This window comes from Dyella sp. 2RAB6 (assembly GCF_052115385.1).
GTDB lineage: Bacteria > Pseudomonadota > Gammaproteobacteria > Xanthomonadales > Rhodanobacteraceae > Dyella_D.
Map to the genome: position 1 here is coordinate 171,194 of NZ_JBFRGP010000003.1, position 55,361 is coordinate 226,554.

Annotated in this window: 55 protein-coding genes, 1 tRNA gene and 1 other RNA gene (2 of these 57 running past the window's edge); 24 read left to right on the top strand and 33 right to left on the bottom strand. The window is 67.6% G+C overall.

All coding sequences use genetic code 11. From position 1 onward, the window contains the following. On the top strand, nt 1-609 hold the 3' portion of the coding sequence (pdsR, locus tag AB4083_RS06640) for a proteobacterial dedicated sortase system response regulator (protein WP_441606984.1). It extends 81 nt beyond the left edge of the window; the window shows 609 of its 690 coding nt (coding positions 82-690); its start codon lies off the left edge, out of view; the stop codon is at nt 607-609. A gap of 16 nt (nt 610-625) precedes the next feature. Further along, nucleotides 626-2,653 carry an ATP-binding protein gene (locus tag AB4083_RS06645; RefSeq protein ID WP_441606985.1) on the top strand — a complete coding sequence of 676 codons (2,028 nt, stop codon included), beginning with the start codon at nt 626-628 and terminating at the stop codon, nt 2,651-2,653. A gap of 95 nt (nt 2,654-2,748) precedes the next feature. On the opposite strand, the gene AB4083_RS06650 is transcribed toward AB4083_RS06645, so the two are convergent. Next, nucleotides 2,749-3,789 (bottom strand): hypothetical protein, encoded by a 1,041-nt coding sequence (locus AB4083_RS06650; protein WP_441606986.1) that lies wholly within the window; start codon nt 3,787-3,789, stop codon nt 2,749-2,751. Between the two features lie 167 nt (nt 3,790-3,956). Between AB4083_RS06650 and trpE the strand changes: the two genes are divergently transcribed. From trpE to AB4083_RS06665, 3 genes are all read left to right on the top strand, one after another. Next, entirely contained in the window at nt 3,957-5,432 is a 1,476-nt protein-coding gene (gene trpE, locus AB4083_RS06655; RefSeq protein ID WP_441606987.1) for an anthranilate synthase component I, read from the top strand. A gap of 7 nt (nt 5,433-5,439) precedes the next feature. Next, nucleotides 5,440-6,153, top strand: a complete 714-nt coding sequence (locus AB4083_RS06660; protein WP_441606988.1) for a hypothetical protein — start codon at nt 5,440-5,442, stop codon at nt 6,151-6,153. 232 nt (nt 6,154-6,385) lie between these two features. Continuing rightward, nucleotides 6,386-7,072 (top strand): hypothetical protein, encoded by a 687-nt coding sequence (locus AB4083_RS06665; protein WP_441606989.1) that lies wholly within the window; start codon nt 6,386-6,388, stop codon nt 7,070-7,072. A 112-nt stretch (nt 7,073-7,184) separates the two neighbouring features. Here AB4083_RS06665 and AB4083_RS06670 read toward each other — a convergent pair whose 3' ends face one another. The 10 genes from AB4083_RS06670 to AB4083_RS06715 all read right to left on the bottom strand — a co-directional run bounded on the left by AB4083_RS06670 (nt 7,185) and on the right by AB4083_RS06715 (nt 20,790). Then, a complete protein-coding gene (locus tag AB4083_RS06670; RefSeq protein WP_441606990.1) occupies nt 7,185-7,748 on the bottom strand; it encodes a hypothetical protein in 564 nt (187 codons plus the stop codon). A gap of 16 nt (nt 7,749-7,764) precedes the next feature. Then, nucleotides 7,765-9,306 carry a phospholipase effector Tle1 domain-containing protein gene (locus AB4083_RS06675; RefSeq protein ID WP_441606991.1) on the bottom strand — a complete coding sequence of 514 codons (1,542 nt, stop codon included), beginning with the start codon at nt 9,304-9,306 and terminating at the stop codon, nt 7,765-7,767. Between the two features lie 12 nt (nt 9,307-9,318). Next, nucleotides 9,319-9,852, bottom strand: a complete 534-nt coding sequence (locus AB4083_RS06680) for a hypothetical protein (protein ID WP_441606992.1) — start codon at nt 9,850-9,852, stop codon at nt 9,319-9,321. Nucleotides 9,853-10,162: 310 nt separating this feature from the next. After that, a complete protein-coding gene (locus AB4083_RS06685; RefSeq protein WP_441606993.1) occupies nt 10,163-11,203 on the bottom strand; it encodes a serine hydrolase domain-containing protein in 1,041 nt (346 codons plus the stop codon). A gap of 12 nt (nt 11,204-11,215) precedes the next feature. After that, entirely contained in the window at nt 11,216-11,962 is a 747-nt protein-coding gene (locus AB4083_RS06690) for a M15 family metallopeptidase (RefSeq protein ID WP_441606994.1), read from the bottom strand. Then, nucleotides 11,916-13,457 (bottom strand): serine hydrolase domain-containing protein, encoded by a 1,542-nt coding sequence (locus AB4083_RS06695; protein ID WP_441606995.1) that lies wholly within the window; start codon nt 13,455-13,457, stop codon nt 11,916-11,918. Before AB4083_RS06695 ends, AB4083_RS06690 begins: the two co-directional genes overlap by 47 nt. Beyond that, nucleotides 13,441-14,649 (bottom strand): dipeptidase, encoded by a 1,209-nt coding sequence (locus AB4083_RS06700; RefSeq protein ID WP_441606996.1) that lies wholly within the window; start codon nt 14,647-14,649, stop codon nt 13,441-13,443. Before AB4083_RS06700 ends, AB4083_RS06695 begins: the two co-directional genes overlap by 17 nt. Then, nucleotides 14,646-15,929, bottom strand: a complete 1,284-nt coding sequence (lysA, locus tag AB4083_RS06705) for a diaminopimelate decarboxylase (protein WP_441606997.1) — start codon at nt 15,927-15,929, stop codon at nt 14,646-14,648. Before lysA ends, AB4083_RS06700 begins: the two co-directional genes overlap by 4 nt. Before the next feature lie 293 nt (nt 15,930-16,222). After that, the gene (locus AB4083_RS06710; protein WP_441606998.1) at nt 16,223-19,219 is read right to left on the bottom strand and encodes a TonB-dependent receptor; all 2,997 of its coding nucleotides are present in this window, start codon (nt 19,217-19,219) and stop codon (nt 16,223-16,225) included. 53 nt (nt 19,220-19,272) lie between these two features. After that, the gene (locus AB4083_RS06715) at nt 19,273-20,790 is read right to left on the bottom strand and encodes a transglutaminase-like domain-containing protein (protein WP_441606999.1); all 1,518 of its coding nucleotides are present in this window, start codon (nt 20,788-20,790) and stop codon (nt 19,273-19,275) included. A 163-nt stretch (nt 20,791-20,953) separates the two neighbouring features. Here AB4083_RS06715 and AB4083_RS06720 point away from each other — a divergent pair, with 163 nt between their 5' ends. Genes AB4083_RS06720 through AB4083_RS06750 form a run of 7 tightly spaced genes read left to right on the top strand, consistent with a single transcriptional unit; the run spans nt 20,954 to nt 28,744 of the window. Next, nucleotides 20,954-22,102, top strand: coding sequence for a DUF819 family protein (locus AB4083_RS06720; RefSeq protein WP_441607000.1), 1,149 nt, complete (start codon nt 20,954-20,956; stop codon nt 22,100-22,102). Nucleotides 22,103-22,148: 46 nt separating this feature from the next. After that, nucleotides 22,149-23,534, top strand: a complete 1,386-nt coding sequence (locus tag AB4083_RS06725) for a C40 family peptidase (RefSeq protein ID WP_441607001.1) — start codon at nt 22,149-22,151, stop codon at nt 23,532-23,534. Between the two features lie 37 nt (nt 23,535-23,571). Continuing rightward, complete coding sequence (locus AB4083_RS06730) at nt 23,572-24,669, top strand: dipeptide epimerase (RefSeq protein ID WP_441607002.1); 1,098 nt, start codon at nt 23,572-23,574, stop codon at nt 24,667-24,669. A 37-nt stretch (nt 24,670-24,706) separates the two neighbouring features. Beyond that, nucleotides 24,707-25,555 carry a MurR/RpiR family transcriptional regulator gene (locus AB4083_RS06735; protein ID WP_441607193.1) on the top strand — a complete coding sequence of 283 codons (849 nt, stop codon included), beginning with the start codon at nt 24,707-24,709 and terminating at the stop codon, nt 25,553-25,555. A 23-nt stretch (nt 25,556-25,578) separates the two neighbouring features. Then, nucleotides 25,579-26,370 (top strand): L,D-transpeptidase family protein, encoded by a 792-nt coding sequence (locus AB4083_RS06740; RefSeq protein ID WP_441607003.1) that lies wholly within the window; start codon nt 25,579-25,581, stop codon nt 26,368-26,370. Next, a complete protein-coding gene (locus tag AB4083_RS06745) occupies nt 26,367-27,620 on the top strand; it encodes a dicarboxylate/amino acid:cation symporter (RefSeq protein ID WP_441607004.1) in 1,254 nt (417 codons plus the stop codon). Before AB4083_RS06740 ends, AB4083_RS06745 begins: the two co-directional genes overlap by 4 nt. Next, nucleotides 27,617-28,744: an NAD(P)/FAD-dependent oxidoreductase gene (locus AB4083_RS06750; protein ID WP_441607005.1), complete on the top strand. Its 1,128-nt coding sequence runs from the start codon at nt 27,617-27,619 to the stop codon at nt 28,742-28,744. The genes AB4083_RS06745 and AB4083_RS06750 overlap by 4 nt, the downstream gene beginning before the upstream one ends. A 25-nt stretch (nt 28,745-28,769) precedes the next feature. On the opposite strand, the gene AB4083_RS06755 is transcribed toward AB4083_RS06750, so the two are convergent. The 3 genes from AB4083_RS06755 to AB4083_RS06765 all read right to left on the bottom strand — a co-directional run bounded on the left by AB4083_RS06755 (nt 28,770) and on the right by AB4083_RS06765 (nt 31,185). Further along, nucleotides 28,770-29,483 (bottom strand): hypothetical protein, encoded by a 714-nt coding sequence (locus tag AB4083_RS06755; protein WP_441607006.1) that lies wholly within the window; start codon nt 29,481-29,483, stop codon nt 28,770-28,772. A gap of 219 nt (nt 29,484-29,702) precedes the next feature. Continuing rightward, a complete protein-coding gene (locus AB4083_RS06760; RefSeq protein ID WP_441607007.1) occupies nt 29,703-30,845 on the bottom strand; it encodes an acyltransferase family protein in 1,143 nt (380 codons plus the stop codon). A gap of 94 nt (nt 30,846-30,939) precedes the next feature. After that, nucleotides 30,940-31,185, bottom strand: coding sequence for a hypothetical protein (locus AB4083_RS06765; RefSeq protein WP_441607008.1), 246 nt, complete (start codon nt 31,183-31,185; stop codon nt 30,940-30,942). A gap of 266 nt (nt 31,186-31,451) precedes the next feature. On the opposite strand from AB4083_RS06765, the gene AB4083_RS06770 reads away from it, so the two are divergent. The 5 genes from AB4083_RS06770 to AB4083_RS06790 all read left to right on the top strand — a co-directional run bounded on the left by AB4083_RS06770 (nt 31,452) and on the right by AB4083_RS06790 (nt 35,764). Beyond that, nucleotides 31,452-32,048: an anthranilate synthase component II gene (locus AB4083_RS06770; RefSeq protein ID WP_441607009.1), complete on the top strand. Its 597-nt coding sequence runs from the start codon at nt 31,452-31,454 to the stop codon at nt 32,046-32,048. Next, nucleotides 32,045-33,100, top strand: coding sequence for an anthranilate phosphoribosyltransferase (gene trpD, locus AB4083_RS06775; protein ID WP_441607010.1), 1,056 nt, complete (start codon nt 32,045-32,047; stop codon nt 33,098-33,100). Before AB4083_RS06770 ends, trpD begins: the two co-directional genes overlap by 4 nt. 114 nt (nt 33,101-33,214) lie before the next feature. Next, entirely contained in the window at nt 33,215-34,009 is a 795-nt protein-coding gene (gene trpC / locus AB4083_RS06780) for an indole-3-glycerol phosphate synthase TrpC (RefSeq protein WP_441607011.1), read from the top strand. 5 nt (nt 34,010-34,014) lie between these two features. Continuing rightward, nucleotides 34,015-34,719 carry an HAD family hydrolase gene (locus AB4083_RS06785; protein ID WP_441607012.1) on the top strand — a complete coding sequence of 235 codons (705 nt, stop codon included), beginning with the start codon at nt 34,015-34,017 and terminating at the stop codon, nt 34,717-34,719. A gap of 40 nt (nt 34,720-34,759) precedes the next feature. Beyond that, nucleotides 34,760-35,764, top strand: a complete 1,005-nt coding sequence (locus AB4083_RS06790; RefSeq protein ID WP_441607013.1) for a bifunctional helix-turn-helix transcriptional regulator/GNAT family N-acetyltransferase — start codon at nt 34,760-34,762, stop codon at nt 35,762-35,764. 66 nt (nt 35,765-35,830) lie between these two features. Here AB4083_RS06790 and crp read toward each other — a convergent pair whose 3' ends face one another. After that, the gene (crp, locus tag AB4083_RS06795) at nt 35,831-36,445 is read right to left on the bottom strand and encodes a cAMP-activated global transcriptional regulator CRP (protein WP_441607014.1); all 615 of its coding nucleotides are present in this window, start codon (nt 36,443-36,445) and stop codon (nt 35,831-35,833) included. A gap of 374 nt (nt 36,446-36,819) precedes the next feature. Here crp and speD point away from each other — a divergent pair, with 374 nt between their 5' ends. Further along, nucleotides 36,820-37,605: an adenosylmethionine decarboxylase gene (gene speD, locus AB4083_RS06800; protein WP_026633844.1), complete on the top strand. Its 786-nt coding sequence runs from the start codon at nt 36,820-36,822 to the stop codon at nt 37,603-37,605. 133 nt (nt 37,606-37,738) lie between these two features. On the opposite strand, the gene coq7 is transcribed toward speD, so the two are convergent. Beyond that, nucleotides 37,739-38,380 (bottom strand): 2-polyprenyl-3-methyl-6-methoxy-1,4-benzoquinone monooxygenase, encoded by a 642-nt coding sequence (gene coq7, locus AB4083_RS06805; protein ID WP_441607015.1) that lies wholly within the window; start codon nt 38,378-38,380, stop codon nt 37,739-37,741. Nucleotides 38,381-38,391: 11 nt separating this feature from the next. Then, nucleotides 38,392-39,594: a (Fe-S)-binding protein gene (locus AB4083_RS06810; RefSeq protein ID WP_441607016.1), complete on the bottom strand. Its 1,203-nt coding sequence runs from the start codon at nt 39,592-39,594 to the stop codon at nt 38,392-38,394. A gap of 130 nt (nt 39,595-39,724) precedes the next feature. On the opposite strand from AB4083_RS06810, the gene rplM reads away from it, so the two are divergent. The 4 genes from rplM to AB4083_RS06830 all read left to right on the top strand — a co-directional run bounded on the left by rplM (nt 39,725) and on the right by AB4083_RS06830 (nt 41,229). Further along, the gene (gene rplM / locus AB4083_RS06815) at nt 39,725-40,153 is read left to right on the top strand and encodes a 50S ribosomal protein L13 (protein ID WP_441607017.1); all 429 of its coding nucleotides are present in this window, start codon (nt 39,725-39,727) and stop codon (nt 40,151-40,153) included. 9 nt (nt 40,154-40,162) lie between these two features. Then, entirely contained in the window at nt 40,163-40,555 is a 393-nt protein-coding gene (rpsI, locus tag AB4083_RS06820) for a 30S ribosomal protein S9 (protein ID WP_026633840.1), read from the top strand. A 69-nt stretch (nt 40,556-40,624) separates the two neighbouring features. After that, a tRNA-Gln gene (locus tag AB4083_RS06825) sits at nt 40,625-40,698 on the top strand. A gap of 252 nt (nt 40,699-40,950) precedes the next feature. Then, nucleotides 40,951-41,229, top strand: a complete 279-nt coding sequence (locus AB4083_RS06830; protein WP_441607018.1) for a hypothetical protein — start codon at nt 40,951-40,953, stop codon at nt 41,227-41,229. A gap of 44 nt (nt 41,230-41,273) precedes the next feature. Here the strand turns inward: AB4083_RS06830 and rpiA are convergent, their stop codons facing one another. From rpiA to AB4083_RS06860, 6 genes are all read right to left on the bottom strand, one after another. Continuing rightward, entirely contained in the window at nt 41,274-41,909 is a 636-nt protein-coding gene (gene rpiA, locus AB4083_RS06835; protein WP_441607019.1) for a ribose-5-phosphate isomerase RpiA, read from the bottom strand. Between the two features lie 23 nt (nt 41,910-41,932). Next, nucleotides 41,933-42,385 (bottom strand): EVE domain-containing protein, encoded by a 453-nt coding sequence (locus AB4083_RS06840; RefSeq protein WP_441607020.1) that lies wholly within the window; start codon nt 42,383-42,385, stop codon nt 41,933-41,935. Further along, the gene (locus AB4083_RS06845; RefSeq protein ID WP_441607021.1) at nt 42,382-43,005 is read right to left on the bottom strand and encodes a 5-formyltetrahydrofolate cyclo-ligase; all 624 of its coding nucleotides are present in this window, start codon (nt 43,003-43,005) and stop codon (nt 42,382-42,384) included. The genes AB4083_RS06840 and AB4083_RS06845 overlap by 4 nt, the downstream gene beginning before the upstream one ends. A gap of 104 nt (nt 43,006-43,109) precedes the next feature. Beyond that, nucleotides 43,110-43,296: non-coding RNA, 6S RNA (gene ssrS / locus AB4083_RS06850), on the bottom strand. A 7-nt stretch (nt 43,297-43,303) separates the two neighbouring features. Next, nucleotides 43,304-43,609, bottom strand: a complete 306-nt coding sequence (locus AB4083_RS06855) for a cell division protein ZapA (RefSeq protein ID WP_441607022.1) — start codon at nt 43,607-43,609, stop codon at nt 43,304-43,306. Nucleotides 43,610-43,617: 8 nt separating this feature from the next. Beyond that, nucleotides 43,618-43,851, bottom strand: a complete 234-nt coding sequence (locus tag AB4083_RS06860) for a TIGR02449 family protein (RefSeq protein WP_441607023.1) — start codon at nt 43,849-43,851, stop codon at nt 43,618-43,620. Between the two features lie 102 nt (nt 43,852-43,953). Here AB4083_RS06860 and AB4083_RS06865 point away from each other — a divergent pair, with 102 nt between their 5' ends. Both AB4083_RS06865 and AB4083_RS06870 read left to right on the top strand, forming a co-directional pair. Beyond that, a complete protein-coding gene (locus AB4083_RS06865; protein ID WP_441607024.1) occupies nt 43,954-44,520 on the top strand; it encodes a UPF0149 family protein in 567 nt (188 codons plus the stop codon). Then, nucleotides 44,517-45,827 (top strand): aminopeptidase P N-terminal domain-containing protein, encoded by a 1,311-nt coding sequence (locus AB4083_RS06870; RefSeq protein WP_441607025.1) that lies wholly within the window; start codon nt 44,517-44,519, stop codon nt 45,825-45,827. The genes AB4083_RS06865 and AB4083_RS06870 overlap by 4 nt, the downstream gene beginning before the upstream one ends. Nucleotides 45,828-45,918: 91 nt before the next feature. Here the strand turns inward: AB4083_RS06870 and cydX are convergent, their stop codons facing one another. From cydX to AB4083_RS06920, 10 genes are all read right to left on the bottom strand, one after another. Further along, on the bottom strand, nt 45,919-46,038 hold the full coding sequence (gene cydX, locus AB4083_RS06875) for a cytochrome bd-I oxidase subunit CydX (protein ID WP_441607026.1): 120 nt from the start codon (nt 46,036-46,038) through the stop codon (nt 45,919-45,921). A gap of 16 nt (nt 46,039-46,054) precedes the next feature. Beyond that, on the bottom strand, nt 46,055-47,185 hold the full coding sequence (cydB, locus tag AB4083_RS06880; RefSeq protein WP_441607027.1) for a cytochrome d ubiquinol oxidase subunit II: 1,131 nt from the start codon (nt 47,183-47,185) through the stop codon (nt 46,055-46,057). Nucleotides 47,186-47,198: 13 nt separating this feature from the next. Beyond that, entirely contained in the window at nt 47,199-48,773 is a 1,575-nt protein-coding gene (locus AB4083_RS06885; protein WP_441607194.1) for a cytochrome ubiquinol oxidase subunit I, read from the bottom strand. Continuing rightward, nucleotides 48,773-49,000, bottom strand: coding sequence for a cytochrome oxidase putative small subunit CydP (gene cydP / locus AB4083_RS06890; RefSeq protein ID WP_441607028.1), 228 nt, complete (start codon nt 48,998-49,000; stop codon nt 48,773-48,775). Before cydP ends, AB4083_RS06885 begins: the two co-directional genes overlap by 1 nt. A gap of 131 nt (nt 49,001-49,131) precedes the next feature. Beyond that, the gene (locus AB4083_RS06895) at nt 49,132-49,602 is read right to left on the bottom strand and encodes a hypothetical protein (RefSeq protein ID WP_441607029.1); all 471 of its coding nucleotides are present in this window, start codon (nt 49,600-49,602) and stop codon (nt 49,132-49,134) included. After that, on the bottom strand, nt 49,599-50,921 hold the full coding sequence (pepQ, locus tag AB4083_RS06900) for a Xaa-Pro dipeptidase (protein ID WP_441607030.1): 1,323 nt from the start codon (nt 50,919-50,921) through the stop codon (nt 49,599-49,601). The genes AB4083_RS06895 and pepQ overlap by 4 nt, the downstream gene beginning before the upstream one ends. Before the next feature lie 94 nt (nt 50,922-51,015). Further along, entirely contained in the window at nt 51,016-52,737 is a 1,722-nt protein-coding gene (gene dld / locus AB4083_RS06905) for a D-lactate dehydrogenase (RefSeq protein ID WP_441607031.1), read from the bottom strand. Continuing rightward, nucleotides 52,737-54,035 carry an MFS transporter gene (locus AB4083_RS06910; protein WP_441607032.1) on the bottom strand — a complete coding sequence of 433 codons (1,299 nt, stop codon included), beginning with the start codon at nt 54,033-54,035 and terminating at the stop codon, nt 52,737-52,739. Before AB4083_RS06910 ends, dld begins: the two co-directional genes overlap by 1 nt. Nucleotides 54,036-54,156: 121 nt before the next feature. After that, the gene (locus tag AB4083_RS06915) at nt 54,157-54,534 is read right to left on the bottom strand and encodes a PilZ domain-containing protein (RefSeq protein WP_441607033.1); all 378 of its coding nucleotides are present in this window, start codon (nt 54,532-54,534) and stop codon (nt 54,157-54,159) included. After that, a protein-coding gene (locus AB4083_RS06920) for a DUF1631 family protein (RefSeq protein WP_441607034.1) crosses the window boundary here: on the bottom strand, nt 54,531-55,361 show its 3' portion. It continues 1,374 nt past the right edge of the window; 831 of the gene's 2,205 nt are visible here — the last part of the coding sequence; the start codon falls outside the window, past its right edge — the gene reads right to left on this strand; it ends in the stop codon at nt 54,531-54,533. Before AB4083_RS06920 ends, AB4083_RS06915 begins: the two co-directional genes overlap by 4 nt.

Sequence of the window (55,361 nt, forward strand, 5' to 3'; positions counted from 1 at the left end):
GACACGCGCGGCTACGGCTCGCGCCGGGAGGCTTCGACCGCCTTCGCCATGCGCCTGCCGGAGCTGGTGATCATCGACATCGGCCTGGGCGACGAACCGGAAGGCGGCTTCGACCTGTGCCGCGAACTGCGCGCCAAGTCGCCCACGCTGCCGATCATCTTCCTCACCGCGCGCGATTCGGATTTCGACGTGATCTCCGGCCTGCGCCTGGGCGCCGACGATTACCTGAGCAAGGACACCAGCCTGCACCAGCTGGCCGCGCGCATCGCCGCGCTGTTCCGCCGCATCGAGTCGATGAAGGCGCCGGCGTCCAGCGAGACGGTGATCGAGCACGGTCCGCTCAAGCTCGAATCCGAGCGCATGCGCATCACCTGGAAGAACGAAGAGATTCCGCTCACCGTCACCGAGTTCTGGATGGTGCACACCCTGGTGCGCTTCCCCGGCCACGTGAAGAACCGCGACCAGCTGATGCGCGAAGCCGAGCTGGTGGTGGACGACGCCACCATCACCTCGCACATCAAGCGCATCCGCAAGAAGTTCATCGCGGTGGCACCGGAGTTCGATGCGATCGAGACGGTGCACGGCGTGGGCTATCGCTGGCGCCCTTGAGCGGCCCGGCCAGTCGATGACTCTGCGCCGCAAGCTGCTGCTCGTCGCCCTGTGCACCCTGGCCCTGCCCGTGGCGGGCTGGCTGTACGTGCGCCAGATGGAAACCCTGCTGCGCGAAGGACAGGCGCAGGCGCTGGTAGCGTCGGCGCGCGCCGTGGCGCGCAGCCTGGTGGTGACGCATGCGCCGCTGCCGTCGAATGAGATCGGCTGGTATGTGCAGCAGGCGGTCAATCCGATCACGGTCGACGGTTACGGCGACGACTGGGCCCCGCTGACGCCGTGGAGCCAGGCCCTGGGCAAGCGCGGCAAGCTGCTGCTGGCCGAGGACCGCGACTGGCTCTATCTCTACGTCGACGTGCGCAGCACGCATCGCACCCGGGCCGACGCGGCCGACGCCAATGCGCTGGCGGCGGATCACCTGATCCTGGGCCTGCGCAAGGGCGGCCAGCTGCGCCGCTACCTGATCGCCAGTGCCGCGCCGGGGCCGGCCACGGCGCGGCCGCTGGATCCGGCGGTGGAGCGTTTTCCGGAATGGATCGCCACGCAGTGGCAGGAAGACGGCAGCGGTTATCGCGTCGAACTGCGCCTGCCGCGCTCGCTCGGCCTGGACGGCCTGGGCGTCGGCATCTACGACGCCGCGGCGCCGGACGGCGATCCGCAGGCGGCCGACGTGCGCCCGCTGCTGGGCTATTCCACCGAGCTTTCCCACGAACTGGCCCAGCTCGCGCCCGAGAACGTGCGCGCCCGCGTGCTGGCGCCGCAGGGCTGGCTGCTGGCGCGCAGCGGCCGCCTGGGCAACACGGCCGTGCCGGCCAGCGAGCAGCCGGGCTGGTTCGCCTCGCTGGTCTACCGCTCGCTGCTGGCGAACCAGCTGGAGGAGGCCGAGCCCTGGACCGACGACGCGCCGCGTCTGGACGTGCATGAGGTGAACAGCGCCGCTGCCGGCACGCCGTCCACGCTGTGGCGGCAGGGCGAGGCGCGCGGCAGCGTGGTGCTGGCTGCGGCGGTGCCGCTGGAGCGGGGCGGCAAGGTGCAGGGCGTGCTGTTGCTGGAGCAGTCCAGCCGCGCCGTGCCGCTGCTGGCCAACCGCGCCCTGCTGGGCCTGCTGGCGACCAGCTTCGGCGTGCTGCTGGTGGCCGGCGGCATCCTGCTGGCCTTCGCCACGCGGCTGAGCTTGCGCCTGGCGCGCCTGCGCGACGCCGCCGAGCGCGCGCAGGCCAACGATGGACGTCTGGACGGCCAGATGCTGGCGCGCTTCCCGATGACCGACGCGCAGGACGAGATCGGCGATCTGGCGCGCAGCTTCGAGCGCCTGTTCGAAGTGGTCGGTGGTTATACCGACTACCTGCGTACGCTCGCTTCCAAGCTGTCGCATGAACTCAATACACCGCTGGCGATCGTGAAGTCCTCGCTGGACAACCTCGAACACGCCCTGGCCGACCGCGACGCCCTGCCGCCGGAAGCGGCGCCGTACCTGGCCCGCGCCCGCGACGGCGTGGCGCGCCTGGGCACCCTGGTGCGCGCGATGAGCGAAGCCAGCCGGATGGAGCGCGCCATCGCCGCTGCCGAACCCGAGGACGTGGACCTGGCCGAAGTGGTGCGCGGCTGCGCCGAAGCCTACCGGCCGCTGGCTGGCACGCGGCGCATGGAATGCCTGTTGCCGGATGGCCCGCTGCGCCTGCACTGCGCGCCGGAGTTGATTGCGCAGGCGCTGGACAAGCTGTTCGACAACGCGCTGTCGTTCACCCCGGAAGGCGGCTGGATGCGGCTGAGCCTGCGCGCGGCGGGCGATGGCGCCGAGATCGAACTGGCCAACCAGGGCGAGCCATTGCCGGCGGCGATGCAGGGGCGCTTGTTCGATTCGCTGGTGAGCCTGCGCGAGAAAGCCACGCCGGGCGACGTGCCGCATCTGGGCCTGGGTCTGTACGTGGTGCGGCTGGTGGCCGAGCGGCACCATGGGGTGGCGTCGGCGCGGAATCTGGAAGACGGCAGCGGCGTGGCGTTCACGCTGAGCCTGCACGGCATGCCGCGGCAGCGCCTGTAACCCGTAGGTTGGGGTGAGCCATAGGCGAACCCCGACCGCACGATGCGTTCGAGGTCGCCGCGTTGGGGTTCGCCTTCGGCTCACCCCAAGCTACGTCAAGGTCTTGCGGCCGCTGCTTGCTGCACCATCCACCCGCTGGCCCGATGCAGCACTTCCACCTGCTTCTTGTCAGGCGTGCCGCAGTCGGCGCCCTGCGCCTTGCACGGCACCAGGGTGACGCTCAGGTGCTGGTCGTCGTCGAGCTGGAAATCCGCAAGCTTCGCGCTCGCCGCGCTCACCGCATTCTCCAGCGCCGTACCGATGAACACGCCGCTGCGGAACACATACAGCTGCATGCTGTCCGGTTGGCAGCTGCGGTCGAAACTCGCGGCGGCTTCGGCGACATAGGTGTCGCCCTTGCGCTGCGCCCGCCCGGTCAGCAGGCGCTGGCCGCCGGTCAGCAGGAAGCGGTCTTCGTCGCCGTGCGGCGATGGCGCGGTGGCGGCGCACTGGCCGACGTTGGCGCTGGTGATGGTCGAGGCATCGTCGTCGTCGTCCTCGAATTCGAGCGGCTGCAGCGGCCGCGGCACGTAGCGCTGCGCCTGCTCCGGCGCGCTAGTCGGCGCGGGCTTGTACAGCCACAGCGCGAGGCCCACAGCGGCAATCACCAGCGCGGCGATCGCCCAGCCGGGGATACGCGCGGCCCGGTGCGGCGTGCGCGCAGCGGGCATCGGCGGCGGCATCGGGTGCGCGGCATCGATGGGCATCGGCGGCGGCAGGTCGCCGGCGCCGGATGGCGACCATGGGAACCACTGCTGGCCGCCGTCATGGCACCACTGGTCGCCGGGCCCGGCATAGCGCGCCAGCGCGGTTTCCGGCAGCGGCCCGCGCACCTGGCCGGCGCGCAGCAGCCAGACCAGCGGCGCGTCGTCGGGCTCGGGCTGCGCTTCCACGCCCATGCCATCGAGCTGCGTGGCCTGGGCCTGCGCGGCGGCCAGGTCCAGCCCGCGGCGGATCAGCAGCGGCGCGTGCTCGAACACGCGCTTGCGGAAATCCGTCCCTTCCATGCCGAACGCCTCGGCCATGCGCGCTTGCGCGTCGGCCGGATCGTGGCCTGGCAGCAGGCGGCCGGTGAGCACGAGGCAGTACTGATCCATATCGGTTCCCACCGGGGGACGCGGGTGCCGCGCCCATCCGCGCAAGGGTAGGCGTGGCGCCCGAGGGCGACAAGCACGAGTGTTGCGGCCCCTTCGGTTCGCCCGGCCGCTATGCCTACAATGGCCGCCTTGAGTGTTCCCCGCCTGGCTTCCCGGATCCCCACGACGTGATTTCCCGAGACCAATTCGACGCGCTGGCCGCCCAGGGCCATACGCGCATCCCGCTGGTGCGCGAGGTGTTTTCCGACCTCGACACGCCGCTGTCGGTGTACCTGAAGCTGGCCGATGGCCCCTACACCTTCCTGTTCGAATCGGTCGAGGGCGGCGCCACCTGGGGACGCTATTCGATCATCGGCCTGCCTGCCCGCCGCGTGTACCGCCTGCGCGGGCACGAGCTGGAAGTGGAAGACAGCGGCGAAGTCACCGAACGCCGCCACCTGGACGACCCGCTGGCCGAGATCGAAAAACTGCGCCTGCAGTACGACGTGCCGCGGCTGCCGCAGCTGCCGGCTTTCAGCGGCGGCCTGGTCGGCTATTTCGGCTTCGAGACCATCGGCTACATCGAGCCGCGCCTGGCGCGCTGGGACCGTGCCGACGAGCTGGGCACGCCGGACGTGCTGCTGATGCTGGCCGAGGAAGTCGCCGTCTTCGACAACCTCAAGGGCCGCCTGTACCTGATCGTGCACGCCGACCCCGCCAGGCCGCATGCCTACGCCGAAGCGCAGCGCCGGCTCGACGCGCTGGTGCATCGCCTGCGCCAGGGCGGCGCCTCGTATCCGCAGCTCACCCAGTCGGTGGCGCTGGACGAGAGCGATTTCAAATCCTCCTTCACCAAGGAGGAGTTCGAGGCGATGGTCGAGCGCGCCAAGGAATACATCCGCGCCGGCGACATCTTCCAGGTGGTGCCGTCGCAGCGCCTCAGCGTGCGCTTCAACGCGCGCCCGGTGGACGTGTACCGCGCGCTGCGCGCACTCAACCCTTCGCCGTACATGTATTTCGTCGATCTGGGCGAGACGCAGATCGTCGGCTCCTCGCCGGAGATCCTGGCGCGCCTGAAGGACGGCAAGGTGGTGGTGCGTCCGCTGGCCGGCACGCGCAAGCGCGGCGCCACCGAAGCCGAGGATCTCGAGCTGGAAGCGGAGCTGCTGGCCGACCCCAAGGAGCGCGCCGAGCACGTGATGCTGATCGACCTGGGCCGCAACGATATCGGCCGCATCAGCGAGACCGGCAGCGTGGAAGTGAGCGAGTCCTTCGCGGTCGAGCGCTACTCGCACGTGATGCATATCGTGTCGCAGGTGCAAGGCCAGGTGCGCCCGGACGTGGGCTATATGGACGTGCTCAAGGCTACGTTCCCGGCCGGTACGCTCAGCGGCGCGCCGAAGATCCGCGCGCTGGAGATCATCCAGGAACTGGAACCGTACAAGCGCAACATCTATGCCGGCGCGATCGGCTGGATCGGCTGGTGGGGCGATGCGGATACCGCCATCGCGATCCGCACCGCGGTGATCCAGGACGGCCGCCTGCACGTGCAGGCCGGCGCCGGCATCGTCTACGACTCCGACCCCACCGCCGAGTGGGAAGAGACCATGAGCAAGGGCCGCGCGCTGTTCCGCGCGGTGGCCCAGGCGGCGAAGGGACTCTGAGGCGCCTATGCACAGGAAACGCCAGGTGGGTGTCTCGATCGCGCGCGCCGGCATCGTCGCGCTGCCGCTGCTGTGCTCGCTCAGCGCCAGCGCGCGCGAGCCGGTGGAAACGCGCTGGGTCGACGAGCCGTACAGCCGCATGAAGGCGATGGCGATGCTGCAATCGCTCAATGCCGACCTGCTCAGCCACCCCAGCGCCACGCTGACCCTGGAGCGCTGGTGCGGCACGCATCACCTGGCGCACGACGCCAAGGTGGTGGCGCGGGTGGTGAAAGGCGCGGACAAGCCGCTGCCGGACGGTGCGCGCGAGCAGCTGGCGATCGGTGCCGACGAACCGGTGCGCTATCGCCAGGTGCAGCTCGTTTGCGGCGGCCTCGTGCTGTCGGAAGCCGACAACTGGTACGTGCCCGCGCGCCTCAGCGAGGCGATGAACCGCGAGCTGGACGAGAGCGACACGCCGTTCGGCAAAGTGGTGCAGGCGCTGCACTTCCGCCGCCAGACGCTGACCGCCGAGCTGCTGTGGTCGCCGCTGCCCGCCGGCTGGGACGCGGGCACGCCGCTGCCGCCGGCCACGCGCCATCCGCTGGATATCCCCGCCCATGTGCTGCAGCACCGCGCCCTGCTGGTGAGCGGCGACAACCACCCTTTCAGCCTGGTGGTGGAGAGCTATACGGCGAACGTGCTGGCGATGCCCTCGGCGCTGCTGGCGCCGACGCCCTAAGAAAGCTTGCCGTAAGAATTTTCGGCAAGAAATCTGTAAAAATGTGATGGCGATCGCAGGGAAGGGCGATCGCCACGGCGCCGCGTGCCGCTCAGGCCCGCTCCCATGGACCGGAATCGATCGACGCCGGGGCCCGCTGCAACCAGACCTCTTCCGGTAGTACCCCGCGACGCGGACGCCATGGTGGTGTCCGGGGGAGCGCGCGGGCGGTAGCAAAGAAACAGGGGAAAACATGAAATTCATCGCCAAGACCGCATGCGTCTCCGCATGCGCGCTGCTGCTGTCGTCGTGCGCGACGATCGTGGGCGGCAAGTACCAGCAGGTCAGCGTCGACACCAAGGCGTCCGACCAGAGCAGCATCGCCGCCCAGTGCACCTTGAGCAACGACCGCGGCACGGTCAGCGTGACCACGCCCGGCACGGCCCGGGTGCGCCGTTCCGACGGCGCGCTGGACGTGAGCTGCCAGAAGGACGGCACGCAGATCGGCCAGCAGACCTATCACGCCAGCACGCGCGGCATGGTGTGGGGCAACCTCCTGTTCGGCGGCCTGATCGGCATCGTGGTCGACTTCACCAACGGCGCGGCGCACCACTATCCCGATCACCTGAGCGTGACCTCGTACAACAAGCACTACGACGCCAACGCCATGAACGGCACGGCCCCCGCCACCATGGGCAGCGGCACGGCCGCCGCCTCGGTACCAGCCGCCGCCAGCGACCTGGCCAGCCTGGACCGCCGCATCCCGCCGGCCACCTTCAACGCCGCCCAGAACCTTGCCTCGGCCAAGCAGTGCGACCGCGCGCTGCGCGTGGTGATGGCGGACGGTGCGCGTTCGGTGCTCGAAGCGAACTGCCCCGGCGCCGAGCCGGTGCAGATCGAGTGCGACGGCGACAAGTGCGTGGCGGTGCATAAGGACTGACGCACATGGCGTAGGTTGGGGTGAGCGCAGCGAACCCCAACGTGCCGGCGACCGTGCAAGGTCCGTTGGGGTTCGCCTTTGGCTCACCCCAACCTACGCCGTTGTTCGTGGGCTAGTGGTGCGGATCCTGCGGCTGATCCAGGCGGACCCACCGCTTCCCATCCACCCGCGCGCAGATCCCGCCATCCGTGCACGGCGCCAGATTCCCCGCCGCGATCGCCGCGTTGATCTTCGACGTCCACGCCGCATTCACCAGCTCGGTGCGCGCGCGCATCACCGTATAAGCCGCCGCGCCGATCACCAGCAGCCCGCCGACGGCGCAGGCGATGAAGGCCTTCCACGCCGTCGCCGTATGCACCCTTCCGGCGGCGCTGATGCGCTGCTGCAGGTCCGCCGCGGCGTTGCGCACGTCCAGCAACGCGCTTTCCAGATGCTTCTCCGCCTGCGCGAACGGCTCACGCAGGCCGTGGCTGAGCGTGGCGCCGGCAGCCTGGCGGAATTCCTCCACCGCGCTGGCCGACACCTGCTGCGCCACCTGGCTGACGTTCTGTGCAGCCATGCGGATGGTCTCTGCCGCCTGGGTGTTCTGCTGCACCACTTTGTCGCCGCGGGTCTCGAAGCTGTCGACCAGCATCGACAGCTTCACCGCCATGGCCTTGATGTCGTCCTCGATCACGTGCGTCTACTCGCGTTCATTGCCTGAGCGTGGGTCCTTGCTGCTGCTGGTGCGGCTGTTGCTGCGTCGCGGGTGCCTCGGGCGCCGCCTGCGGCTGTTGCTGCTGTTGCTGCTGTTGCTGCTGCGTCTGCTGCGTCTGCTGCGTCTGCTGTGTCTGCGCTTGCCGGTTGAGCTGCTGACCCTGCGCGAGCAGTGCCTGGCCCTCGTTCGATTGCGCATAGGCCTGTCCGATCTGCCTGGACGCGGCATCGTTCTGGGTGGACGCGGCGCGGCTCAGCGCTTCGAACTGGTCGTTGGTCGACGGCGCCGCGACCGGCTGCTGCGGTGACGACGGCGCCGGCGTCTGCTGCTGCCCCTGTACCGATTGACCCTGTACCGATTGCCCCTGTACCTGCGGCACCGGGCCGATGGTGACGGGCTGGCGCGGGTAGGCCTTGCTGAGGTCCTCGTTGACCGGCTCCGCGGCGGTGCGGGTACCGACGCCGTTCCAGGCCTTGCTCGGCACCAGCACGGTGTTGTAGCCGGCCGGCGTGTTGCGGTCCACCTGGTTGAAGCGATACAGCAGCATGCCCTGTTCCGAGCGGTGCACCACGTTCATGCCGGGCTCGGTCGGCACCTGTCCCTTCTGCAGGAACGGCTTGTCGCTCACCGTGTTGAGGTAGTCGACCATCAGGTTGTTGCTGCGCACGGCCAGGCCGTCGCGGTGATAGCTGCCGCCGATGTCCGAATGCGCGCCGGCCACGGTGACGCCGAGGAAGCGGCCGTCCTTGCTCTCGCCCGGCGGAATGATGTGGTCGACCTTGAACAGCCCGCGGCGCTCGTCCGCGGCGATGATCTGGAAACCGGAAATCACCGAGGGCGGCGGACGGCGGTCGTACTTCTGCGGCGAGCCGGTGCCGACCGGATCGAACAGGCCTTCGACCTGGGCGACCTTGCCGGCTTCCACCAGCCGGTCCTTGGAGTACTGCGCGTTCTTGATCATGCCGTCGCGCTCGTAGGTGTACTTGGCGCCGCTCGGATCCTCGATGCCGCGCTCTTCCACCAGGCGGGTGAAGCCGGCCGCCTGTTCGGCACCGCGGCTGAAGCCGATGCTGACCACGCTGATCTTCGCCTCGGGGTCCTCGCGCCGCCATTGCTTGGACTGCTCGATGAACTGCTTGTACATCTCCTCGGTGCGGCGCTCGTAGGTATAGCCGCGCATGCCGTCCAAGGTCTTGGTGACGCCATTGTCCTGCGTACCCGGGCCGGCGATGTAGCCGGACACGATGCTGCGGTCGCCGTCGCCGTCGCGGTTGCGGTCCTGGATCTGCGCGTGGATCTTGGCCACGTTGGTGGCGTGTTCCGGATCGTGCAGCACGTCGTTGCCGGTGCCGTCGAACGCCGCCACGAACACGCGCTCGTGCGGGTTGTTGGCGTGGATCAGCACGGGCGCCTCGAACTTGGCCAGCTGGTCGCGCGCGGTGTCGTAGCTCTGCAGGCGTGCCGTGTCGGCGGGGTAGGTGTTCACCCCGTCATTGAGTATTCCGTCGGCGCCGACCTTGTGGGTTTCCTTGGGCATGGTGCAGCTCCTTTAGTAAGTCCTGCTCCAGACCAGGAAAATGTCTTTCCTGAAGTCGCTGTCCTTGTTACCCGGGATCTGTTCCTTCCGGGTGGGAATGAACATCGCCGTGTAGACGTTGATGGTGCGGTCGTCGACTTCCAGGTAGATGTCCGGCGCGCCAGCCACGGGACCGGCATAGAAGTCGGTCATCGCTTCCTTGGGCAGGTTGTGCCAGATCAGTTCGTCCTTGAAGATTTCGGCGATATCGATCTTCGCCTCATGCGCCGTGCCGTCCTTCGAGGTCCAGCGCACCTCGGCCGGGGCGGGGAAGTTGCGGATACCGAGTTCCGCCGAGCCCCAGGCCTCGCGGTAATCGCCGGCCGGCTTGGGCGGAGACGCTTCGCCCTCAGCCTTCTGCACCTGGTAGCGGCCGTTGTACATGACGCTGCAGCCGGTGGCGTCGTAGCAGAACGCCTCGAAGTTGTGGCGCTTGAAGTGGAGCGGGACCTGGCGGGTCAGTGCCGGTGCCGCTGCCGCTGTTCCCTGCGTATCGTCGAGTGACATGGCGAAAACACATCCTGTAGAGAGAGAAACCGTGAGGCCCAGCGCGAGCGAGGCCTGAAGCCGGAAGGCTGAAGTGCGCATGCGGGCAATCCCTTGTCTTCGTGTCGGCCATGCGGATGCCGATGGCCCGGGCCATCTTACCGCGCTGCGCTAGCGTGGCCAGTTTCCACGGGCCAGTCAGCGAAGTACCGCACAGACTCACCCCGTCGCGCGACCGTAACGGTAGGTTGGGGTGAGCCGCAGGCGAACCCCAACATCCAGCCGTGACGCACCGTTGGGGTTCGCCTGCGGCTCACCCCAACCTACGTCGTCAGGGCGAGAGATAGGGCCGGGCGATTTCCAGCGCCGTCCGGTAAGGCTCCGGATCGTTGCGGTTGCTGAGCAGGATCACGCTCAGATGCTGCTGCGGCCAGCGCACGATCACGTTGCGGAAGCCGATGCTCTCGCCGGAATGCCAGCGCACGTCGCCGTGAATGCGCCAGCCGTAGCCATAGGCGTTGACGTCGTCTTCACTCGTGACCTTGTTCTGCGCGGCGAAGGCCAGCGCGCGCGAGGCGTCCTTGAGCAGGCGGCCGTCGTACAGCGCCGCGTCCCAGCGCGCGAGGTCGTCGATGGAGGCATAGATGCCGCCGTCGCCGCGGGTGGCGCTGGTGAGGTCCTGGTCGGTGCGCACCCAGTGGCCGTCCTGCTCGCTGTAGCCGTAGGCGCGATGCGTGGGCTGGGGGCCATCCGGTTCGCGCAGCAGGGTGTGGTCCATATGCAGCGGCTTGAAGATGCGCTGGCGCAGGAACTCCGGCAGGCGCTGGCCGGAGGCGCGTTCGACGACCAGGCCGAGCAGCACGTAGCCGCTGTTGCTGTAGCGGTAGCTGGTGCCCGGCGCGAAGTAGCTGCGCGTTTCGGCCGAGAGCATGCGCAGCACGTCGCCGTCGTTGAGCTGCTTCGTCGTGCCCGGCGGCATCAGGTCTTCGTAGTCGATCAGCCCGGAGCCATGCGAGAGCAGGTGGTGGAGGGTGATGCCCTGGTCGCTGGCCGGCAGCGAAGGCAGCCAGCGACGCACGGAGTCGTCCAGTTTCAGCTTGCCGTCCTCCGCCAGCAGCAGGATCGCCGCGGCCGTGAACTGCTTGCTCATCGACGCCAGCCGGTAGTTGGTGGCGGGCGTGGCGGCCACGCCGTGTTCCAGGTCGGCATAGCCGTAGGCCTTGCGCAGCACCGGCTTGCCGTCCTTCAGCACCAGCAGCGAGGCGCCGGGGACTTTGCCGCTATAGCGCTGCATCGGCGTGCCGGCGTCGTCGGCGAGGGAGCCGCTGGAAAACAACAGCAGCGCGGCGGCGAGCAACACGAAATGGCGCATGGCGGGCCTCGGTCAGCGGATCGGCAGGTCGTAATAAGTGTCGGGCGTGGGTTCCGGTTCGAGCGTGTAGTGCCACCACTCGAACTTGTAGTTGCGGAAGCCGCCGCGGCGCATGGCCTCGCGCAGCAGGTCGCGGTTGGCGCGCTGCGTGGAGCTCGCGTGCGGATTGTCGGTATTGGCCAGCGGGTCGAAGTAGTCGAACGGCGTGCCCATGTCGAGCGGTGCGCAATGTTCGTCGCGGGCATCGCATTGCAGCAGGGTCAGATCCATGGTCGCGCCGCGGCTATGGCCTGAGCGCGGCGCGATGTAGTCGCCGAGCAGCACGCGCTTGTCCAGGTTCGGGTAGTGCGCGGCCTTAGTGCGCTGATCGGCCAGGTCGCCGCCCCAGCGCACGAAGTGGGCCACGGCGCGGGCCGGGCGATAGCAATCCCACAGCAGCAGGCGCTGGTGATTGGCATGCAGCTCGTGCTCGATCTTGGCCAGCGCCTCGGCCGCGGGACGCAGCAGATAGCACTTCGCTGCTTCGTAGCCGTCGACGGGCGTGCCGACGAAGTTGTCACTGCCGGCGTACTTGAGGTCCTCGGCGATCTCCGGCGCCAGGCTGCGGATATCCACCAGGTTCGCCTGCGCCAAGGTGCCGGTGGCCACCGGCGGCTTCGGTGCGGGCGCTGCGCAGCCGCACAGCAGCGCGGCGGCCAGCAGCGCCAGTCGTCTAATTGCAGTCGCGCACGCGCTTGAATGCGAGATCTTCGAAGTCATAGCTGAAATCGGCATCGGGATCGACCTTGCTCATTTGCAGGTTGCCGCGTTTGCTGGTGGGCGCATGCAGCCAGGCTTCGGCGTCGCCGTGCTCCCACTGCACCAGGTAGTCGTTGCCCACGCGCATCACCGGGCCGCGCAGGCGTGGCGATTTGGCGGCTTCGAACGCCACCTGGTCGCCGCGCGGACACAGGCGTGCTTCGCCGAACCAGGGATCGCGCCATACGCCGAGCAGGCCGGCCAGTTCCTTGCGCGTGGCGGGGCGGCGTTTGGAGGTATCCGGGACGCGTGAAGCATGGCGATGGCTTTCCTTCGCGGCGAGTTCGTCCGCGTAAGCGGCAACGCTGCGTGCCTTGTCCGGCGCGGTGAACTGCTTCAGCAGCACTTCGATCAACACGGTGCGCGCATCCTCCGCGTCGCCGTTGATCAGCACCACGAAACCATCGCGCCGGTCCGGCAGCAGGAACAGCGCCGAATACATGCCGGACAGCGTGCCGGTATGCGACACGCTCAGCGCACCGTCGACATCGGCGATACGCCAGCCATAACCGTAGGCGTACAGCCGCGTGCCATCCCAGGCCCGCCGCTGCGCGGAGATCGGCATCGGCGTATATGGCGTCCACAGCTTGTCGCGCTGCGCCTGCGGCAGCCAGGACAGCTGCTGCGGCGTCGGCGCCAGCCATTGGCGCGCCCAGGCCAGCATGTCGTCCAGGCTGCATTGCACGCCGCCGGCGGCTTCCATGGTGGTGGGATGCACCATCGGGTCGGCCGGCGTAAGCGGCAGGAAGCTGTCGCCGTGGCTGGCGTGCGGCACCGCTACGGGCGCCAGCGCATCGCGCCGCCACGTGCCGACCTGGCAGCGCGAAAGACCGAGCGGCTGGAACACTTCACGGCGCAGCAGCGTCTCGTAGGGCGCACCGCCGGCCGCGGCGGCCACTTCGCCGGCGACGACGTAAAGCAGGTTGTCGTACGCATAGCCCGCACGGAAGCTGTAGCGCGGCTTGAGATAAGCCAGCGCGGCGACGATGTCCTGCCGCGTGAACGCGTTCGGCTCCGGCCACAGCATCAGGTCGCCCGCGCCTTCGCCCAGGCCGCTGCGATGGGTGAGCAGGTCGCCGACCTGCAGGTGTTCCGTCACCCACGGGTCGGCCATGCGGAACGACGGAATCCAGCGCTGCACCGGATCGTCCCAGCGCAGCTTGCCTTGCTGCACCAGCCGCGCAAGCAGGGTGGCGGTCATCGCCTTGCTGTTGGAGGCGATCTTGAACAGCGTGTCGGGCGTGACCGGCTGGCCGGAGCCCAGTGCAAGTTCGCCCGCGGTATGCCGATACACGATTTCGCCGTTTTGAATCACGCCCACCGCGATACCGGGCAGGTGATAGCGCGCGACCACGGCGTCGACCAGCGGATCGAAACGTTCTTTCGGCGTCTGCGCATTTGCCGCAGCGGCGGCGAAGGCGAGAGCCGCCATCAGCGCCTTAGCGAGCCGGCGCATCGGCCGTCTGCTCCACCGCCTGCCATACGCGCAGCAGGTTGCCGCCCCACAGCTTGGCGATATCCGCATCGCTGAAACCGGCCTTGCGTAGCGCCTCAGTCACGTTGCGGGTCTGGCTGGCGTCGCGCCAGCCCTCGATGCCGCCGCCACCGTCGAAGTCGGAAGCGATGCCGACATGATCGATGCCGGCCACGTCGACCATATGGCGGACCTGCACCATGTAATCGTCCAGCGTGGGCAGCGGGAATGCCTGGTCGATGCGGCGCATGCCGTCGACATAAGCCGGCAGGAAATCGTGTTTCTCGCTGTCGTACTGCTTGTCGCCGGCCTGCTTGGCCACCTGTGCCTGCAAGGCCTTCTCGGCCAGCTCGCGGCCCGGGTCCAGCTTGAGGAAGCCCTTGTACGCCACCGCCTGCACCACGCCGCCCCTGGCCGCGATCGCGCGCAGCAGGTCATCCGGCAGGTTGCGCGGATGATTCACCAGTGCGTGCGCGCCGGAATGCGAAGCGATGACCGGCGCCTTCGACAGCGCCAGCACGTCGCGCACGCAGGCGTCGGAGCTGTGCGAGACGTCGACCATGATGCCCAGCCGGTTGGCACGCTCCACCACCTGGCGCCCGAAGGCGCTGAGCCCGGCATCGCTCAGCGGCGGATCGCCCAGCTCCGCGGTGGGCATCGAGCTGGTGCACAGGTCGTTGTGGCCGACGTGGGTCAGGCCGATATAGCGCGCGCCCTGGGCGAACACCCAGTCCAGGTTCTTCAGGTCGTGGCCGAGCGAATAGCCGTTCTCGATGCCGATCATCGCCGACAGCACGCCGGCCTTGCGGTTGGCGTGCAGCTGTTCCGGCGTGGTGGCCAGCTTGATGCGTTGCGGATAGCGCTGCACCAGCAGATGGATATCCGCGTACTTACGCTTGGCTTGCGCTACGGCCTTGGCGTAGCCCTTGGCATCCAGCGGTCCCTGTTCGACATAGATCACGAAGAACGCTGCATTGAGCCCGCCGCGTTCCATCTTGCCGAGATCCACCTGCAGTGGCGTGTCCTTGCCGACGTCGAAGCGCGGCTCGTGCATATAAGCCAGCGGGATATCGACGTGGGTGTCGATGGTGACCGGCGGGTCCTGGCCCGCGGCGGCGGGGCCGGTCCACAGCAGCAATGGCGCCAGCGCGCCCAGGTAAGGCCAAAGCTTCATGCGGTTTCCCAATGCCGTGCCGGCTGCTCGCCGGCGACCATGTCTTCGAGACTCTGCCGTCGCCGCACTATGGCATGGCGGCCACGGTCGAGCAGCACCTCGGCGGCCAGCGGGCGCGAGTTGTAGGTGGAAGCCATCGAGGCGCCGTAAGCGCCGGTGCCGCGGATCAGCACCAGTTCGCCCGCATGCAGTTCCGGCAGCTCGCGTTCCACCGCGAAGGTATCGCCGGTTTCGCAGACCGGGCCGACCACGTCGTAGCGATGCCGCGGGCGTACGTCGTCGATCAACGGAACGATATCGTGCCAGGCGTCGTAGAGGCTGGGGCGCAGCAGGTCGTTCATCGCCGCGTCGAGCACCAGGAAGCGGCGGCCTTCGCCGTGCTTGAGGCGGATCACGCGGGTGAGCAGCACGCCGGCTTCGGCGACCAGGTAGCGGCCGGGTTCGAGCAGCAGGCGTCCCGTGAAATCGCCCAGCGCCGCGCGGATCGCCGCCGCGTAGTCCGCCGGCGCGATCGGCTGCTCGCCGTCGCGATAGCGCACGCCCAGGCCGCCGCCCACGTCGATGCTGGCGATGGTGTGGCCAGCAGCTTCGAGCTCACGCCAGAACGCCGCCACGCGCGCGAAGGCGAGGCGGAACGGTTCGATGCCGAGGATCTGCGAACCGATATGCACGTGCAGGCCGTCCAGGCGCACGTTCGGGCGGCGCGCCGCGTCCGCGAACCAGCGGCGCGCCTCGTCGATGCTGACGCCGAACTTGTTCTGCGCCTTGCCGGTGGAGATCTTGGCGTGGGTTTGCGCGTCGACGTCGGGATTGATGCGTACCGCCGCGTGCGCGCGGACCTGCAGCTCGGCGGCCATCTGCTGCAGCAGGTCCAGCTCGTCCGCCGATTCGAGGTTGAAGCGCTGGATGCCGGCGGCCAGCGCTTCGGCGATCTCCGCCGCGGTCTTGCCGACGCCGGAGAACACGATGTGCTGTGCGGGAATGCCCGCATGCAAGGCGCGCCACAGCTCGCCGGAAGAGACGATATCCGCACCCACACGAGCCTCGGCCATCAGCTGCAGGATGGCGAGATTGCTGTTGGCCTTGACGGCGTAGCACAGCATGGCGTCCATGCCTTGCAACGCCTGTTGCAGGCCGGCGATGCGTGCGCGGATGGCGTTGGCGGAGTAGGCGTGGAAGGGCGTGGGGATGCGTTCGGCCAGGCGGCGCAGGTCGACGCCGTCGAAGATGGCGTCGGGCTGTGCTGCGTTATCGGCCGTAAGTTGTGCGTTGTGCTGCATGAATGCCTCAACGTAAAGCCCCTCTCCCATCGGGAGAGGGGTTGGGGTGAGGGTACGGGCGGAGTGGTGCGCATCACTTCGGCCGAACCCTCATCCGGCTGCCGCCACCTTCCTCGCTCCTCCACGCGAAGAGGGCACAGGGATGTGCCCGGCTTTGATGAGCGAGGAGAGCCGCGCACATCCCTGTGCGCTCCCCGCGTGCTCCCGGCGGGAGAAGGATTCCAGTTCCGGAGGTTGTGCAAATAAAAAAAGCGGCCCGAAATCACGCGGACCGCCTTGGGGAGTACCGGTGCTCAGAAATCCAGCGACACGGTCAGCTGGGCGAAACGCGGATCCTGGAAGCGCAGCGCCTGGCGGAAGGTCGAATTGGTGCCATCGCTGATCGAGGTCTGCAGGTCCTGGTCCACCGCCACCGTGCGCTGCTGGTTGAGCAGGTTGTAGACGGCGAACTTCACGCGCAGCTGGCCGCTGTCGCCCAGCGGGCGCAGGTAGGTCACGCTGGCGCCGAGGTTGTAGGTCCACGGCATGGTGCCGTACTTGCCGCGCGGGGAGCGCTGGTAGACGCGGTCTTCCGAGCGGTCGGACGAGCAGTTCGCCACGCAGACGTAGTAGCTGTGGTAGTTGGTCGCGTCGAACGGATTGCCCACGCCGAAGCCGGTGATCGGGCCGCCGGACAGCACGGTGAGGTCGCCGCCGAACTGCCAGTGCGGGGTCAGCGCATAGGTGCCGCGCAGCTTCAGCTGGTGGCGATGGTCGTTCGGCAGATAGCCGTTGCCGCCGAAGTTCACCCACGGGTTGTCGAAGTTCTCGGTGCGGCCGGTGTCGTCGAAGTTGGTGTCCGAGTTGACCGGGCCTTCCGCATTGCCGCGGTTCCACGACAGCACGTAGGAGGCGTTCAGGGCCCACTGGTTGTCCCAGGCGCGGTCGAGCTGGAACTCCACCGAGGTGAAGGTGCGCTTGGGCTTCACCCAGCCGCGCTGGCCCAGATACTTGCCGTCGGCGTCGTACATCGCCCAGCCTTCCTTGGCGGTGTCCACGGTGACCCAGCCGTCGGCGACGCCGTCGCAGTTGGTGTCGCCCCACACGGTGTTCTTCTTGCCCGGGTTGCCCATCACCCAGCCGATATAGCCGTTGGCGCCGCATTTGCCGGTGGCGCTGATCTCCATGTCGTCGATCGCGTTGTGCAGGCGGCGATAGGTGGCGCTCACGCCCCACGACCAGCTCTTGTCCAGCATCTGCTGGAAGCCGAGGATGGCCTCGTCCTGGAACACCTGGTCCATGTCGTGGTTCACCTGCGAGCGCAGGTCGCCGACCTTGCCGTCGCCCTGCGAGGTATCCACCCCGCCGAGCTGCGGCCCGAGCACCGGCAGCGCGTACTTGTTGCCGTTGCGGTCGACGATCTGCCAGCCGCTGAAGGCGTAGTAGGTACGCTCGTCGAGCAGGCCGCCGGCCTGCTTGATATTGATCACGTTGGCCACCGGCAGAAAGTAGCGGCCGAGGTTGCCGAACAGCTTGGTGGTGCCGTCGCCCTTGATGTCCCAGGAGAAGCCGAAGCGTGGCGCCAGCATGTTCTTCATCTTGATGTAGCTGCTGCCGTTGGCGGCCTTGTTGTCGAAGCCGTCGTTGCGCAGGCCCACGTTCAACAGGAAGGTGGGCGTGATCTGCCAGTTGTCCTCGAGGTAGTACGCCGAGTTGGTGGTCTCGAAGGTGCCGGCGATCTCGTAGCGGCGGGCGCGCACGTAGGCGGTATAGCCGGCCGGCAGCACGCCGCCGGTGTTGTTGATGGTCGAGCCCGGGGTGGCGTAATAGATGTTGTAGTAGAACGCGCCGGGGCCGGTGTAGTGGCGCTGGTAGATCGAGGTGTCCTTCTCGTGGTCGTAGCCGAAGCGCACCAGGTGGTCGCCGAGCTTCCACTCGAAATCGGCGCGCGCCTCCTTGCGGGTGTCGTCGCGCTTCTCCACCGTGGAGTTGGTGGTGCAGCCCAGCGGCACGCCGCCCGGGACGGGCACGGCATTGGTGACCTTGGTTTCCGCCGCCACGCGGTTGCATTCGATATCGCTTTGCGAACGGGTGAACGCGTTGCGCTTGTTGCTGCCGTACAGCAGCTTCATCGACAGATCGTCGGTGAGGTAGTTGGTGTAGCTCAGCGCCCAGTTCTTGCCGCCGGAGTCGGTATAGATCTCGTTGGTCTTGGCGCCGAGCGTGCGCGTGTCGAACGTGTAGTCGTAGACGTCGCCGGTGTTCTTGTTCTTGTCGGAGAAGGCCATCAACGACAACAGATTGTTGTCGTTGATGTGCCAGTCGATGGTGGTGCCCCAGAAGCCGTTATGGGCGCCGTTGCTGGTGAAGGTGGTGCCGTCGTCGCTGGTATTGCGCGGCGAGCTGCCGCGCGCCTCGTACATGGCGAAGAAGAACAGCTTGTCCTTCACGATCGGGCCGGAGGCGTAGACATTGGTCTTCATCAGCGAGTCGCGGTCCTCGCTGGAGGCGAGGTAGCGGTTGCCGTTGGCGTCGTAGCGGTTCTTCGGCTTGTCGTGCCAGGCGCCGGGCTCCATGGTCAGCTCGGTGCCCCACTTGAACTGGTTGGTGCCCGAGCGCGCCACGGCATTGATCACGCCGCCGGTGGTGCGGCCGAACTCCACCGAGTAGCCGCCGGTCTTGACCTGGAACTCCTGGTAGAACGCGAACGGCGCTTCCGAATAGCCGTTGCGGTTGTAGAAGTCGGTGACGTTGAGGCCGTTGACGTAGATCGCGTTCTCCGCGATCGACGAGCCGCCGAAACTGATGCCGCCGAAGCTGGAGTTGCCTTTGTTGACGCCCGGGGCGAGCAGGGCGACCGAGGCGATGTTCTGGTCCACCGGCAGGCGGCGCAGATCCTCGCGGCTGATATTGACCGCCGATTCGGTCGAGCTGACGTCCACCGCGGTGATCACGCTGGTGGCGCTGACGCTGACGCCCTCCAGTTCCTTCACGCCCAGGTTCACCGTGGTGGCATTGCCCAGGGTCACGGTCACGTCGGCCGGCTGGGTGGTGAGGTTGCCGTCCTTGCGGCTTTCCAGCACGTACTTGCCCACCGGCAGGAACGGAATGCGGTAATTGCCTTTCTCGTCCGCGGTGGTGGTGCGCGACAGGCCGGTGGCCGGGTCGCGCACGGTCACGACCGCGCCAGGCTGCGTGCGGCCGACGATGGTGCCGTCGTTGTTGGCGGCGTGCGCCTGCCAGGCCGGCAGCCCGAAGGCCAGGCCCAGACCCAGACAAAGCGCGGTCTTGCGCAGATACCGACTGCTCATCTCCCCCATCTCCCCGTCTCCCAACGTGATGTCGATGCGTTAGCGAAAAGAACTCAGGCGCCGCCGGCACGCCCCCGCGCGTCCGGCAGCAGCTGCCACTGGAAGTGGTAGTCCCACTGCTTGAAGTACAGATTGCCGCCCTTCCACTCGACCTCGCCGCGTTGCGAGTCGACGTTGTCGGAGCGGAACTGCTGCTTCGGCGGCGCGAACGGCTGGCCGAAATCGCGGTTGAAGGCGATGCGCCAGGCGTCCAGGCCGCCGAGGTAGAACCATTGCAGCGCTGCGTCGGCCGGCGTGCCCGGGTGCAACTGGCCGGTGGTCACGTCCATCGGCACCCAGCCGTAGGGCGCGAGATAGACCTGGCCCCAGTCGTGGATGTTGTCGTAGCCGTTCTGCGCGAACACCATGCCGGACTGCCAGCGCGCGGGAATGCCGTTGAGGCGCAGCAGGGTGATCAGCAGCAGCGTCTGCTGCCCGCAGTCGCCGTGGCCGGCATGCAGGGTGTAGTCGCTGATATTGCTGATGGTCGAATACTCGCGCGCGCCGGCCCAGGGAATGCGGTCCACCGCGGCGAAGAGTTTCTGCACGATGCGGTAAGGGTTCTTCTCGTCGCCCACCACGTCCTTGGAGAACTTGCGCAGGTCGTCGGTGAACACGACATGCGGAGCACGCTCGGCCACGTAGGGCGCCAGCTCCGGCGTGATCTGCGCGGCGGTGACTTTGTCCGGATCGATCTCGCGGTATTGCGCGGACAAGGTCACTTCATACGTCACCGAAAACACGGTCTTCTCGCCGGTCTTGGCCGGCTGCTCCAGGTACACCGTGCGCATCGGTGCGGTGGTCGGTGCGATCTCATGCCTGGCCGGCGCGCTGGCGACGTAGCGGATGTCGTCCTGCTGGCCGGGCAGCTCCTGCGGATAGGGAATCCACGCGCGCACCGTTTCGCCTGCCGGTACCGCATTCGCATCGACCGTGACGGTCTGCGTCATGCGCACGCGGTGCGGCAGCACGCTGGTCCGGTGTTCGGCCAGGGCGGCGGCGCGCACCTGGCGGTGGTAGTCGTTGAGCGACTCCATCGGGCCGTCGGTGAGTGGCGTCTTGTCCTGGCGGCGCTCGCGCGCTTCGGCGCTCAACCGGAACAGGTTGCTGGGCGAACGCTTGAAGTACAGCGTGCGGCCGTCGATGGTCTGGTGCTCGAACAGGCCGGCGGCGTCCCAGTGCGCGAATTCGGCGTCGCCGAGATCGGGAATCTGCTTGCGCACGCGCGCCTTCACCGCGTCGGCGTCGAGGGTGAAGTCGAGCAGGATGCGGCGCATGCGCTCGCGCTGGAACAGCCAGTCCTGGCGCGCCTGCGCGGACAGGCCGGGCTGGGCGAGGGCTTGCGCGATCGCGGCGTCGGCCTGCTTGAAATGGCCGGCGTCGATCTGCGCGATGGTGTCATTCAGGCCGGCGGGTGCGTCGGTTGTGGTCGCGAAAGCGCTGAGGCTTGCGCCGTACAACGCCAGCGCGAAAACGCTGCGGCGCAGCGCGCGCACGGCGCTGGATCTCGATGGCGAGCCTGCCGTTTTCAACACACGCACTCCCCCGCAAGAAGTTGTTGAAAACGCTGTGTAGCATGCTTGCAATCCCTGGTCAATAATTTATGCTTCAATACGAATTGACAGGAATTAGCTATTCCACACCTGCCAAATCGCCGGTGCGTGCCGCCCGGCAGTCACTTACGAAGGGGGTTCGATGATCCAGACGGTCTGGCCTTACCTGGCGCTGATGCTGTTGGCGGCCGGGGCCTTCCCGGCGCTGGAAAGGCAGTTCGGCTGGCGCATCTTCAACGTGCTGCCGCCCATCGTGCTGACCTATCTGCTGGTGACCGCGCTGGCCGTATCCGGCCTGTGGAAAAACACCACGGAGATCCAGGCGGCGCAGGGCATGCTGGTGGAGCGGATGGTGCCGGCGCTGGTGTTCCTGCTGATGATCAACTGCGACCTGCGCGCGATCTTCGCGCTGGGGCCGCGCGTGCTGGCGGTGTTCGCCTGCACCTCGGTCAGCCTGTTCACCGCCTTCGTGGTCACCTACCTGATGTTCCGCCACTGGTTGCCGGGCGATGCCTGGCATCCGCTGGCCGCGCTCAGCGGCAGCTGGATGGGCGGCACCGCGAACATGATCGCGGTGAAGCAGGCGATCGGCATGTCCGACACGCACCTGGCCATGAGCCTGCTCACCGACGCGCTGTGCTACTCGATGTGGGTGGTGGTGCTGTTCTCGGTGGCGCGCCTGGCGCCGGCCTTCAACCGCTGGACCGGTGCCACCTCCAGCGCCGAACTGGTGGTGGCCGAGACGCGCGTGGACAGCCCGCCGAGCACCGACAGCGTGCTGCTGTGGCTGGGCCTGGCGCTGCTGGTCGCCGCCGGCTCCGCCTGGCTGGGCGATCGCCTGCCGGCGTCCGGCATGGTCAGCCCGATGACCTGGACCATCCTGCTCGCCACCGGCTTCGGCCTGGTCGCCGCGCATACGCCGCTGGCGCGGCTGCCGGGCGCGGGCAAGATCTCCGGCACGCTGCTGGTGGCGGTGGTGGCGGTGCTCGCTTCGCAAAGCAATTTCGAGGGCCTGGGCCGCGCGCCGCTGTACCTGTTGTGCGGCGTCTGCATCATCGCGATCCAGGCCGTGCTGCTGGCGCTGTTCGCCAAACTATTCCGCTTCGACCTGTACCTGTGCGGCATTTCTTCGCTGGCGCATATCGGCGGCGTCGCCGCCACGCCGGTGCTGGCGGCGACGTATGCGCGGCCGCTGGTGCCAGTGGGCGTCCTGCTGGCCCTGCTCGGCTATATCCTCGGTACCGGTTTCGGGCTGCTGGTGGCCCAGGTGTTGTCGATGCTGTCGTCATGAGCGGCGACTGCTCCCGATGAGGAAACACATGATGAGGAAACCCGCCATGCGCCATCCGCTTGCCGCCGCCTGCCTGGTCCTGCTGCTGCCGCTGGGCGCCGCGCTGCATGCGCGCGAGATGCCGGTGCCGCCCTCCGGCGTGATCGGCGTCGGTGCGGAGCAGCTCGATCCCGCGTTCTGGGTGCGCCAGGCGCCGGCACCCGATGCCGTGGTGCTGGACTCCGCGACGATTGCCGCGCGCAATGCGAAGCTGCTGCAGGTCGATCCGAGCATGCACGACCTGCAGGCGCTGCCCGCCACGCTGGGGCGCGCGCAGGTGCTGAAGTGGATCCAGGATCTTTCCAGGCGTCCATCGCGTGAGCTTTACGACGAAGCCGGCCAGCTCGTGCCTGCCGCCACGCTCGACGCGCTGCTGCCGTCGCTGGCCCTGGACCAGCTGCCGGCGACGCAGAAGACCCGTTACGGCCTGGTGGTGAAGCGTGCCGCGCTGCGCTCCTTCCCCACCGCGCTGCGCGTGTTCAGCCACCGGGGCGATACCGATATCGACCGCTTCCAGGAAACCGCCGAGTTTCCCGGCATGCCGGTGGCGATCGCGCACACCAGCCAGGACGGCCGCTGGCTGTTCGTGGTGAGCCCGCGCTATGCCGCATGGGTCGAGCGCGACGCCGTGGCGGAAGGCAGCCGCGAACAGGTGCTGGCCTATGCCGACAAGACGCCGTATCGCGTCATCACCGGTGCGACGGAGCACACCGTCCATACCCGCGAGCAACCGGGCGTTTCGCAACTGCAACTGGATATGGGCACGCGGGTGCCGCTGGCGCAGGGGTTGGCGGCGGATCAGCCGGTCAATGGCCAGCATCCCTATAGCTCGTACACGCTGGAACTGCCGATCCGCCAGGCCGACGGCGCGCTCGCCTTCAGCCCCGCGCTGCTGCAGAAGAACACCGACAGTTCCGCAGATTATCTGCCGCTGACCCGGGCCAACCTGATCCGCCAGGCCTTCAAGTTCCTGGGCGAGCGCTACGGCTGGGGCCATGCCTACGACGCGCGCGACTGCAGCGGCTTCGTCTCCGACGTCTACCGCAGCCTGGGCGTGCAGATGCCGCGCAATACCAGCGCGCAGGCGGTCAGCCCGGGGCTGGAGCACACGCTGTTTACCGACAAGGACAGCCGCGCCACGCGCGAGAAGGCGATCGACCAGTTGCAGATCGGCGACCTGATCTATATCCCCGGCCACGTCATGATGATGCTCGGCCGCATCGACGGCGAGCCCTATGTGATCCACGACACCAACGGCCTGAGCTATCGCGACGGCGGCGTGCTGCGGCGGGTCAAGCTCAACGAAGTTTCGGTGACGCCGCTGCGCCCGCTGATGTTCAACGACACGCAGCGCTATATCGACCGGATGACCAGCATCGTGCGCATCCGTTGAACCACCTTACGACCCGATTCCACGACAGACGGATCTCATGAAAATCACCGATATCCAGTTCGGCATGCTGCGGGTGCCGCTGAAGACGCCCTTCAAGACGGCCTTGCGCACGGTGGAGCGCGTGGAGGACATCGTGGTGATGGTGCACACCGACACCGGCCACGTCGGCTTCGGCGAGGCGCCGGCCACCGCGGTGATCACCGGCGACACGCACGGTTCCATCGTCGACGCGATCCGCCACTACATCGCGCCGCGCGTGATCGGCCACGAAGTGGCGGACCTCAACCGGATCACCCAGCTGATCCAGGCCTCGATGGAGAAGAACACCAGCGCCAAGGCCGCGGTGGAGATCGCGGTGTACGACCTGTGGGGCCAGCTCTACGGTGCGCCGCTGTATCAGTTGCTGGGCGGCGGCGACCCGGTGATCACCACCGACATCACCATCAGCGTGGACTACATCGACAAGATGGTGGCCGACTCGATCAGCGCGGTGGAGCGCGGCTTCGAATCGCTGAAGATCAAGGTGGGCAAGGACATCGGCGTGGACATCGAACGCGTCAAGGCGATCTACGCCGCGGTGGAAGACCGCGCGCTGCTGCGCCTGGACGCCAACCAGGGCTGGACCGCCAAGCAGGCGGTGTACGCGCTGCAGACGCTGGAAGACGCCGGCGTGAAGCTGGAGCTGGTCGAGCAGCCGGTGAAGGCGCGCGACCTGGAAGGCATGCGCTATGTCACCGAACGCGTGCACACGCCGGTGATGGCCGACGAAAGCGTGTTCGGGCCGATGGAGGTGATCGAGCTGATCCGCCTGCGCGCGGCCGACATCATCAATATCAAGCTGATGAAGACCGGCGGCATTTCCAACGCGATCCGCATCGCCGATATCGCCGGCCTGCACGGCATCGACTGCATGATCGGCTGCATGCTCGAAAGCAGCATCAGCGTAGCCGCCGCGGTGCACGTGGCGGTGGCCAAGTCCGACGTGATCACCAAGGTGGACCTGGACGGGCCTTCGCTGTGCCAGTTCGACCCGGTGGATGGCGGCGTGAACTTCAACGAATCGGAAATCTCGATCAGCGACGCGCCGGGGCTTGGCATCCGCCAGATCCGCGGCTTAGAGCCGATCGATGGCTAGGAGCCCAAGCATGGCCTCGTCGCTGCCCGCATCGCCCATGTCACCGCTGGTGAAGATCCGCTCCGAGCGCGACCAGATGTCGGCGGTAGAGCGGCGCATCGCCGACTTCATCCTGGAGAACGCGCAGCTGCTGCGCGACTACTCCTCGCAGCAGTTGGCAAACGCGCTGGGGATCAGCCAGTCCAGCGTGGTGAAGTTCACCCAGAAGCTGGGCTTCAAGGGTTATCCGGACCTGAAGTATTCGGTCGGCGAGGCGATTGCCCGCGCCGACAACGGCGAAGCGGCGGTAGCCGCGCACGTGGTGGCCGGTGGCGAGCGCGAGCCGCTGGCAGCCAGCCTGTGGCGGCGCAAGTCGGAAGCGGAAGAGGCGACGCGGCTGATCAATCCGCCCGAAACGCTGCGCGCCGCGATCGAGGCCTTGGCGAAAGCCGGCAAGGTGTTCGTGATCGGCGTCGGCGAGGACGACATCTATTCGCGCGGGTTTGCGTTGAAGCTGTCCATGCTGGGCATTCCCACGGTGCAGAGCTTCGACGTGGCGCGGATGATGGCCAGCATTTCCTCCGGTGGCGCGGGCGATGTGCTGCTGATCTTCTCCGAGCACGGACACCATCCGGCGCTGTGCAAGATGGGCCGCCTGTTCCGCGAGCAGCGCGGCCGCCTGCTGACCGTGACGCGCCACACGTCCAATCCGTTGCGCGCACTGGCCGACCTGGCCCTGCTGGTGTCGGCACATGACGAGCAGCCGTACGTGCAATCGATCGTTTACCAGTCCGCCCTGCAGCATCTGCTCGACGGAATGTTTATCGATCTGTGCGAAGGCGACGAGCGCCGGCACGCGCAGCTGCTCACCAATCTGGAACGGCTCCAGCTGCTGCTGGAACCGTGACCGCCTATCGACATCGGGGCCGCATGATCCACGCTTTCCGTCGTTCTCCCTTGCGTTCGATCCTCGGCCTGGCGCTGCTTGCCCTGGCCGGCTGCGCTTCGTCACCCCGGCCGCACACTGATGCCGGCGCCTGGAAGGACGCACGCCAGCTGGTGCTGGTGGTGACCGACGGCTGGAACGTCGATCACGGCCGGATGCGTGCGTATGAGCGCCACGGCGATGCGTGGCAAGCGGTGGCGGACGCGGTGCCGGTCACCGTGGGCCGCGCCGGTGCCGCCTGGGGCGTGGGCCTGCATGCGCCGCGCACGGATGGCCCGGTGAAACATGAGGGCGACGGGCGCAGTGCGGCGGGCGTGTTCCGCATCGGCGAGGCGTTCGGCTATGCCGAGCATGCGGATACGGCGCTGGCCTATCGCGCCTTGACGGTGTCGGACTACTGCGTCGATGTGGACGGCTCGCCGCTCTACAACCGCATCGTCGATGCCAACCGCGAGGACCCGAAAGCGGTGGCCGGGTCGACCGAAGCGATGCGGCTGGACCTGCACGCGCAGGGCGACCAGCGCTACAAGCTGGGCTTCGTGATCGAGCACAACCCGCACGGCCAGCGTGGCGCCGGCTCCTGCATCTTCGCCCATCTGTGGCGCTCGCCCACCGACAACACAGCCGGCTGCACCGCGATGGACGAAGCGGCGATGCGCCGACTGCTCGGCTGGCTGAAGCCGGAGGAACACCCGGTATTCGCGCTGTTGCCGCGCGAGGCCTATACCAAGTTGCAACGCGACTGGGCGCTGCCCACGCCGGATCTCGCACCATGAGCCCGACTGCGCGGGTACTGGCCGGCCTCGCCGCCGGCGCGGCGCTGGGCCTGGCGCTGGATGCACTCCATCCGGCGCTCGCGGTGCGCGTCGCCGATGTCGCGCAACCGCTGGGCCGGCTCTGGCTCAACGCGCTGCAGATGACCGTGGTGCCGCTGGTGCTGGCGCTGATCGTGGTGGGCGTGAACACGGCCACCGACGCGGCGGCTTCCGGGCGCGTGGCGCGGCGCGCGATCGGGGTGTTTATCGTGATCCTGGTCGGCGGTGCGCTGTTGGCGGCCTTCGCTGCGCCATCGATCTTCGCGCTGTTTCAGCGCAGCCCCGTGCTCGCCGTGGCGCTGGGCAAGACCGTGGCGGGGCCGGCATCGGCGGTGGCGCCGATGGGCTGGGCCGACTGGTTCAACGGCATCGTGCCGAGCAACGCGATCATGGCTGCCGCGCAGAGCGCGATGCTGCCGACGGTGGTATTCGCGCTGTTCTTCGGTTTCGCGCTGACCCGCATCGAGCCGGCGCGGCGCACCTTGGTGGTGAATTTCTTCCAGGCCATCGCCGACACCATGATCGTGGTGGTGCGCTGGGTGCTGTGGGCCGCACCGGTCGGCGTGTTTGCGCTGATTCTCGCGGTCTGCGCGCGCGCCGGGCTGCATATGCTCGGCGCGCTGGGTATCTATGTGCTGGTCGAATGCCTGCTGTACCTGGCGGTGACGCTGCTGATGCTGCCGGTGGCGATGCTGTGGGGCGGCGAGCGCATGCGGCGTTTCGTCGCCGCGCTGGCGCCGCCGCAGGTGGTGGCGCTGAGCACGCAGTCGTCGCTGGCGTCGATGCCGGCGATGCTGGAAAGCGCGGGTGCGCGCTTGGGCTACCCGCAGCACGTCAATGCGCTGGTGCTGCCGATGGCGGTGAGCCTGTTCCGCCTGACCAGCCCGGTGCAGTACGTCACCTCGGCCTGTTTTATCGCGTGGGCCTTCGGTATCGAGCTGGACGCGGCGCAACTGGTGCTCGGTGCGCTGCTGGCGGTGGTGATCAGCCTGGGCTCGGTGGGTTTGCCGGGGCAGGTGAGCTTCATGGCGACCAACCTGCCGGTGGCGCAGGCGATGGGCGTGCCGGTCGGGCCGCTGGGCCTGATGCTGGCGGTGGACACGCTGCCGGATGCGCTGGCCACGCTGGGCAACGTCACCGCCGACCTCACCGCCACCAGCGTGGTGGCAAGGCAGTCGGCGGCGGATGCGACCGCGGCGGAGGGCGCATGAGCCGGCTGGTGGAACTCGATGCGGTGGTGATCGGCGCGGGCATGGCCGGCGCCTCGGTGGCGTATTTCCTCGCGCCGCATGCGCGGGTGGCGGTGCTGGAGCGCGAGGCGCATCCCGGCGTGCATGCCACCGGCCGCTCGGCGGCGCTGTTCTCCGAAACCTATGGCTCGCCGCAGGTGCGCGCGCTGACGCGGGCGACGCGGCCGTTCCTGGATCGTCCGCCGGAAGGGTTCGCGGCGCATCCGATCCTCACGCCGCGCGGCACCGTGATCATTGGCGATGCCGGCAAGGTGGATGCGGTGGTGGCGATGCACGATGCCATGTCAGCGCACACGTCCGATCTGAAGCTGCTGTCGCCTGACGAACTGCTCGCGATGGTGCCGGTGCTGCGCCCCGAGGCGGCACGCATCGGTTTGTACGAGCCGGGCGCCGCCGATATCGACGTCAACGAATTGCACCAGGGCTTTCTGCGCGGCTTGCGCGCACGCTGCGGGCAGTTGCGCACGAACGTGGAGATCGCGGCGATCGAACGCGGCCCCGGGCATTGGTATGTGGATGCGGGCGACACCGTGTATCGCGCACCGCTGGTGATCAATGCTGCGGGCGCCTGGGTGGACCAGGTGGCCAGCCTGGCTGGCGTGCGCCCGCTTGGGATCGAGCCGCGGCGCCGCTCGGCCTTTCTGTTCGAAGCGCCCGACGGATGGGCAACCGCACGCTGGCCATTCGTGATCGACGCCGACGAGAGCTTCTACTTCAAACCCGACGCCGGCCTGCTGCTCGGCTCCTCCGCCAACGCCGACCCCGTGCTGCCGCACGATGTGCAGCCGGAAGAACTCGACGTGGCCATGGGCATCTACCGCATCGAGGAAGCCACCACGCTCAGCATCCGTCGGCCGGTGCGCACTTGGGCGGGGTTGCGTTCCTTTGTGGCGGATGGCGATCTGGTGGGTGGCTTCGCGGTCGACGCGCCGGGGTTCTTCTGGGTGGCGGCGCAGGGTGGCTATGGCATTCAGACCAGTGCGGCGATGGGGGAGGCGTGTGCGAGCTTGGCGCTGGGGCAGTCGTTGCCGGGGCATTTGCAGGACGCCGGATTAAGTGCGGCGATGCTGGCGCCGAGGAGCTGATCCGCCCCGGTGAGCCGTGGAACGTTTATTTGCAGCGTTCGGTGACAAAGGCGGTTGCTTCGGACTGCAAGGCGAATACGCGTTGCGGTGCTATCCGCGCTTCGATTCGCGGCTGTACCGGGCTATGCGTGGACAGCAGCTTGTTCGTGATGACTTCGTACTTGTAGGCAGTTTCCGGATCGTCTCCATACATCAGCCCATCCGTCTTGCCAGCATGGAAGGCAATCATGCCGATGGCGTCGATATTGCACTCATTGGCGAGCGCTTCGAGATAGTGACGGGCGGTCGAAAGATAGGCTTCGGCCGCCTCCGGGTGTTCAAGTACATACGCGGAGCTGCCTAGCGCTTCCTCGGCGCCGGAGGACGCATAGATGTATCTGGCTGGAGCATATCCGTGACCGGCAGCCAGTCTTAGCCATGCGGCCCTGCCATCGAGTTGCTGCTGGCTGATGTCCTTGCAGGTGGCGGAATAGGTGCTGTTGTCATCGGCGAGCTTTGCGCTCGAGCAGGCGGCAAGACTCGCGTACAGCAAGGTGGCGGCATGGTCATCGCCGGCTTTGGCTTTGCCGACGAGGGTGTCCAGATGATCTTTCAGCAGCCCGGCAGGCGGTATGAAGGAATCGATATGCTTGATGCGATGAAAGGCCGGGTTGTCGCCCGGATCGGACGCCGCTATCGCACAGGCGGATACGCAGATGGTGATCAGTGCGGCGATCAGGCTCGCAAACGGCTTGCTCATTTCGTTCCCGGTCTCGATTCGAATTGGGAGGCCGGGTGAGATTCCTCGATCCTGCTGGGATCGCTAAGCATCAGTGTTGCATTTTCAGACAGCACCCAAGTTTGATTGCGGGACAATCTCAACGGTGGTGCCCGGGTTCGTCATCGGCAGACAAGCTGCCGCCGAATCAAGGTGGAGAGCAGGCCTTGCCAGGAGCTGAAGTCGAGACCGCGCATGGGGCTACGCTTCCTTGGTGGTCACCTGGCGATTTGCCCTAGCGGGCAGGGCGAACACGCGCGCGTGCAGTGCCAGCAGCCGGTCGCGCACGTTTACTGCCAGCCCGTCTTCGATATAGCGCCTGGAAACCGCGGCCACCAGCAGCGGCACCGGCACGATCAGGATCGCGTACGGCCAGGTCGTGGTCAGTTTCTCCTGTCCTGCCAGGATGAAGAGCTGGGTGATCACGCTGAACACGATGTAGTGCAGCAGGTATAGCGAGTAGGACAGGCCGCCGAGCCAGACCAGGAAGCGCGGCACGCGCGGCTCGGCGTTTTTATAGGTCAGCGCCATCACCGCGAACATCAGCATCAGCGGCGCGCCCCAGCGGATCGGGCCGTGGATCCAGTTCGGCGCGGTACGCCACGAGGTGGCGACGATCAGCGCGATGCAGGCCACGATCAGCGCGTCGGACAGCATCGAACGCGGGATGCTCAGCTTCGACTGGTACAGCAGGCCGATCAGCACGCCGGCCGCGAACTCCCACACCATCGGATTGGTGAGCTGGCCGGCCAGGGCGCTGCCGAGGTGGTAGTCGTTGCTGGCCAGCAGCGACACGTAGCCGGCTGCCAGCCACGGCGCCAGCACCAGGGTCAGGCCGAGCCACGTGCTGAAGGCGATCCAGCGCGCCGAGCCGAACAGGATCGACAGGCCGAAGATCACGTAGAAATAGAACTCGTAGTTGAGCGTCCAGCCGATCGCATACGGCAGGCCCAGGTAAGGCGGCTGGTGGGTCGACACCGGCAGGAAGCACAGGCTGCGCAGGATGTCCGCCAGCGGCGCGATCGGCTGCGCGGTCGCGGCGAGGAAGGCGATCCACAGCAGCACCGCCACCGCATACACCGGCCACACGCGGGCGAAGCGCTTGATCAGGAAGCTGCTGGCGTAGCGCAGCGAGCCGTCCGCGCTGCGCGTGGTGTAGACCATGATGAAGCCGCTGACCAGGAAGAACAGGTCCACTCCCTGCGCCGCGGGCATGATGTAGTGCTCGACGAACGGGCGCCATTCGGTATCCAGCAGATAGCGGCGTGCATGCGTCAGCACCACCAGCAGGGCGGCGATGCCGCGCAGGGCCTGGATCCAGTCCAGCTTGTGTCGTTCCGCCATGGTGCGCCCGGAGGGTCGAATCATCGGCGGATTTTAGACTTAAGGCTGTCTGAATCCACAATCGATTTCAGCGTATTCCGAAGCGGCGGCCGACCTATTCCTCCGGATCGAAGTTCAGCGCGAGGCGCAGGGCGATGGCGAGCGCGATGCCGGCGGCTATGCCGATGAGCACGGCGCCCGCCAGGTGGTTGGTGGCACAGGTCACGATCATCACGGCAACCAGCGCGACCGCACCGATGACCAGCCTTACCTGTTTCGGGCTGAGCCCGTGCTTTCCGGCGATTGAACGTTGCGCTTTCATCGTCGATGCCCCGACTGCCGCGAGGGCGCGGCTGATCACGGCTACATCTTGGCGCCGCGGCGGCGCGGCGCGGCCTAGGCGCAGGCCGAAATGGCGTCCGCGACACTGCATTTAGGACGGGAGGAGTACGTCGCGTCCGGATGGTCGCCGCGCCAGCTCGGGGCAGGCCTGCTGCCGCTGGCCAGATGGACGTCCAAGCGGAGCCGGGCGCGCTATCCTGTGCGCTCCCCCAGAGCCCGCCCGCGCGGGTGCGAAGTCCGGGCCGTGGCCCGTAACATGGCTAAATTCATAGGGTTGCAGCGCTGATGTTGCTGATGATCGACAACTACGACAGTTTCACCTTCAACCTCGTCCAGTACCTGGGCGAGCTGGGACAGGAGGTGAAGGTGGTGCGCAACGATGCGCTGGACGTGGCCGGCATCCGTGCGCTGCGGCCTGCGCACATCATGATCTCGCCCGGGCCGGGCACGCCGGACGATGCGGGCGTGTCGCTGGACGTGCTGCGGCAGCTGGCCGGGGAGATCCCGGTGTTCGGCGTGTGCCTGGGGCATCAGGCGATCGGGCAGGCCTTCGGCGGCAAGGTGATCCGCGCCAAGCAGATCATGCATGGCAAGACTTCGCCGGTGCGCCACCGCGGCCGCGGCGTGTTCGCCGGCCTGCCGGACCCGTTCGAGGCCACGCGCTACCACTCGCTGGTGGTCGAGCAGGGCTCGCTGCCGGAGTGCCTGGAAGTAACGGCGTGGACCGAGCATGCGGACGGCTCGCTCGACGAGATCATGGGCCTGCGCCACAAGACCCTGCCGATCGAAGGCGTGCAGTTCCATCCCGAATCGATCCTCACCCAGCATGGCCACGACCTGCTGCGCAACTTCCTCGGCCTGCCGCTGAAGCTCGCCGCATGAACGGTGGCGGGCGCAGCATCACCATCACCCCGCAGGAAGCGCTGCAGCGAACCATCGAGCACCGCGAGATCTTCCACGACGAGATGATCGAGCTGATGCGCCAGATCATGCGCGGCGAAGTCAGCCCGCTGATGACCGCGGCGATCATCACCGGCCTGCGCGTGAAGAAGGAAACCATCGGCGAGATCACCGGCGCGGCGCGCGTGATGCGCGAGCTGGCGGCGAAAGTCGAGGCCGAGCCGCATCCGCATTTCGTCGATATCGTCGGCACCGGCGGCGATGGTGCCTCCAGTTTCAATATCTCCACCGCGTCGATGTTCGTCGCCGCGGCGGCGGGCGCGCGCGTGGCCAAGCATGGCGGGCGCAGCGTGTCGTCCAAGTCGGGCAGCGCGGACGTGCTGGAGGCGCTGGGTGCGGCGATCGACCTGTCGCCGGCGCAGGTGGCGCAGTGCATGAGCGAGACCGATATCGGCTTCATGTTCGCGCCCAACCATCATCCGGCCATGAAAGTTGTTGCGCCGGTGCGCAAGGAAATGGGTGTGCGCACCTTGTTCAATATCCTGGGGCCGCTGACCAACCCGGCCGGCGCGCCGAACATCCTGATGGGCGTGTTCCATCCGGACCTGGTCGGCATCCAGGTCCGCGTGCTGCAGCAGCTGGGCGCGAAGCACGCCCTGGTGGTGTGGGGCCGCGACGGCATGGACGAGATCTCGCTGGGCGCGGCCACCCTGGTCGGCGAGCTGCGCTACGGCGAAGTGCGCGAGTACGAAGTGGAGCCGGAGGACTTCGGTCTGGCCATGGCCTCCAGCCGCAACCTGCGGGTGGACAACGCGGCCGAGTCGCGCGCCATGCTGCTGGAGGCGCTGGAAGGGCGCCGCGGCGTGCCGCACGATATCGTCTGCCTTAACGCCGGCGCGGCGCTGTACGCGGCCGACGTAGCGCCGTCGATCGGCGCCGGTGTCGAATTGGCGCGTGCGACCATTGCCAGCGGCGCGGCTCGTGCAAAAATGGACGCGTTCGTGACGACCACCCGCCGGCTCGCGGCAGCGTAGGCCGAACGCCCTAGGCGATCCGTCCGCGCGCGACGTAGGCTTGGCTTGTGTACCCTTGGGCCGCCGCGCACCGGCGCGTTTCCCCGACCCACGCTGACGCATCCAGGCCGACCCATGACCGACATCCTGCAACGCATCTTGACGCGCAAGACGGAGGAGATCGCCGAACGCAGCGCGCGCTTGCCGCTGGCGGAACTGAAGGCGCGCCTGGCCGATGCGGCCGAAACGCGTCCGTTCGCCGATGCCGTCGAGGCGAAGATCGAGGCCGACCTGGCCGCGGTGATCGCCGAGGTGAAAAAGGCCAGCCCCAGCAAGGGCGTGATCCGCGCCGACTTCGACCCCGCGTCGATCGCGCGCAGCTACGAGCGCGCCGGCGCGGCCTGCCTGTCGGTGCTGACCGACAAGGACTTCTTCCAGGGCAGCGAGGAATTCCTGCGCCAGGCGCGCGAGGCCTGCTCGCTGCCGGTGCTGCGCAAGGACTTCGTGATCCATCCGTACCAGGTGTATGAGGCGCGTGCGATCGGTGCGGACTGCATCCTGCTGATCGTCGCCGCGTTGGAGGATGCCGAGCTGGAGGATCTGTCGCTGCAGGCCGCCGAGCTGGACATGGACGTGCTGTGCGAAGTCCACGACGCCGAGGAACTGGAACGCGCCCAGGCGCTGCCGGTGCGGCTGATCGGAGTGAACAACCGCAACCTGCGCACCTTCGAGACCACGCTGGACACCTCGATCGAGTTGCGCGAGCTGATGGACTACAACCGGATCCTGGTCGCCGAATCGGGCATCCACACGCCGGAAGACGTCGAGCGCCTGCGCGACGCCGGCATCAATGCGTTCCTGGTCGGCGAGGCGTTCATGCGAGCGCAGGACCCGGGCGCGGAACTCCAGCGGCTGTTCGCAGCGCAGTAAGGCTTATGACGTTCACCGGGGAAACCTCCACCTCGCCGGAGACGGCGGGCGACGCGACCGCGCTGCCGCGCACCGTGCTGTTCGATTTCGACGGCGTGCTGTTCCACGGCGACAGCTTCCGGGTGTTCATCACCGAACGCTACGCGCGGGCGCCGCTGCGCAAGCTGCTGGCCTTCGCCAACCTGCCGTGGATGCTGCTGGTGTGGCCGCTGTCCTGGCGCACGGTGGTGCGCAGCCTGGTGCATATCGGCCTGCTCGGCGTCGGCGAGCGCCGCTATACGGCGGAGGCGCAGGCCTTTGCCGCGGTGCTGGTGCGCCGGCCCAGGCAGTTCTATCGCGACGGCCTGCAGGTGCTGCGCCGGCACCAGGCGGCCGGCGACCGGGTGATCGTGGTGACCGGCTGCGAGCGCACGCTGGCGCGCGGCATCCTCGACCAGCTGGGGCTGGAAGGGCTGGAGCTGCTCGCCTCGGAGTTCAAGCCCGGGCCGTTCGGCATGCGGGTGAAGTTCCACAACGTCGGGCGGCGCAAGCTGGAGCGGCTGACCGCGCACGGCGTGCGCGAGTGGCAGCTGGCCTACAGCGATTCGCTGGCCGATATCCCCATGCTCAAGGGCGCGGGCGAGGCGGTGCTGGTCAATGGCACGCCCCAGGTGTGCAAGCGGCTGGAGCGGGCGCTGGGCCGTTCGGTGACGCGGGTGGAGTGGTTCTGAGCGTCGGCGCGGGGTCTTGTGGACCCGCTTCCAGGTGATTATGTTAGCGCTTACATATCACCGCCAGGCCAGCACCATGTACCTCTCCACCCTCGCCGAGCTGGCGCTCGGCAGCCGCCTGAAGGCGCTCAGCGACCAGTTCTACGGCGCGGCCGACGAGGTCTACCGCGCCTGCGGCGCCTCGATCGAATCGCGCTGGTTCCCGGTGTTGCGCTATCTGTGGGAGAACGGCCCCGGCACGGTAGGTGAGGTGGCGGCGGCGATCGGCCAGACCCATTCGGCGGTCAGCCAGTTGGTCGACAAGCTGGACGGGGCCGGCATGGTCCGGCGCGAGCGCGACCCGCAGGACGGCCGCCGCAGCATCCTGGTGCTGACTGACGAGGCGCGCAAAGCGCTGGGCACGCTGGGGCCGATCTGGCAGGCGATCCGCCGCGGCGTCACCGCTTCGCTGGGCGAGGAGGGCGAGCGGCTGCTGGCGGCCCTGGCCGCCTGCGAGGAGGCGCTGAAGCAGCGCCCGATCGTGCCGGCGATCCTGGCCGAACACACCGCGCTGAGCGCGCAGCCGCTGGAAATCGTGCCCTACGAGCCGGCTCTGGCCGGCGATTTCTACCGGCTCAACGTGCAGTGGCTGCAGCGCTATTTCCGGGTGGAGGAGATCGACCGCCAGATGCTCAGCGACCCCGAGCGCTACGTGCTGGCCCCTGGCGGCACCGTACTGTTCGCGCGCATGGGCGGGCAGACCATCGGCACCTGCGCGCTGCTGCACGAGTCGCCGGGCGTGTACGAGCTGTCCAAGATGAGCGTGGACGAGAGCTTTCAGGGCCTGGGTGCCGGGCGCAAGCTGCTGGACGCGGCGATCGCCGAGTTCCACCGCCGCGGTGGCCGCGAGCTGTTCCTGGAATCCAACAGCAAGCTGCGCACCGCCCTGCGCATGTACGAGCAGGCGGGCTTCGAGCTGCAGCCGGCGATCCGTGCCGGCTCGCACTACGAGCGGGCGGACGTCTACATGGTCTACCGGGCTCCGGCGGCGCGCCTGGCCGGCTGAGCGGTTGCCGAAACGAACGAACCCGGCCTGGGCCGGGTTCGTCGGGATCGAACGGTGGCGGGGTGCTCAGCGCGTGCCGCGCACCACGATGGTCTTGCCGGCCACGTCGATCATGCGCTGCTCTTCCAACTGCTTGAGCACGCGGCCCACCATCTCGCGTGAGCAGCCCACGATACGGCTGACTTCCTGGCGGGAGATGCGGATCTGGGTGCCGTCCGGGTGGCTCATGGCGTCCGGCTCCTGGCACAGGTCCAGCAGGGTGCGGGAGATGCGGTTGGTCACGTCCATGAAAGCCATGCGGCTGACCTGGCGGGAGGTGCGCAGCAGGCGATGGGTGAGCTGGGAGCCGATCGCGAACAGGATCTTCGGGCACTCCTCGCGCAGCGGGCCTTCCATCAGGTGGAACAAGCGCTCGTAGCTGATTTCGGCCATTTCGCATGGGGTGCGGGTGCGCACCATGGACTCGCGCTGGGCCTGTTCCACGAACAGCCCCATCTCGCCGATGAACTGGCCGCGGCTGAGGTAGGCCAGGATCAGTTCGCGGCCCTGCTCGTCCTCGGTGCAGACCGCCAGCGAGCCGTCGACGATGTAATACAAGGTGTTGGCCGGGTCGCCCGGGCGGATGATCGCCGTCTTGCCGGGGTAGCGGCGACGGTGGCAGAGGGCCAGGAAGCGCTCCATGGACGCCGGGTCGGGCGCGAAGTTGGCGGGAGCCTGGGAGCGTTCAAAAGCTTGTTGGAGTTGATATTTGAGTTGCGCCACGATCTGTCCCAGCTTGGAGGGCGGCAGCCACCGGGCCCCGGAGGGCGGCAGCTGGACTACGGTTCGTTCTTCTGATGACCCCGCGGCATTATGGCAAACCAGCGCAGCCTGCCAAGGTTCAGTTCCGCCTTATTTTGTCGCATACTTCACGGTCCTTCGGTCACGGCGTTGTCGCCGGCCGGTCATAAGGGTCGCGGAGGCTTACGTCTTCGCGCCGTTTTTCTTTTCTTGCGGGGACCCTTGTCGCTAACCCGCCTCTGCTGCTGGCCGCCCCCCGGCCATGGAGAGTCGCCGTGGTGAAACCCCTCCCGCGCCTGCGTCTGCAGGGCTTCAACAACCTTACCAAAGCCCTGAGCTTCAATATCTACGATATCTGCTATGCAGTGTCGGAAGAACAGCGCCAGCGCTACATCGAGTACATCGACGAGCAGTACGACGCCGACCGCCTGACCCAGATCCTCACGGACGTGGCGGAGATCATCGGCGCCAACATCCTCAACATCGCCCGCCAGGACTACGACCCGCAGGGCGCGTCGGTGACCATCCTCATCTCCGAGGAGCCGGTGGTGGAGAAGCTCGGCCGCGACACGATTTCCGGTGCCGTGGTGGCGCACATGGACAAGAGCCACATCACCGTCCATACCTATCCGGAAACGCATCCGCACAACGGCATCGCGACCTTCCGTGCGGATATCGACGTGGCCACCTGCGGCGTGATCTCCCCGCTGAAGGCGTTGAACTACCTGATCGACAGCTTCGAGTCGGACATCGTGATCGCCGACTACCGCGTGCGCGGCTTCACCCGCGACGTGAAGGGCAAGAAGCACTTCATCGACCACAAGATCAACTCGGTGCAGGACTACCTGGCCAAGCACATCCGCCAGAAGTACGAGATGTTCGACGTCAACGTGTATCAGGAAAACATGTTCCACACGAAGATGCACATCAAGGACTTCGATCTGGATACCTATCTGTTCGAGGCCCATGCGGACGACCTCTCCTTCAAGGAACGCCAGCGCATCGAGTCGCTGCTGCGGCGGGAGATCGAAGAGCTGTTCCACGGGCGCAACCTGATGTGACGCACACGAAAAACCCGCCGGAAGGCGGGTTTTTCTTGAGGGGATGACACCCGCCGGAAGGCGGGTTTTTCTTGAGGGGATGACACCCGCCGGAAGGCGGGTTTTTTTCTTGAGGGCGCCGAGGTGGCTGCGGTCAGATCCGGTACGCCACCTTCTTCATCACCATCGAGCTGAGCTGCATCAGGCCCGGGATCGGGAACGGCAGTTCGATGCCGCCGCGCTCCTTCGCGTTCTCGGCGTGGCGCACTTCGTCCTCCTGCATCCGCGCGAGCACGGCGCGCGAGCGCTGGTCCTGCTCTGGCAGCGTCTGCAGGTGTTCTTCCAGATGGGCCTCGACCTGGCGCTCGGTCTCCACCACGAAGCCCAGGCTCACCGGATCGCCCGCCAGCGCAGCCACCGCGCCGATCGCATAGCTGCCGGCGTACCACAGCGGATTGAGCAGGCTGGGGCGGCTGTCCAGTTCCTTCAGGCGCTCGGCGCACCAGGCGAGGTGGTCGGTTTCCTCGGCGGCCGCGTGCAGCAGGTGCTCGCGGTTGGCCTCGCTGCGGGCCAGTGCGGCCTGGCCGTCGTAGAGCGCCTGCGCGCAGACCTCGCCGGTGTGGTTGATGCGCATCAGGCCGGCGGCGTGGCGGCGTTCGGTATCGTCCAGCTCGGCCTCGTCGATGCCGGCGGAGGGCGAGGGGCGTGCGGCTTCGGGGTTGCCGGCGACCGTTTCGAGGGCGCGCTCCAGGCCGACCAGCAGGCGGTCGAGCGGCGACAGGGTGCGGACATTCATGGCGGCCTCCATCAGGGTTCCAGTTGCTGCGCCAGCAATACCAGCGGGTGCTGGTGCGGCCAGTGGTGATCATGCTGCATGCCTGCGGCCAGATGCAGGCGACAGCCGATATTGGACGACAACAGCCGTTGCGGCGCCAAGGCGGCGACCTGTCGCAGGGTGTCGTCGCGCAACCGCGCGGCACGCTCGGGGAATTCGAGCATGTGGGTGCCGGCGGCGCCGCAGCAGTGCGGTGGCTTGGGCAGCGCGGCGACGTCCAGTTCGGGTACGCGCCGCAGCAGGCGCAGCAGTGCGTCGTCGCTGCGGGCGACGTTGCTTTGCGTGCAGGGCAGATGCACGGCGACGCGTGTGGCCAGCGGGCGGAACGACAGGCGCTCTGCGCGCGCGGCAAGCAGCGCGATCGGATCGGCCACGCGCACGCCGGGCAGGGCGTGGCGCAGCGTGCCGATGCAGCCGGGGGTGATCGTCACCAGATGAGCTGCCTTGGCGCTTTGCCAGGCGGCGCCGACCTGCGTCGCTGCCTGTTCGGCCTTCGCCGTGTCGCCGCCGTGCAGATCCATCGCCCCGCAGCAGAACGCGGGAAGTTCGACGACGCGATAGCCGGCGGCGCGCAGCAGTGCGAGCGCGGCGCGTTGCGCATCGGCATCTTCGACGCTGGCGATGCAACCGGGGAACAGGGCGACGGTGTCGGTGTCCGGCGTTTCAGCCGATGCGGGTTGCGCGACATAGGGCGCCGGCAGCGGGTTCGCTGGCCACAAGGCGAGGGCGCTGCGCCATGCCGACTGCGCGGGCAGGCATGTCGCCAGCAGCGATTTCCAGCGCGTGAAGCCCACTCGGCCCAGCACCCGTCGCAGCCGTCGCCAGCGCGCCGGATCGCGGACCAGTCCGATTTCCCGCTCCGGACGCCTCGGCGCAGGCCCGAGCAAGGCGCGCGTTTCCACCAGCAGCTCGCCATAGCGCACATGGGCCGGGCACACCTGCTCGCAGCCCATGCAGCCCAGGCAGTGGTCCAGGTGTTCGCGCAGCTCCGCGGTCGGCGCGACCTGTCCCCGCGCCAGCGCCGCGGCGATGGCGATGCGCCCGCGCGGCGATTCGGCCTCGTTGCGATCCAGCGCATAGGTGGGGCAGACGGGCAGGCACAGGCCGCACTGCACGCACTGGTCGGCCAGTGCGGCGATACGTGTAGGGGGCTTTTCTTCGGACCGGTTCATCATGCTATTATTGCCAGCTCGCAGCCCGCCGACGGTGGGCTTGCGCGATCGATGCAAGCTCCGCTATCATCTCGCGCCTTTGCACCGCCGATTATGCCAACCGCCCATGTGGCGGCAGACTAGGTATTCCGAAATGAAAACGTTCAGCGCCAAGCCGGAAAGCGTCAAGCGCGATTGGTTCGTGATTGACGCGACTGACAAGACGCTCGGTCGCCTCTCGACCGAGATCGCTCGTCGTCTGCGCGGCAAGCACAAGCCGGAGTTCACCCCGCACGTCGATACCGGCGACTACATCGTCGTGATCAACGCCGAGAAGGTGCACGTCACCGGCGCGAAGCTGGACGACAAGATGTACCACCGTTTCACCGGCTACGTCGGCAACCTGAAGACCACCAGTCTGAAGGACATGCTGGCGACCCATCCCGAGCGCGTCATCGAGATCGCCGTGAAGGGCATGCTGCCGAAGAACCCGCTGGGCCGTGCCATGTACCGCAAGCTCAAGGTCTACGGCGGCGCCGAACATCCGCATACCGCACAGCAGCCGCAGGCGCTGGAACTCTAAGGAATCATCATGGCGATCCAGCAGAATTACGGCACCGGCCGCCGCAAGACCTCCGCCGCTCGCGTGTTCCTGCGCAAGGGCAAGGGCGACATCGTGGTCAACGGCAAGCCGCTCGATCAGTTCTTCGGTCGTGAGACCTCGCGCATGATCGTGCGTCAGCCGCTCGAACTGATCGAGGCCACCGACAAGTTCGACGTCCTCGTGACCGTCGCCGGCGGCGGCATCACCGGCCAGGCCGGTGCGATCCGTCTCGGCATCGCCCGCGCACTGATCGAATACGACGAAAGCCTGAAGAGCCAGCTGCGCAAGGCCGGCTTCGTGACGCGCGACGCCCGTGAGGTCGAGCGTAAGAAGGTCGGTCTGCACAAGGCCCGTCGCGCTACCCAGTTCTCGAAGCGCTAATTCCCTTTCGGGGTTTCGTTTCAACGATGCAGCGCATGCAGGTCAGAGCGCGCCGCATCGGTAGAATGTTGGGAGATCGTCTAACGGTAGGACAACGGACTCTGACTCCGTTTATCTAGGTTCGAATCCTAGTCTCCCAGCCAAGTACGGAAAGCCCCTGGTGACCCCAGGGGCTTTTCTTTTGCGCGTCTGCCGTGCGAATTCCGCCGCTGCATGCGGCTTCGGCAACCCTCCTATAAGCCGCCGATCGACGGCCGCCCACCGTGATGCCGCGCACATCTGCGTCAGCCTGGCTTCGTCACTACGGCCTATCGCCCCTGGCTAGCTGCCGCGTGCAGGTGCCGGGCGTAGCTTGGCTCGCCGATCCCGCGCATCGGGCGCGAAAGGAGGCGAACATGGCTACGCAAAAGAGGCAGGCCCTGACGCTGGAGGGGCTGGTGGAGAAATACGGTGTTGCCGCGCTCGCGGCGCTGCGCAATCCGGCGCTATGGGATGTGATCGTGCCGATGGGCGGGCCGACCAGGAACGGTGCGCTCAGCGCCACCGCGAAAAAGCAGTTGCAGAGCGAGTTGAATGCCGTCTACGGCGCGCTGCTCAACAATGCGAAGGCTGGCGATGCGGTGTCCGGCGCATTCGCCGCGCATGTGGCCATCAGCAAGGCGGCGATCCACTGAAAGCGAAGCCGCGTCCGCCGGTGCGGGCGCGGCTCGCCGCAGGCTTACATCTCGCGGTCGCCGATCAGCACCACGTCCGCCGCGCGCTGCGCGAACAGGCCGACGGTGACGATGCCGGGGATCTGGTTCAAGTCCTTCTCCAGCGTCACCGGATCGGCGATCTGCCAGCCGTGCACGTCGATCACCCAGTTACCGTTGTCGGTAACCACGCCGTCGCGCCACACCGGGTTGCCGCCGCGCTTGACGATCTCGCGGCCGACCAGGCTGCGCGCCATCGGGATCACTTCGATCGGCAGCGGGAACTTGCCCAGCAGCTCCACGCGCTTGCTGGAATCGATGATGCACACGAACTTGGCGCTGGCCGCGGCGATGATCTTCTCGCGCGTCAGCGCAGCGCCGCCGCCCTTGATCAGGCGCTTGTACGGATCGCATTCGTCGGCGCCGTCGACGTAGATCGACAGCGGGCCGGTGGCGTTGAGCTCGAGCACCGGAATACCGAGGCGCTTGAGCTGCGCGGTCGACTGCTCGGAACTGGACACCGCGCCCTGGATGCGATCCTTCAGGTCGGCCAGCGCGTCGATGAAGAACGCCACGGTGGAACCGGTGCCGACGCCGACGATGCCGCCATCTTCGACGTAGCGGATGGCGGCTTCGCCCGCCAGGCGTTTTTCGTTGCTCATGGTGCAGTCCAGAGAGTGGGGAATTATTCGAGCGTGAGGATATGGCGCCACTCAGCGGCAGCCACCGGCATCACCGACAGGCGGTTGCCCTTGCGCACCAGCGGCATCTCGACCAGGGCGGGGTCGGCCTGCAGTTCCTTCAGCGAGAGGGTGCGCTTGAGTTTCTTCACGAACTTCACCTCGACCAGGATCCAGCGCGGGTTATCGCGCGAGCTGGCGGCATCGAAGTAGTGGCTCTTGGGGTCGAACTGGGTCGGGTCCGGATAGGCCTCGGTGACCACTTCGGCCACGCCCACGATGCCCGGCTCGGCGCAGTTGGAGTGGTAGAAGAACACCTTGTCGCCCTTGCGCATGCCGTCGCGCATGTAATTGCGCGCCTGGTAGTTGCGCACGCCGTCCCAGGCCTCCTTGCCCTTGCGCTTGAGGTCGTCGATGGAAAAGGTGTCCGGCTCGGACTTCATCAGCCAGTGGTTCATGCGTGGGTGTCTCCGTTGCCCGCCGCGTCGGCGTGGCAATCGATCAGTTCCTGGTCGGTGGCGATGTAATCCAGTTGCACGTCCCAGGCGGCTGCTTCGATCGCCGGCAGTTCCTGGAAGGCATAGCCGATGCCGACCAGCAGGGGCTCGGTCGGGCGGGCCTGGTCCTGCAGGAAGGCGAAGCCACGGTCGTAATAGCCGCCGCCGTAGCCCAGGCGGTGGCCGCGGCGGTCGAAGCCGAGCAAGGGCAGCAGCACGAGATCGAGCTGGAACGGCTCGAACAGCTCGGTCGGGTCGACCGGTTCGGGGATGCCGTAGCGGTTCGGCTGCACGTCCTGGCCGGCGCTCCAGGGCGCGAAGCGCAGGCGCTTGCCGGGGCCGATCACCGGCAGCATGAACTGCTGCCCGCGGGTGGCCAGGGGCGGAATCGCCAGGTTCAGCGGCAGCTCGCCGTTGGTTGCCCAATAGCCGGCGACGCGGATGTCGGTGTGGTATTCGGGCAGCAGCTCCAGGCTGCGGCGCAGCCCCTGGGCGGCGGCCATGCGCTGGGGCGGGGAGAGCTCCCGGCGGCGTTCGGCCAGCCGCTGGCGTAGCTCGCGGCGCTGGGCGGTGGCGTCCACGTCTGAGGTCTCCTCAAGAGAACGCCCGCAGCGCAAGCGCTGCGGGCGGTTTCCGCGGGCCCGGCCGATGTCGGAACAAGCTCGGCCGTAGCGGTAAAAAGGTGGCGTCCACCGCGGTGCCGCTGCCCACCAAACGACCTTGATCCACGATGGATCAGGTGGGAGGGCTACATGGCCTCAAGGCTTTCCGCACGCAGCGGACATGCACAACAGCCGATGAAAAGCCGACCCGGGGCCGTATTTAGGAACAAGGCAAATGTAAGAGTGTGCTGGCGCACACCGCAGTAAACGCCGAGGACTATTTTAGTTGCGCGTCGAGGGCGGCTTCAAGCCTTCGACGCATCGCCGCCAGCGAATCGCCCACGCTCTGGTCCGCCCCGCTGTGCTGCTTGCGCAGGGCCAGGAACTCGTGGGTGATGCTGATCGCTGCCAGCACCGCCAGGCGATCGAAGCCGGGCGTCTTGGCGTTGGCGCGCAGTTCGCGCATCTTGCGGTCCAGATAGGCGGCCGATTCCAGCAGGCCCTCGCGCTCTTCCGGCGCGCAGGCGATCAGGAATTCACGATCGATCAGCCGCAGCGCGACCGGTTCACTGGAAGTGGTCATCTGGGTGCTCAGCCGTTGTTCTCAAGTGCCTTCAGGCGCTGGATCATCGCCTCGACCCGACTGCGCGCCTGCTCGTTGCGGGCCATCAGGCCGGCGCGCTCGCCGGCCAGCTGTTCCTGGCTGTGGCGCAGGCTGCGGTTTTCCTCGCCGAGCCGGCGCACCGTTTCCAGCAGGCGGTCGACCTGCTCGCCTAGCGCGGCAAGTTCCTGCTTGACCGGATCGTTGAACGGGGCGCTGCTCATGCGCGGAACTATAGCAGGAGGTCCGGCCGTGTCAGCTGCCGGCTCCGGCGCATTTGCGGACGGTGCATTAAACTGCGGCATTGATCCCGAAGGAGTACTTCCATGGCGCCTGCCGAGCTGATCGGTCACGAGGAACTGGACGGCGTCGCGGCGCGCCTGAAACTGGCGGTCGACGCCAGCGAACTGCACGGTTCGCTGTGCGGCTACCTCAGTGGCGGCGGCCGGGTCGCCAGGGATGCCCTGCTTTCCGTGTTGCAACTGGATGGCGAGCAGGTCACGGCTTCCGCCAACGACCAGGCCCTGCTCGAGCGCCTGGTGCGCCAGAGCGAACAGGAACTGGCCGATCCGGAACTCGGCTTCGAGCCGCTGCTCCCCGCCGATGACCGTCCGCTGGAAGAACGCGCCGAGGCACTGGGCGACTGGTGCCGCGGCTATCTCGGTGGCTTCGGCCTGGCCGGGCCGGAGAAGTTCGGCAAGCTCTCCGAGGAGGCGCAGGAGATCCTGCGCGACCTGAACACCATCGCCGCTTCCGAATTCGAGTTCGGCGAAAGCCGCGACGATGAGGACGCGCTGATCGAACTGCACGAATTCGTGCGCGTCGCCGCGATGCTGCTGCACGCCGAATGCGTCGGCGGCCGCAACAAGCCCAATAGCGACACCGTGCATTGAGCATTGCGCAGGACGAATACGCCCGCCGCCGCCGGCAGCTGATGAAGATGGCCGGCGAGGACGCGGTGCTGCTGGTCGCCGCCGCGCCCGAGCGCATCCGCAATGCCGACGCCGCCTGGCCTTACCGCCAGGATTCGGACCTGCACTACCTGGCCGGTTTCCCCGAGCCGGACGCGGTGCTGGCCCTGCTGCCCGGCCGCCTGCACGGCGAGGTGGTGCTGTTCTGCCGCGAGCGCGACGAGGAGCACGAGCGCTGGCACGGCGAATCGATCGGCACCGAGCGCGCCGTGTCCGAGCACGGCATGGACGACGCGTTCCCGATCGACGACATCGACGACATCCTGCCCGGGATGATCGAGGGCCGCGCCCGCGTCTATTGCCACTTCGGCCGCGAGCCGGAATTCGACGCCCGCCTGCTCGGCTGGATGCGCCGCCTGCGTCAGTTGCGCGGCGGCGGCGTGGTGCCGAAGGAATTCGTCGCGCTGGGGCATCTGCTGCACGACCTGCGCCTGTACAAATCGCGCGCCGAACTGCGCCTGATGCGCAGCTCCGCCGCGATCGCCGCCGAAGCGCATCTGTCCGCCATGCGCATGGCCTTGCCGGGCCGGCACGAATACGAAGTCGAAGCCGAGCTGGTGCGCACCATGCGCAGCCGCGGCGCGGTGCCGGCGTTTTCGCCGATCGTGGCCGGCGGCGCGAACGCCTGCGTGATGCATTACCAGGCCAACCGCGCGCCGCTGCGCGACGGCGACCTGCTGCTGATCGACGCGGGTGCGGAACTGGATTGCTACGCCTCGGACATCAGCCGCAGCTTCCCGGTCAACGGCCGCTACAGCCGCGAACAGCGCGCGCTCTACGAAGTGGTGCTCGCCGCGCAGCAGGCGGCCATCGACGAAGTGCGGCCCGGCCGCCCCTTCAGCGCCGCGCACGAGGCGGCCGTACACCTGCTCACCGAAGGCCTGTGCTCGCTGGGCCTGCTGCCGGGCGATGCGGAAACGGCGATCGCCGAAGGCAGCTACAAGCGTTTCTTCCCGGCCAAGACCGGCCACTGGCTGGGCCTGGACGTGCACGACGTCGGCGATTACCGCATCGACGGCGAGCCGCGCATCCTGGAGCCGGGCATGGTGGTGACGGTGGAGCCGGGCATCTACGTACCGCCCGGCGAGCGTTCGGTGCACGAGCGCTGGCGCGGCATCGGCATCCGCATCGAGGACGACGTGGCGGTGACCCGCGACGGCAACGAGGTGCTTACCGCCGCGGTGCCGAGGGAAGCCGAGGCGATCGAGGCGCTGCTCGCCGAGCGTTGACCCGCGGCACAGGTTGGGGTGAGCGCAGCGAACCCCAACATGGCTACCGTGGTACGCATCGCAACGTTGGGGTTCGCTGAGCTCATCCAACCTACCGCTTGTCCTCGCGCTGCTGTGCCTCATCCGTCGCACGCACCTCGTACCACATCGCATTGAGGATGCCGAAGGCGCAGGCCAGGCCCAGGCCGAGAATCCAGCTGAAATACCACATGGTCCGCTCTCCTTAATCAGTAGCCGCGGTGCGTGCCGCGCACGTGTTCGAGGGTCACCCGGCCGCGCATCACCCGGAACACCCACGAGGTGTACAGCACGATCAAGGGCAGGAAGACCGCGGTGGCGCCGAGCATCAGCAGCAGGGTGCTGCGGCTGGACGAGGCGTCCCACACGGTGAGGCTGGAACGCGGGTCGAGGCTGGACGGCAGCAGGAACGGGAACAGCGCGAAGCCGGCCGAGAGAATGGTGCCGATCACCATCAGGCTGCTGCCGAGGAATCCGGCCACGCCTTGCTTCGCCACCTGCCACTGCAGCACCAGCGCACCGGCGAAGGCCGCGACGGGTGCCGCCCAGAACCACGGATGGCGCATATAGCTGGCGAACCAGCTGCTGCCCATCGCGACCTGCTTGAACAGTGGATTGGACGGGCCGCCGGACACCACCTCGCTGGCGATCGCATAGCCCGGAATGCCGTAGGCCAGCCAGATGCCCGCGCCCACATACAGCACCGCCCAGGCCAGGCCGATCCAGCGCGCGATGCGCGCGGCGCGAGTGGCGATGCTGCGGTCGGCCTTGAACGCCACCCAGGCGGCGCCGTGGGTCAGCAGCATGGCCAGCGAGACCAGGCCCGCCAGCAGCGCGAACGGATGCAGCAGCTCGAAGAAGCTGCCGTGCCAGCTCATGCGCAGGTCGTCGTCGAAGCGGAACGGCAGGCCCAGGAACAGGTTGCCGAAGGCCACGCCGGTGAGCAGCGGCACCGTCACGCCGGAGCCGACCAGCACCCAGTCCCACAGGTCCTGCCAGCGCGTGTGCGCGATCTTGCTGCGGAAGTTGAAGCCCACCGGCCGCAGGATGAAGGCCAGCAGCACCAGCGCGATGGCCAGGTACATGCCGGAGAACGACACGGCATACAGCATCGGCCAGGCCGCGAAGGTGGCGCCGCCGCCCAGCACGAACCACACCTGGTTGCCTTCCCAGGTCGGCTCGACGGTTTCCAGCAGCACGTGGCGTTCGTCCGCATCGCGGCCGAGCACGCGCAGCAGCGCGGCGGTGCCGAAGTCGTAGCCGTCGGTGACGGCGAAGGCGATCAGCAGGATGCCGAGCAGCGCCCACCAGATCACCCGCAAAGTATCGAGATCGAACATGGCCTGGGCTCCTTCAATCTTGCACGGCGGGATGCAGCGACGGATCGCGCGGGGCGATGGGCCAGATACCCAGGCCATCCGGTCCCTTGCGGGCGAACTTCAGCATCAGCACCACGTCCACCACCGCCAGCGCCGTATAGAACAGCGCGAAGCCGCCGAGCGAGGTCCACACCTGGCTGGCGCTGACGCTGGACACGCCCAGCGCGGTCGGCAGGATGCCTTCGATGGCCCAGGGCTGGCGGCCGTACTCGGCCACGATCCAGCCCAGCTCCGCCGCCACCCACGGCAACGGCAGGCTCCACAGTGCCAGCTTCAGGTACCAGCGGTTGCGGTCCAGCCGGCGCCGGCTGGACAGCCAGAACGAATAGCCGAACAGCGCGATGAAGTAGAAGCCGCAGGCCACCATGATGCGGAACGACCAGAACAGCACCGGCACGTTGGGGATGGTGCTGTCGGCGGCTTTCTGGATGTCCTCCGGCGTGGCCTTGCGCGGGTCCTCGACGAAGTGCTTCAACAGCAGCGCATAGCCGAGGTCCTTGTCGTGCGCGGCCAGGATCTCCTTGGCCTGCGCGTTGTTGCGGTCCTCGCGCAGCACCAGCATCGCATCGTAGGCCTGGATGCCGGTGCCGATCTTGCCCTTGGTCTCCTCGACCAGGTTGTTGATGCCGGGGATCGGCTTGTCGATCGAGCGTGTGCCGATCAGGCCCATCACCCATGGCACCTGCAGCGCGTAATGCGTGGTGCGGTTCGGCACATCCGGAATGCCGAATACGGTGAACGCGGCGGGCGCCGGTTCGGTTTCCCACATGGCCTCGATCGCGGCCATCTTCATCTTCTGGTTCTCCGATACCGCATAGCCGGATTCATCGCCGAGCACCACCACCGACAACGCGGCAGCGAGGCCGAAGCTGGCGGCCACCGTCATCGAGCGCTTGGCGAAATCCACGTTGCGCCCGCGCAGCAGATACCAGGCGCTGATCGACAGCACGAACATCGAGCCGAGCACGTAGCCCGCGCTCACCGTGTGCACGAACTTGGCCTGCGCCACCGGATTGAAGAACACCTCGGCGAACGAGGTCACTTCCATGCGCATGGTTTGCGCATTGAAGGCCGAGCCCACCGGATTCTGCATCCACGCATTGGCCACCAGGATCCACAGCGCCGAGAGGCTGGTGGCCAGCGCCAGGAACCAGGTCACCAGCAGATGCTTGACCGGCGAGATGCGCGTCCAGCCCATGAAGAACACGCCGATCAGCGTGCCTTCCAGGAAGAACGCCATCAAACCCTCGATCGCCAGCGGCGTGCCGAACACATCGCCGACGTAGTGCGCGTAGTACGCCCAGTTCATGCCGAACTGGAATTCCATGGTGATGCCGGTGGCCACGCCCATGGCGAAGTTGATGCCGAACAGCACGCCCCAGAACTGGGTCATGCGTCGCCACACTTCGCGGCCGGTCATCACGTAGACGCTCTCCATGATGGCGAGGATCCACACCAGGCCCAGGGTCAGCGGTACGAACAGGAAGTGATAGAGCGCCGTCAGTGCGAACTGCATGCGCGACAGGGTGACGACATCGGAGTCGATGATCATGGGTGGCCTTGGCTCGCGGCGGAAGACGGAGCGGCCGGCGCGAGCAGGTGCTCGATCGCGGCCGGGCGGGTATCGGGACGGGGATGCGGCGCGATCGCCACCCACCAGATCAGGGTGAGCAGCACGATCTTGGCGATCACGATGAAGATCAATTCGCGGGCCAGCCGACGTAGCGCTGGACGCGGCGGCGCGCGATGGCCGGATTGGGTCGACGGCGTTGACATCCGAGCTTCCCCTGCATCAGCTGCAGGGCAGGATACGCCGCGTTCCTGTCGATGTCGCGCGAAGTATTGACGCGCGGCAGGCGGCCGCAGGCGCCTGATCTGGATCAAGCGCAGCGGGGCCGGAGCAGGGCTCAGCCGCGTCCCTCGTCCTCGCTGTCGTCCGTGCCGTCATCCTGGCTGCCGCTGCTGCGCAGCGGAATCCGCGAGCCGTCCTGCATGATCAGTACGCCGCCATCGATGATCTCGCTGTCGGCATCTTCGGTGACGAAGCGCGCGACCACGGTGCCGTTGCCGCGCTCGCCGTTCACGTGGAAGGCGAAGGTTTCCTCGTCGGGTTCGGCGCTGGTCATGCTCCAGTCGAACTCGCTGTGGCGGATGCTGCCGATGTGTTCGGCGATGACCGGGTCCGCCGCCATCGCCACCACCGCCTGTTTCTCGAACTCCAGCCAGCCCCACCAGGCCAGCCCGCCGACCGCGGCGACGATGCCCACGACCAGGCCCACCAGCAGCACCAGCCACAGCGGCGTGCGCTGGCGCCGCCGTACAGGCGGCGGGAGCGGGGCGGGGCCGAGCGGCGGCGCGGGGTCGATGGCGTGGTTCATGCGTGTGCGAACGCGTCGCGCGTGAGGTTTTCGGGCTCGCCGGCGGTGCAGGCCACATCGTCTTCGATGCGGATGCCGCCGTAGGGCTTGAACAGTTCGATACGTTCCCAGTCGATGTCCTTCGCCACCGGCTGGCCGCGCAGTTCGTCGAGCAGCATGTCGATGAAGTACAGGCCCGGTTCGATGGTGACCACCATGCCCGGTTCGAGCGTGCGCGTCATGCGCAGGTACGGGTGCCCCTCGGGGCGCGGGATGCTGCCGCCGCGCTCGCCCTGCTGGAAGCCGGCGACGTCGTGCACCTGCAGGCCGATCGGATGGCCCAGGCCATGCGGGAAGAACGCGGCGGTCACGCCGGTTTCCACCGCGCGCTCGGCGTCCATGCGGATAAAGCCGTGCTCGCGCAGCACGCCGGCCAGCACGTGATGGGCGTGGACGTGCAGCTCTGGATAGCTCTGCCCCGCACGCACCTTCGCCGCGAAGGTGAGCTGCGCCGCTTCGACGCTGTCGATCAGCGCCTGAAATTCGTCCTCGCCGCGGCCGGCGTAGGTGCGGGTGATGTCGCTGGCGTAGCCGAAGGCATTCGCGCCGGCGTCGATCAGGAACGAGCGGTGGTAGTCCGGCGCAACCCGGTCGAAGTGCGTGTAATGCAGCACCGCGCCATGCTGGTTGAGCGCGACGATGCTGGCGTACGGCAGCTCGGCGTCGATTGCACCGGCCGCCGCCAGATAGGCCTGGTGGATACCCAGCTCGCTCGCGCCCGCACGGAACGCCTGCTCGGCGGCGCGATGCGCGCGTGCGCCGATGCGGCTCGCTTCGCGCATCAGTGCCAGCTCATAGGGCGTCTTGTACGAGCGGTGCCAATGCAGGATGTCGAGCAGGTCCTGCGGGTTGTTCGGCCCGATGCTGGTCAGTGCCGGTGACGCCGGCGCGATCACCGCGCGCCGCGTCTGCGCACCGGGCAGCTGCGCGACGGCTTCTTCCGGCGTGCGCACGATGGTGATGTCGAAGTGCTCCACCCAATAACCGCTAGGCGCCTGCGGCACCACGTGCCAGTAGTCGCGCGGCTGCAGGAACACCAGCCGCGGGCGCTGCCCCGGCGTATGCACGATCCAGCTGCCGGGCGCATCGATCAGCGGCAGCCAGTGGCGGAAGTGCGGGCTGGCGACGAAGGGGTAGTCCTGGTCGTCCAGGAACTTGCGCGGCGGCAGGCCGGCGGCGATCGCCAGATGCTCGTGGCCGGTGAGCGCGAGCGCCCGGTCGGCGTGCTGGCGCACCGTGGCCAGGTGCTGGGGGTAGAGCGGGGCGAGGCGGTCGATCATCGGGCTTCCTGGCTTGAGTCCGCCGCGTGGGGCCGCCGCGGACAGCTGACCGCCGCATGATCGCGCGGGCGCGCGCCCGCCGCCAGTCCGTGCGCTACGGGCGGTCGTGGCGGGTGGCGGACTTCGCCGTGCCGCCGATGCCGGGATTGAAGCAATTGCAGGGATCGAGCTGCGCGTAGAAGCCGGCCAGCGCGGGCTTCGCCTTGTACAGATGCCCGACGTTGTGTTCGGCCGGATACTCCGCGCCGCGCTGGTCGAGCAGTTCGAGCATCTGCTGTTCGAGCGCGGCGCAATCGTGGCCCTTGGCGACGAGGTAATCCTGGTGAAACACATGGCACAGGAAGTGCCCGTAGTAGAGCTTCAGCCGTATCGACGCTTCGATGTGGGCCGGCAGCCGTTCGAACCAGTCGCGGTCGTTGCGGCGGAGGGCGATGTCGAGCGCGACGATGTCCTCGACCTCGTGCGGATGCAGCGCGCGATAGCGAACCGCCGCGCTGGCCGCCGCGAATCGATGCAGGAAGGCCTTGTGTCCTTCTTGCTCGGTGCATTCGAAATACGCGCCGTCCGCGTTGGCGAAGTGTTCGGACAGGAAGCGGCGCGCCTCGTCGATGCCCTTGGCCGGCACCTTGAGCAGCAGGTGATGTTCGTAGCGGTCGCGATACGTGCCCAGGCGCTGCGGCAGGTGATCCGGCAGGCGTTCGCTGATCCATTGCAGCGCGCGATCGGCCATGTGCACCGGCAGGAAGCCGAAGCGATCGAACCAGGCATCGCAGCGCGTTTTAAGGTTGAACAGCAGCGGCATGCGCTCGGTGCCGAGCCAGTCGATCGCCAGGAACAGGTCCTTGCCGTACCTGCGCGCAATGTCGAAGGCATCGCGATGCATGTATTCGGCGGCGATCGGCAGCTGCTCGAAGTTCGCCAATATGTGACGACGAAGTTCGGTCAACGCGGCCGTGTCGTTGCTGCCGATATAGAACACCTTGGCGCCTTGCTCCACCGCGAAGGTATCCAGCCGCACTGCGAACACCATGATCTTGCCGGCGCAGCCGGAGGCCTCGAACAACCGCCGCGGATCGGCGTTGAAGCGCGCAGGCGTGGCGGCGTCGATGGCGTGGACGTGGGTGGCGTAGGCGTGATCGGAGGCCGCCGCACCGGCCTGAATATCCGCGTTGCCGAAGGCGCCGGCCTCGATCCGCGAAAGGATCTCCTCGGGCGCGCCGCCAAGTTCGATGCCCAGGTGATTGACCAGGCGCAGCGCGCCCGCAGCGTCGACGGCGGCGAAGATCGCCATTTCCGTATACGCCGGCCCGCGCTGCACCAGCGCGCCGCCGGAGTTGTTGCAGATGCCGCCCAGCACTGAGGCGCCGATGCACGACGAGCCGATCACCGAATGCGGCTCGCGCCCCAGCGGCTTCAAGGCGCGTTCGAGCTGGTCCAGCGTGGCACCGCCGAGGCAGACCACCTGGCGGCCGTCGCGGATGAGATGGACGCGGCGGATGCGCGTGGTGCTGATGATGACGACGTCGCGGTCATAGTCGTCGCCGTCGGGGGTGGAGCCGCCGGTCAGCCCCGTATTGGAAGCCTGGCTGATCACGATCGCCCGCGCATCGACGCAGGCGGCCAGCGCCCGCCATTGCTGCACCAGGCTGCCGGGCCGCACCACCGCCAGCACGCGCCCGCCGCCGAAGCGGTAGCCCTGGCGATAGCGGCGGGTCTTGGTGTCGCCGGTGAGCACGTGGCGCGCGCCGACGATGGCGCGCAGCGATGCCAGCAAGGCCTCGGGAGAGAGGTCGGCGCGGGCGGCACTCGATGACATCAAGCCCGTCCCTGCTGCGGCGACACTCCCATGCGCGCCGTCAAGGTCAGCATGGCGCCCGCCAGCAGCGCCACGGCCACTACCACCATGCCGCCATTGGTGCTGTGCGTGAGGTCCTTCATCCAGCCGATGATCGAGGGGCTGACGAAGCCGGCGAGATTGCCGATCGAGTTGATCATCGCGATGCCCGCCGCCGCGGCGGTGCCGGCCAGCACGCTGCTCGGATAGGTCCAGAACACCGGCATGGTCGACAGTACGCCGGCCGTGCCGACCGACAGCGCGACCAGGCCCAGCGACAAATTGCCCGCGCACAGCGTGCTGGCATACAGGCCCAGCGCCCCGGCGATGCCGGCCGCCGCCAGATGCCAGCGGCGCTCGTGGCGCCGGTCGGAGCTGCGCGCGACCAGGATCATCGACACGACGGCGACCGCATAAGGAATCGCGCTGAGCAGACCGACGTCCAGCGCATCGTCGACACCCGCCGCGGCGATCAGTGTCGGCAGATAAAAGCTCACGCCGTAGAGACCCATCATGCAGCAGAAGTAAATGCCCGCCAGCTGCCACACGCGGTTGTTGGTCAGCACGTCGCGCAGCGGCGCTTCGGCGCCAGCGTGGCGGTCGGCGGCCATGTGGTCTTCCAGCAGTCGCTTCTGCCGCTCATCGAGCCAGCTTGCCGTGCGGATGCTATTCGGCAGCACGAACGGCGTGGCGATACCCAGCAGCAGCGACGGCACCGCTTCCAGCAGGAACAGCCACTGCCAGTTCGCCAGCCCGTGCACGCCGCCGAACGCATGCATGATCCAGCCCGACAGCGGGCCGCCGATCACGCCGGCGATCGGAATGCCGATCATGAAAAGCGCATTCATCCGCCCGCGGCGCGCCGATGGATACCAGTACGTGAGGTACAGCACGATGCCTGGAAAGAAGCCCGCTTCCGCCACGCCGAGCAGAAAGCGCACCACGTAGAAGGCCATCGGCGTGGTGACGAACATCGACGAGGCCGACACCAGCGCCCAGGTCACCATGATGCGGCTGATCCACAAGCGCGCGCCCAGCCGGTGCAGCAACATGTTGCTCGGCACCTCGAACAGGAAGTAGCCGATGAAGAACACGCCGGCGCCAAGCCCGTACACCGATTCGCTGAAGCGCAGGTCGCTGAGCATCTGCAGCTTGGCGAAGCCGACGTTGACGCGATCCAGGTAGGCCGCGACATAGCAGATGAACAGGAACGGCAGCAGCCGCAGCGTCACTTTGGCGTAGGTAGCTGTTTCCAGCTCGGGTGGAGCATGCGTGGGCATGGCGAGGTTCCTGAGGCGTGCGCGATGGAGGATCGCGCACGAGTTTGGTGGTTCGCAGCAGGTGCGCACCACTATGACGCAGCAGGAAGGCTCACTTTGGGATTATTCGCACCGAACGGAGTCAATCCGTCCCACCAGGCAGGGCCAGCCACGCTTCCAGCAGGGCAGCGTCGGCCGGGCTGATCGAGACGATGCGGAAGCCCGACCAGACCTGGCCGGGGGTGGCGGCGTCGTCGTGCCATTGCTCCTGGATCCCCAGCTCGATGCTCAGCGGCGAGGTATTCATCGCCGGAAAACTGAGGCCGGGCAGGCCCAGGCTGACCTGGTACACGGCTTCGTTGCGCGGCGTCTCCGGGCCGATCAGCAGCAGGCCGGTGGCCGACAGATTGCCGAGGTGGCCCAGCGCACGGTCGTTGATGACGTCGGTCACCGCCACCGTGTAGTTGGCGCGCTTGCGCAGCGCGCGGCGCTGTTCGATCGCGCTGGCGGGTGTGTTCACTGGCGGCCTCCGGCATGTGCGGCGGCGGGCCGCAGGTTCTCCATCAGTGCGCGCAGCGCGCGGTCGAACAGGTTCTCGCGCGGATTCACCGCTTCGCGGATGCGGCCCCGCACGAGGTCGCGCGCGAGTTGTTCCAGGGTCAGTTCGTCGCCGCGCGAGCCACGCCGGGTAACGAACAGGCAGCGCCCGGATACGGTCGAGTACCAGGCCAGTTTCTGCGTCCTGGCGAGCTGGCCGGCGTCGTCGAAGAAGTCGAACCAGGTGCCGAAGGGCAGGGTGAGCACGTGCGCGTGCATGCGCTGCTCGTCCTCATCCAGCGGCGCCGCGGCCTTGGCCGGCGCGGTGGGCGCGGCGGCTTCGGCGGCCTGGTGTTCGCCCAGGCGCTGGTGCTGTTTCAGTTTCAGCGCCACGCCGGTGGCGGACAGGCCGTCGTCGGTGGCGTCGTCGTCCTCGTTGCCGAGCAGGCGCCGCGCGACCTGGGCGGCTTCTTCGGCCTGCATGCCGATCTGCTGCAGGCCGGTCTGGATGTCGTCGAGCAGCCGATTGCGGTCCTCGACCGGCGCCAGCCCCAGCAACTGGTCGGTGATGCGCAGGCGTGCGGTGAAGGTGTCGCTCTCCTCGCCGTTGCGCAGCAGGGTCAGCGCCAGCACGTCGGACCAGGCGCGTTCGAGCAGGGTGCGCACGAGGCCGCGCGGCGGCGCGGCTTCGAAGCGTTCGGACATCAGCTGCGCGGCGTGGCGGCGCGCGTGCTCCAGCCGCTCGCGGCCCTGCATCGCTTCCACCTGGCGCCGCTCGGTGGCCTGCGCCTTGCGCGACAGCAGCGAGAG

Excerpts from the sequence above, each read along its gene's own strand:
- AB4083_RS06690 (WP_441606994.1), bottom strand. The coding sequence starts at position 11,962 with ATGACTTCGAAGATCTCGCATTCAAGCGCGTGCGCGACTGCAATTAGA.
- AB4083_RS06865 (WP_441607024.1), top strand. The coding sequence starts at position 43,954 with ATGGCGCCTGCCGAGCTGATCGGTCACGAGGAACTGGACGGCGTCGCG.
- lysA (WP_441606997.1), bottom strand. The coding sequence starts at position 15,929 with ATGCAGCACAACGCACAACTTACGGCCGATAACGCAGCACAGCCCGAC.
- AB4083_RS06790 (WP_441607013.1), top strand. The coding sequence starts at position 34,760 with ATGTTAGCGCTTACATATCACCGCCAGGCCAGCACCATGTACCTCTCC.
- AB4083_RS06755 (WP_441607006.1), bottom strand. The coding sequence starts at position 29,483 with ATGAGCAAGCCGTTTGCGAGCCTGATCGCCGCACTGATCACCATCTGC.
- AB4083_RS06770 (WP_441607009.1), top strand. The coding sequence starts at position 31,452 with ATGTTGCTGATGATCGACAACTACGACAGTTTCACCTTCAACCTCGTC.
- AB4083_RS06710 (WP_441606998.1), bottom strand. The coding sequence starts at position 19,219 with ATGAGCAGTCGGTATCTGCGCAAGACCGCGCTTTGTCTGGGTCTGGGC.
- AB4083_RS06695 (WP_441606995.1), bottom strand. The coding sequence starts at position 13,457 with ATGCGCCGGCTCGCTAAGGCGCTGATGGCGGCTCTCGCCTTCGCCGCC.
- coq7 (WP_441607015.1), bottom strand. The coding sequence starts at position 38,380 with ATGAATGTCCGCACCCTGTCGCCGCTCGACCGCCTGCTGGTCGGCCTG.
- crp (WP_441607014.1), bottom strand. The coding sequence starts at position 36,445 with ATGGAGCGCTTCCTGGCCCTCTGCCACCGTCGCCGCTACCCCGGCAAG.
- AB4083_RS06895 (WP_441607029.1), bottom strand. The coding sequence starts at position 49,602 with ATGAACCACGCCATCGACCCCGCGCCGCCGCTCGGCCCCGCCCCGCTC.
- AB4083_RS06735 (WP_441607193.1), top strand. The coding sequence starts at position 24,707 with ATGTCACCGCTGGTGAAGATCCGCTCCGAGCGCGACCAGATGTCGGCG.
- AB4083_RS06680 (WP_441606992.1), bottom strand. The coding sequence starts at position 9,852 with ATGTCACTCGACGATACGCAGGGAACAGCGGCAGCGGCACCGGCACTG.
- AB4083_RS06685 (WP_441606993.1), bottom strand. The coding sequence starts at position 11,203 with ATGCGCCATTTCGTGTTGCTCGCCGCCGCGCTGCTGTTGTTTTCCAGC.
- trpD (WP_441607010.1), top strand. The coding sequence starts at position 32,045 with ATGAACGGTGGCGGGCGCAGCATCACCATCACCCCGCAGGAAGCGCTG.
- AB4083_RS06650 (WP_441606986.1), bottom strand. The coding sequence starts at position 3,789 with ATGGATCAGTACTGCCTCGTGCTCACCGGCCGCCTGCTGCCAGGCCAC.
- trpC (WP_441607011.1), top strand. The coding sequence starts at position 33,215 with ATGACCGACATCCTGCAACGCATCTTGACGCGCAAGACGGAGGAGATC.
- AB4083_RS06700 (WP_441606996.1), bottom strand. The coding sequence starts at position 14,649 with ATGAAGCTTTGGCCTTACCTGGGCGCGCTGGCGCCATTGCTGCTGTGG.
- AB4083_RS06910 (WP_441607032.1), bottom strand. The coding sequence starts at position 54,035 with ATGCCCACGCATGCTCCACCCGAGCTGGAAACAGCTACCTACGCCAAA.
- rpsI (WP_026633840.1), top strand. The coding sequence starts at position 40,163 with ATGGCGATCCAGCAGAATTACGGCACCGGCCGCCGCAAGACCTCCGCC.
- AB4083_RS06750 (WP_441607005.1), top strand. The coding sequence starts at position 27,617 with ATGAGCCGGCTGGTGGAACTCGATGCGGTGGTGATCGGCGCGGGCATG.
- AB4083_RS06725 (WP_441607001.1), top strand. The coding sequence starts at position 22,149 with ATGCGCCATCCGCTTGCCGCCGCCTGCCTGGTCCTGCTGCTGCCGCTG.
- AB4083_RS06745 (WP_441607004.1), top strand. The coding sequence starts at position 26,367 with ATGAGCCCGACTGCGCGGGTACTGGCCGGCCTCGCCGCCGGCGCGGCG.
- cydB (WP_441607027.1), bottom strand. The coding sequence starts at position 47,185 with ATGTTCGATCTCGATACTTTGCGGGTGATCTGGTGGGCGCTGCTCGGC.
- cydX (WP_441607026.1), bottom strand. The coding sequence starts at position 46,038 with ATGTGGTATTTCAGCTGGATTCTCGGCCTGGGCCTGGCCTGCGCCTTC.
- AB4083_RS06840 (WP_441607020.1), bottom strand. The coding sequence starts at position 42,385 with ATGAACCACTGGCTGATGAAGTCCGAGCCGGACACCTTTTCCATCGAC.
- AB4083_RS06810 (WP_441607016.1), bottom strand. The coding sequence starts at position 39,594 with ATGATGAACCGGTCCGAAGAAAAGCCCCCTACACGTATCGCCGCACTG.
- AB4083_RS06720 (WP_441607000.1), top strand. The coding sequence starts at position 20,954 with ATGATCCAGACGGTCTGGCCTTACCTGGCGCTGATGCTGTTGGCGGCC.
- AB4083_RS06730 (WP_441607002.1), top strand. The coding sequence starts at position 23,572 with ATGAAAATCACCGATATCCAGTTCGGCATGCTGCGGGTGCCGCTGAAG.
- pepQ (WP_441607030.1), bottom strand. The coding sequence starts at position 50,921 with ATGATCGACCGCCTCGCCCCGCTCTACCCCCAGCACCTGGCCACGGTG.
- cydP (WP_441607028.1), bottom strand. The coding sequence starts at position 49,000 with ATGTCAACGCCGTCGACCCAATCCGGCCATCGCGCGCCGCCGCGTCCA.
- rpiA (WP_441607019.1), bottom strand. The coding sequence starts at position 41,909 with ATGAGCAACGAAAAACGCCTGGCGGGCGAAGCCGCCATCCGCTACGTC.
- AB4083_RS06660 (WP_441606988.1), top strand. The coding sequence starts at position 5,440 with ATGCACAGGAAACGCCAGGTGGGTGTCTCGATCGCGCGCGCCGGCATC.
- AB4083_RS06860 (WP_441607023.1), bottom strand. The coding sequence starts at position 43,851 with ATGAGCAGCGCCCCGTTCAACGATCCGGTCAAGCAGGAACTTGCCGCG.
- AB4083_RS06855 (WP_441607022.1), bottom strand. The coding sequence starts at position 43,609 with ATGACCACTTCCAGTGAACCGGTCGCGCTGCGGCTGATCGATCGTGAA.
- dld (WP_441607031.1), bottom strand. The coding sequence starts at position 52,737 with ATGTCATCGAGTGCCGCCCGCGCCGACCTCTCTCCCGAGGCCTTGCTG.
- AB4083_RS06645 (WP_441606985.1), top strand. The coding sequence starts at position 626 with ATGACTCTGCGCCGCAAGCTGCTGCTCGTCGCCCTGTGCACCCTGGCC.
- AB4083_RS06665 (WP_441606989.1), top strand. The coding sequence starts at position 6,386 with ATGAAATTCATCGCCAAGACCGCATGCGTCTCCGCATGCGCGCTGCTG.
- rplM (WP_441607017.1), top strand. The coding sequence starts at position 39,725 with ATGAAAACGTTCAGCGCCAAGCCGGAAAGCGTCAAGCGCGATTGGTTC.
- AB4083_RS06785 (WP_441607012.1), top strand. The coding sequence starts at position 34,015 with ATGACGTTCACCGGGGAAACCTCCACCTCGCCGGAGACGGCGGGCGAC.
- AB4083_RS06760 (WP_441607007.1), bottom strand. The coding sequence starts at position 30,845 with ATGGCGGAACGACACAAGCTGGACTGGATCCAGGCCCTGCGCGGCATC.
- AB4083_RS06740 (WP_441607003.1), top strand. The coding sequence starts at position 25,579 with ATGATCCACGCTTTCCGTCGTTCTCCCTTGCGTTCGATCCTCGGCCTG.
- AB4083_RS06675 (WP_441606991.1), bottom strand. The coding sequence starts at position 9,306 with ATGCCCAAGGAAACCCACAAGGTCGGCGCCGACGGAATACTCAATGAC.
- AB4083_RS06830 (WP_441607018.1), top strand. The coding sequence starts at position 40,951 with ATGGCTACGCAAAAGAGGCAGGCCCTGACGCTGGAGGGGCTGGTGGAG.